At 42.1% G+C, this 57,671-nt stretch carries 46 protein-coding genes, 1 tRNA gene and 1 CRISPR repeat array (2 of these 48 only partly in view); of the genes, 26 read left to right on the top strand and 21 right to left on the bottom strand.

From position 1 onward, the window contains the following. Nucleotides 1-1,520 carry the 5' portion of an ATP-binding protein gene (locus ACR5KR_RS30820; protein WP_448269159.1) on the bottom strand. 391 nt of this gene lie to the left of the window's left edge, so the window shows 1,520 of its 1,911 coding nt (coding positions 1-1,520); its start codon is at nucleotides 1,518-1,520; its stop codon lies off the left edge, out of view. 328 nt (nucleotides 1,521-1,848) lie between these two features. Here ACR5KR_RS30820 and ACR5KR_RS30815 point away from each other — a divergent pair, with 328 nt between their 5' ends. Both ACR5KR_RS30815 and ACR5KR_RS30810 read left to right on the top strand, forming a co-directional pair. Then, entirely contained in the window at nucleotides 1,849-2,052 is a 204-nt protein-coding gene (locus tag ACR5KR_RS30815; RefSeq protein WP_445628975.1) for a hypothetical protein, read from the top strand. Between the two features lie 402 nt (nucleotides 2,053-2,454). Beyond that, nucleotides 2,455-3,309: a cyanophycinase gene (locus tag ACR5KR_RS30810; protein WP_445628974.1), complete on the top strand. Its 855-nt coding sequence runs from the start codon at nucleotides 2,455-2,457 to the stop codon at nucleotides 3,307-3,309. A gap of 511 nt (nucleotides 3,310-3,820) precedes the next feature. Here the strand turns inward: ACR5KR_RS30810 and ACR5KR_RS30805 are convergent. The 8 genes from ACR5KR_RS30805 to ACR5KR_RS30770 all read right to left on the bottom strand — a co-directional run bounded on the left by ACR5KR_RS30805 (nucleotide 3,821) and on the right by ACR5KR_RS30770 (nucleotide 11,603). Further along, on the bottom strand, nucleotides 3,821-4,738 hold the full coding sequence (locus ACR5KR_RS30805) for a M23 family metallopeptidase (RefSeq protein WP_445628973.1): 918 nt from the start codon (nucleotides 4,736-4,738) through the stop codon (nucleotides 3,821-3,823). A gap of 344 nt (nucleotides 4,739-5,082) precedes the next feature. Continuing rightward, nucleotides 5,083-6,090 carry a phycobilisome rod-core linker polypeptide gene (locus ACR5KR_RS30800; protein WP_448269158.1) on the bottom strand — a complete coding sequence of 336 codons (1,008 nt, stop codon included), beginning with the start codon at nucleotides 6,088-6,090 and terminating at the stop codon, nucleotides 5,083-5,085. Nucleotides 6,091-6,562: 472 nt separating this feature from the next. Beyond that, nucleotides 6,563-6,901 carry a CpeR family transcriptional regulator gene (locus ACR5KR_RS30795; RefSeq protein WP_445628971.1) on the bottom strand — a complete coding sequence of 113 codons (339 nt, stop codon included), beginning with the start codon at nucleotides 6,899-6,901 and terminating at the stop codon, nucleotides 6,563-6,565. A gap of 1 nt (nucleotide 6,902) precedes the next feature. Next, the gene (locus ACR5KR_RS30790; RefSeq protein WP_445628970.1) at nucleotides 6,903-7,526 is read right to left on the bottom strand and encodes a chromophore lyase CpcT/CpeT; all 624 of its coding nucleotides are present in this window, start codon (nucleotides 7,524-7,526) and stop codon (nucleotides 6,903-6,905) included. Nucleotides 7,527-7,670: 144 nt separating this feature from the next. Further along, nucleotides 7,671-8,204 (bottom strand): phycobiliprotein lyase, encoded by a 534-nt coding sequence (locus tag ACR5KR_RS30785; RefSeq protein WP_445628969.1) that lies wholly within the window; start codon nucleotides 8,202-8,204, stop codon nucleotides 7,671-7,673. A 267-nt stretch (nucleotides 8,205-8,471) separates the two neighbouring features. Beyond that, a complete protein-coding gene (locus tag ACR5KR_RS30780) occupies nucleotides 8,472-9,230 on the bottom strand; it encodes a phycobilisome rod-core linker polypeptide (RefSeq protein ID WP_448269157.1) in 759 nt (252 codons plus the stop codon). Between the two features lie 475 nt (nucleotides 9,231-9,705). Then, the gene (locus tag ACR5KR_RS30775; RefSeq protein WP_445628967.1) at nucleotides 9,706-10,569 is read right to left on the bottom strand and encodes a phycobilisome rod-core linker polypeptide; all 864 of its coding nucleotides are present in this window, start codon (nucleotides 10,567-10,569) and stop codon (nucleotides 9,706-9,708) included. A 452-nt stretch (nucleotides 10,570-11,021) separates the two neighbouring features. Beyond that, a complete protein-coding gene (locus tag ACR5KR_RS30770; protein WP_448269156.1) occupies nucleotides 11,022-11,603 on the bottom strand; it encodes a phycobilisome protein in 582 nt (193 codons plus the stop codon). Between the two features lie 265 nt (nucleotides 11,604-11,868). Here ACR5KR_RS30770 and ACR5KR_RS30765 point away from each other — a divergent pair, with 265 nt between their 5' ends. Both ACR5KR_RS30765 and ACR5KR_RS30760 read left to right on the top strand, forming a co-directional pair. Continuing rightward, on the top strand, nucleotides 11,869-12,531 hold the full coding sequence (locus ACR5KR_RS30765) for a HEAT repeat domain-containing protein (RefSeq protein ID WP_448269155.1): 663 nt from the start codon (nucleotides 11,869-11,871) through the stop codon (nucleotides 12,529-12,531). Between the two features lie 151 nt (nucleotides 12,532-12,682). After that, the gene (locus ACR5KR_RS30760; protein ID WP_445628964.1) at nucleotides 12,683-12,883 is read left to right on the top strand and encodes a hypothetical protein; all 201 of its coding nucleotides are present in this window, start codon (nucleotides 12,683-12,685) and stop codon (nucleotides 12,881-12,883) included. Nucleotides 12,884-13,167: 284 nt separating this feature from the next. Here the strand turns inward: ACR5KR_RS30760 and ACR5KR_RS30755 are convergent, their stop codons facing one another. Beyond that, entirely contained in the window at nucleotides 13,168-13,992 is an 825-nt protein-coding gene (locus ACR5KR_RS30755; RefSeq protein ID WP_445628963.1) for a pentapeptide repeat-containing protein, read from the bottom strand. 115 nt (nucleotides 13,993-14,107) lie between these two features. Between ACR5KR_RS30755 and ACR5KR_RS30750 the strand changes: the two genes are divergently transcribed. From ACR5KR_RS30750 to ACR5KR_RS30730, 5 genes are all read left to right on the top strand, one after another. Next, nucleotides 14,108-14,683 (top strand): phycobiliprotein lyase, encoded by a 576-nt coding sequence (locus tag ACR5KR_RS30750; protein WP_448269154.1) that lies wholly within the window; start codon nucleotides 14,108-14,110, stop codon nucleotides 14,681-14,683. A gap of 256 nt (nucleotides 14,684-14,939) precedes the next feature. Further along, entirely contained in the window at nucleotides 14,940-15,674 is a 735-nt protein-coding gene (locus tag ACR5KR_RS30745; RefSeq protein ID WP_445628961.1) for a 15,16-dihydrobiliverdin:ferredoxin oxidoreductase, read from the top strand. Between the two features lie 91 nt (nucleotides 15,675-15,765). Further along, on the top strand, nucleotides 15,766-16,512 hold the full coding sequence (locus tag ACR5KR_RS30740; protein WP_448269153.1) for a phycoerythrobilin:ferredoxin oxidoreductase: 747 nt from the start codon (nucleotides 15,766-15,768) through the stop codon (nucleotides 16,510-16,512). A 283-nt stretch (nucleotides 16,513-16,795) separates the two neighbouring features. Beyond that, complete coding sequence (locus ACR5KR_RS30735; RefSeq protein WP_448269152.1) at nucleotides 16,796-17,932, top strand: FHA domain-containing protein; 1,137 nt, start codon at nucleotides 16,796-16,798, stop codon at nucleotides 17,930-17,932. Nucleotides 17,933-18,355: 423 nt separating this feature from the next. Further along, on the top strand, nucleotides 18,356-19,621 hold the full coding sequence (locus ACR5KR_RS30730; protein ID WP_448269151.1) for a M20 family metallopeptidase: 1,266 nt from the start codon (nucleotides 18,356-18,358) through the stop codon (nucleotides 19,619-19,621). A 173-nt stretch (nucleotides 19,622-19,794) separates the two neighbouring features. On the opposite strand, the gene ACR5KR_RS30725 is transcribed toward ACR5KR_RS30730, so the two are convergent. Together ACR5KR_RS30725 and ACR5KR_RS30720 are read right to left on the bottom strand one after the other, a co-directional pair. After that, nucleotides 19,795-21,345, bottom strand: a complete 1,551-nt coding sequence (locus tag ACR5KR_RS30725; protein ID WP_448269150.1) for a sensor histidine kinase — start codon at nucleotides 21,343-21,345, stop codon at nucleotides 19,795-19,797. A 198-nt stretch (nucleotides 21,346-21,543) separates the two neighbouring features. Then, a complete protein-coding gene (locus tag ACR5KR_RS30720) occupies nucleotides 21,544-23,256 on the bottom strand; it encodes an ATP-binding protein (RefSeq protein WP_448269149.1) in 1,713 nt (570 codons plus the stop codon). 222 nt (nucleotides 23,257-23,478) lie between these two features. Between ACR5KR_RS30720 and ACR5KR_RS30715 the strand changes: the two genes are divergently transcribed. From ACR5KR_RS30715 to ACR5KR_RS30700, 4 genes are all read left to right on the top strand, one after another. After that, complete coding sequence (locus ACR5KR_RS30715) at nucleotides 23,479-24,297, top strand: SDR family oxidoreductase (RefSeq protein ID WP_445628955.1); 819 nt, start codon at nucleotides 23,479-23,481, stop codon at nucleotides 24,295-24,297. Between the two features lie 581 nt (nucleotides 24,298-24,878). Further along, the gene (gene dnaK / locus ACR5KR_RS30710) at nucleotides 24,879-26,807 is read left to right on the top strand and encodes a molecular chaperone DnaK (protein ID WP_445628954.1); all 1,929 of its coding nucleotides are present in this window, start codon (nucleotides 24,879-24,881) and stop codon (nucleotides 26,805-26,807) included. Between the two features lie 128 nt (nucleotides 26,808-26,935). After that, nucleotides 26,936-27,637 carry an acetoacetate decarboxylase family protein gene (locus ACR5KR_RS30705; RefSeq protein ID WP_448269148.1) on the top strand — a complete coding sequence of 234 codons (702 nt, stop codon included), beginning with the start codon at nucleotides 26,936-26,938 and terminating at the stop codon, nucleotides 27,635-27,637. A 190-nt stretch (nucleotides 27,638-27,827) separates the two neighbouring features. After that, nucleotides 27,828-27,986, top strand: coding sequence for a hypothetical protein (locus ACR5KR_RS30700; RefSeq protein ID WP_448269147.1), 159 nt, complete (start codon nucleotides 27,828-27,830; stop codon nucleotides 27,984-27,986). Here the strand turns inward: ACR5KR_RS30700 and ACR5KR_RS30695 are convergent. Further along, nucleotides 27,983-29,863, bottom strand: coding sequence for an ABC transporter ATP-binding protein (locus ACR5KR_RS30695; RefSeq protein ID WP_448269146.1), 1,881 nt, complete (start codon nucleotides 29,861-29,863; stop codon nucleotides 27,983-27,985). The genes ACR5KR_RS30700 and ACR5KR_RS30695 overlap by 4 nt on opposite strands. A 576-nt stretch (nucleotides 29,864-30,439) precedes the next feature. On the opposite strand from ACR5KR_RS30695, the gene ACR5KR_RS30690 reads away from it, so the two are divergent. Beyond that, on the top strand, nucleotides 30,440-31,462 hold the full coding sequence (locus ACR5KR_RS30690; RefSeq protein ID WP_448269145.1) for a tetratricopeptide repeat protein: 1,023 nt from the start codon (nucleotides 30,440-30,442) through the stop codon (nucleotides 31,460-31,462). Between the two features lie 128 nt (nucleotides 31,463-31,590). Further along, the gene (locus ACR5KR_RS30685) at nucleotides 31,591-32,604 is read left to right on the top strand and encodes a zinc-dependent alcohol dehydrogenase family protein (RefSeq protein WP_445628950.1); all 1,014 of its coding nucleotides are present in this window, start codon (nucleotides 31,591-31,593) and stop codon (nucleotides 32,602-32,604) included. Nucleotides 32,605-32,784: 180 nt separating this feature from the next. On the opposite strand, the gene ACR5KR_RS30680 is transcribed toward ACR5KR_RS30685, so the two are convergent. The 3 genes from ACR5KR_RS30680 to ACR5KR_RS30670 form a co-directional block, all read right to left on the bottom strand. Continuing rightward, on the bottom strand, nucleotides 32,785-33,456 hold the full coding sequence (locus ACR5KR_RS30680; RefSeq protein ID WP_448269144.1) for a glutathione S-transferase family protein: 672 nt from the start codon (nucleotides 33,454-33,456) through the stop codon (nucleotides 32,785-32,787). Nucleotides 33,457-33,762: 306 nt separating this feature from the next. After that, entirely contained in the window at nucleotides 33,763-34,890 is a 1,128-nt protein-coding gene (locus tag ACR5KR_RS30675; protein WP_448269143.1) for an aryl-sulfate sulfotransferase, read from the bottom strand. Nucleotides 34,891-35,096: 206 nt separating this feature from the next. Continuing rightward, the gene (locus ACR5KR_RS30670) at nucleotides 35,097-36,134 is read right to left on the bottom strand and encodes an NADP(H)-dependent aldo-keto reductase (RefSeq protein WP_448269142.1); all 1,038 of its coding nucleotides are present in this window, start codon (nucleotides 36,132-36,134) and stop codon (nucleotides 35,097-35,099) included. A gap of 929 nt (nucleotides 36,135-37,063) precedes the next feature. On the opposite strand from ACR5KR_RS30670, the gene ACR5KR_RS30665 reads away from it, so the two are divergent. From ACR5KR_RS30665 to ACR5KR_RS30645, 5 genes are all read left to right on the top strand, one after another. Beyond that, on the top strand, nucleotides 37,064-37,801 hold the full coding sequence (locus ACR5KR_RS30665) for a Crp/Fnr family transcriptional regulator (RefSeq protein WP_448269141.1): 738 nt from the start codon (nucleotides 37,064-37,066) through the stop codon (nucleotides 37,799-37,801). A gap of 314 nt (nucleotides 37,802-38,115) precedes the next feature. After that, the gene (locus ACR5KR_RS30660; protein WP_448269140.1) at nucleotides 38,116-38,862 is read left to right on the top strand and encodes a Crp/Fnr family transcriptional regulator; all 747 of its coding nucleotides are present in this window, start codon (nucleotides 38,116-38,118) and stop codon (nucleotides 38,860-38,862) included. Between the two features lie 80 nt (nucleotides 38,863-38,942). Further along, on the top strand, nucleotides 38,943-39,671 hold the full coding sequence (locus tag ACR5KR_RS30655) for a Crp/Fnr family transcriptional regulator (protein ID WP_448269139.1): 729 nt from the start codon (nucleotides 38,943-38,945) through the stop codon (nucleotides 39,669-39,671). Nucleotides 39,672-39,824: 153 nt separating this feature from the next. Beyond that, the gene (locus tag ACR5KR_RS30650) at nucleotides 39,825-40,244 is read left to right on the top strand and encodes a response regulator (RefSeq protein ID WP_445628943.1); all 420 of its coding nucleotides are present in this window, start codon (nucleotides 39,825-39,827) and stop codon (nucleotides 40,242-40,244) included. Nucleotides 40,245-40,504: 260 nt separating this feature from the next. Next, the gene (locus ACR5KR_RS30645; RefSeq protein ID WP_448269138.1) at nucleotides 40,505-41,095 is read left to right on the top strand and encodes a peptidoglycan-binding protein; all 591 of its coding nucleotides are present in this window, start codon (nucleotides 40,505-40,507) and stop codon (nucleotides 41,093-41,095) included. Nucleotides 41,096-41,217: 122 nt separating this feature from the next. Here ACR5KR_RS30645 and wecB read toward each other — a convergent pair whose 3' ends face one another. Beyond that, the gene (gene wecB, locus ACR5KR_RS30640; RefSeq protein ID WP_445628941.1) at nucleotides 41,218-42,330 is read right to left on the bottom strand and encodes a non-hydrolyzing UDP-N-acetylglucosamine 2-epimerase; all 1,113 of its coding nucleotides are present in this window, start codon (nucleotides 42,328-42,330) and stop codon (nucleotides 41,218-41,220) included. A gap of 260 nt (nucleotides 42,331-42,590) precedes the next feature. After that, nucleotides 42,591-42,962 (bottom strand): hypothetical protein, encoded by a 372-nt coding sequence (locus ACR5KR_RS30635; protein WP_094349008.1) that lies wholly within the window; start codon nucleotides 42,960-42,962, stop codon nucleotides 42,591-42,593. A gap of 729 nt (nucleotides 42,963-43,691) precedes the next feature. On the opposite strand from ACR5KR_RS30635, the gene ACR5KR_RS30630 reads away from it, so the two are divergent. Together ACR5KR_RS30630 and ACR5KR_RS30625 are read left to right on the top strand one after the other, a co-directional pair. Continuing rightward, a complete protein-coding gene (locus ACR5KR_RS30630) occupies nucleotides 43,692-44,978 on the top strand; it encodes a type IV pilus twitching motility protein PilT (RefSeq protein ID WP_448269137.1) in 1,287 nt (428 codons plus the stop codon). Between the two features lie 188 nt (nucleotides 44,979-45,166). Then, nucleotides 45,167-45,934 (top strand): circadian clock KaiB family protein, encoded by a 768-nt coding sequence (locus tag ACR5KR_RS30625; RefSeq protein WP_448269136.1) that lies wholly within the window; start codon nucleotides 45,167-45,169, stop codon nucleotides 45,932-45,934. A gap of 253 nt (nucleotides 45,935-46,187) precedes the next feature. Continuing rightward, nucleotides 46,188-47,960: direct repeats of the CRISPR family, unit length 37 nt; unit sequence ATCGCAATCAACTAAAATCCCTATTAGGGATTGAAAC. Nucleotides 47,961-48,067: 107 nt separating this feature from the next. Here ACR5KR_RS30625 and ACR5KR_RS30620 read toward each other — a convergent pair. Beyond that, nucleotides 48,068-48,141: transfer RNA gene (locus ACR5KR_RS30620), tRNA-Pro, on the bottom strand. 140 nt (nucleotides 48,142-48,281) lie between these two features. On the opposite strand from ACR5KR_RS30620, the gene lipA reads away from it, so the two are divergent. The 4 genes from lipA to ACR5KR_RS30600 all read left to right on the top strand — a co-directional run bounded on the left by lipA (nucleotide 48,282) and on the right by ACR5KR_RS30600 (nucleotide 53,026). Beyond that, entirely contained in the window at nucleotides 48,282-49,166 is an 885-nt protein-coding gene (gene lipA, locus ACR5KR_RS30615; RefSeq protein WP_448269135.1) for a lipoyl synthase, read from the top strand. 24 nt (nucleotides 49,167-49,190) lie between these two features. Beyond that, nucleotides 49,191-50,126, top strand: a complete 936-nt coding sequence (locus ACR5KR_RS30610; RefSeq protein ID WP_448269134.1) for an NAD(P)H-dependent glycerol-3-phosphate dehydrogenase — start codon at nucleotides 49,191-49,193, stop codon at nucleotides 50,124-50,126. A gap of 708 nt (nucleotides 50,127-50,834) precedes the next feature. Beyond that, nucleotides 50,835-52,085, top strand: a complete 1,251-nt coding sequence (gene sigC / locus ACR5KR_RS30605) for an RNA polymerase sigma factor SigC (protein WP_448269133.1) — start codon at nucleotides 50,835-50,837, stop codon at nucleotides 52,083-52,085. A 485-nt stretch (nucleotides 52,086-52,570) separates the two neighbouring features. Continuing rightward, on the top strand, nucleotides 52,571-53,026 hold the full coding sequence (locus ACR5KR_RS30600; protein WP_012407750.1) for a Fur family transcriptional regulator: 456 nt from the start codon (nucleotides 52,571-52,573) through the stop codon (nucleotides 53,024-53,026). A 131-nt stretch (nucleotides 53,027-53,157) separates the two neighbouring features. On the opposite strand, the gene ACR5KR_RS30595 is transcribed toward ACR5KR_RS30600, so the two are convergent. Together ACR5KR_RS30595 and cobN are read right to left on the bottom strand one after the other, a co-directional pair. Further along, entirely contained in the window at nucleotides 53,158-54,288 is a 1,131-nt protein-coding gene (locus tag ACR5KR_RS30595; protein ID WP_445628935.1) for a peptidoglycan-binding domain-containing protein, read from the bottom strand. A gap of 9 nt (nucleotides 54,289-54,297) precedes the next feature. Continuing rightward, nucleotides 54,298-57,671, bottom strand: partial view of a cobaltochelatase subunit CobN gene (gene cobN / locus ACR5KR_RS30590; protein WP_448269132.1) — the 3' portion only. Its footprint extends 853 nt past the window's final position; the window shows 3,374 of its 4,227 coding nt (coding positions 854-4,227); its start codon lies off the right edge, out of view; its stop codon occupies nucleotides 54,298-54,300.

Genomic DNA, 57,671 nt, shown 5'->3' with positions numbered 1-57,671 from the left:
ATATGGTCAATCGTTGCTTGCAGTTCTTCAACTGAGATTTTGTTAAAGGTCATAATTGGTATCCTGGCATCCGTACCCGACTCAAAAAAGGTTTCTAAAATATGAGAAGGTACATCAACACTTTCACCAACAGAAGGTTTAAGATGCATTAAAACGCCTGGTGCAGCATTGATTTCCAAGATAGCAAAGTTACTGGATTTCCAAGATTCTGCAAGACTTTTGGTAATCACATCAATTCCCAGACAAGTCAGTTGGAAATGTTGGGCAATATCTTGCGCCAAGATAATATTGTCAGCATGAACTGTTGAGGTTGCATCAATGCTCATACCTCCAGCTGAAAGATTGGCAACTTTACGCAGGTAAACAGTGCGTCCTTTCTCAATCACGCTGTCTAATGATAAACGCTGTTCCTCTAGGTAGAGTTCCATCGCTTCATCGATCTGAATTTTACTCATCGGCGAGGTTGGCGTGTCTAAACGTGCAGGTTTGCGGTTCTCTTCGCGAATTAACTCTGCAAGCGTTAAATACCCATCACCCACAACTGATGCGGGACGGCGTTCTGTGGCGGCGACGAATCGACCATTGACACACAACATCCGAAAATCCGATCCTGAGATGCTTTTCTCAACAATTATTCGGGTTTGCTGATTTTCGGGAATCGCTGCCAGTGACCGATTATAAGCAGATATCAGTTCTTTTGAGTCTTGCACATCAGCCGTAACGCCAATTCCTTTGTGACCTACCACTGGCTTAACTGCCACTGGGTAGCCAATTTCTCTTGCTGCTGCCAAGGCTTCTTTCTCGGTAAAGACAATGCTACCTTCAGGCACAGGGAAACCCAAGGTTTTCAAAAATGCCTTACAATCATCTTTGCGGGTAGTAAACTCGGAATCTAGATGGCTATCACAGTTAAATGTTGTTGCTACCCCCCGGACGTGTTTTTTTCCTAAACCGTATTGCATCAATCCTTCTTCCCACAAATAAAAGGCGGGAATACCTTTTTCATAAGCTGTTCGCAATAGGGCGTAAACCGTGGGGCCTCCGTAGACAGATGCGCGAAATCTATCTTGCAGTCTTACTAGCTGCTCATCAAAGGCAAAGTCTTCGTCTTGGGTAATGGCTTCAAACCAATCCCAAACAAAGTAAATTACCTCTCTAGTTGTGCGTTCATGTAGTGATTGGATGCTAATCCGCGTGAGATTTGGATATGGCTTCACACTCCAGCGGTCAAGGTGTAAATCCATGTCCAATTTTCCGGCTTCGGAGACAACTTGGGCAAAGAGATGGGCATAAGATTCGTAGGTCTGATCGCGAAGATTTGGATAGCGATCGCCAATGCTGGCAATATAATCTTCAATGGGTAAAGGCTCTCTAGAGTCAATTAGAGCAAAATCAAATGCTAGCGCCCCTACATTTAAATAAGGGTTGGGGCCAAGGTAATGCTTGAAGTTGAAAATATCGAATACATCCGTTCTTCTAGCATTAATGCGGACTAATTCACTGCTTTTTTGTAGAACCATTGATTACGAACCTTCGGCTAAACACCCTGAATTTTTAATGCTGAGTTGTAGTTACTCAGACTTATTGATTGTAAATTGACTCAGGTTAATTTTGGAGAGTAATGGCTTTGCCACTGAGCTAATCAGAACCCACGTTAACTTTATTACTAAGCATTTTTAACTATCTTAAGGCATAATTAAATCTTCAATCTTCTGTCAGGAACCAAGAACAGTCAATTCATCCTCATGAATAATTGAAGATATAACCTTTGAAAGGTACAACACTCATCTAAAAATTGTATAAATAGATGTAGGGCATTAAAAAGACAGTATAAAAAGACAGCAAAGTATGAATAGCACACAAGCTGCTCTAAGAGATGAAATTCGAGAACTGGCTGACGAAGCTTTTCACCAAAAGCTGATCTCTGGACATGGAGATGGCCCAGACATGAATGAATATCAAATTGTCTACCAAGGCAAACCCAGGCATCTCCCACTCGAACAAGCACGTTTTTTCTTAACTAACTTGCTTTACAAAAGTCAAGTTCATTAGGACTTGCCATCAGACATCTATTTGCATCCAGCTAGGGTCAATACCAATTACTTACATCGCCCGATAAATCTCCAATCGACCATTAGCAATATAGCCAAAAATGCCTCTAGAAAATACTTCTAGAGGCAGTTGATGTTGTAGATTTTATTTAGCAACTGGAAAATTAATAATTTTTCAGAAGAGTACTTTGGTCTAATTGCGATGTCTAACGACAAGCCGCTTCTGTACGAACGCGAACAGCGTGTCGCAGATAGACGCTTTGCATAGCAAGATCCCCGTATGGGTATGCGTCTACGCAAATGTTAACCCTACTTTTATCAAGTAATCTATCAAAGGGATGATTTGATACATTGAATTGTCATGTTTTAGTGAAATTTATTAACTCAAATCCCAGGGGGCATCATGGTTGAAAGTAATATCAAAAAGCAGTTAGTAATTATTGGGGGAGCCGAAGATAAAGAGGGTGATTCCGTAATTTTGCGGGACTTTGTAAGACGCGCTGGAGGCACAAAGGCATATATTGTAATTCTGACAGCAGCCACAGAACTACCAAGAGAAGTGGGAGAAAATTACATCAGAGTGTTTGAGCGCCTGGGAGCCGAAACTGTTCGCATTATTGATACAGAAACCCGTGAAGATGCAGCTTCATCTACCGCATTGGAAGCTATTAGTAAAGCAACTGGGGTGTTTTTTACAGGGGGAGACCAAGCTCGTATTACCAGCATTCTCAAAGATACCGAAATCGATACGGCTATTCACCAACGCTTTTCTGAAGGCGCAGTTATTGCAGGCACAAGCGCCGGAGCTGCTGTAATGCCAGACGTAATGATTGTGGAAGGCGACTCAGAAACACATCCTCGGATTGAAACTGTCGAAATGGGCCCAGGTATGGGATTTTTACCAGGGGTAGTAATTGACCAGCATTTTTCCCAACGAGGACGCTTGGGACGTTTAATATCAGCTTTGATACTACAGCCTGCTGTCTTGGGATTTGGGATTGATGAAAATACCGCTATGGTAGTGGTAGATAACCAAGTTGAAGTAATTGGTGAAGGTGCGGTTACGATTGTTGATGAATCAGAAGCTACATATAACAATATGGGCGAAATTTTGAAGGATGAGTCTTTGGCGATTTGTGGAGCAAAGCTTCATATTTTGCCACATGGCTTCAAATTTGATCTGAAAACTCGTCAGCCTATCCTAAATAATGGCTCTGTGCCAAATGGCTCTCAACCACTTGCTTCAATTAACACTTAACTTTTAGCAAGTGTATTTAAACTGAAAGTTTTATTGAACAGAATTCAAGAGTCAGAATTCTGAATTCTGCATTCTTCTTCAATTGATTGCTGTAATATCCCCTGTCTGAACCTGTGGTAGGCAGGGGATATCAAAGCGGTTCAAAACCTGAGTTTAAGCGAAATAAATAGGAGTTACGCACTCAGATCCCCCAACCCCCTTAAAAAGACGTGAGTTCGACGAGTGCTATTTTGACCTCTCCCCCAGCCCCTCTCCTACAAGGAGAGGGGAGCAAAAACCCTCCTTACTCGTTCTCCTCCTTCTCCTTTAAGGAGAGGAAGGCTGGGAGGGAGAGGTTTGTCGAACTTACGTTAAAAAGGGGGCTTTAGACTTCCCGCCCTTTTTAAGGGGGGTTAGGGGGGATCGGGGTTTCAGGCTTCAGTGCGTAAGTCCTAATAAAGTCTGCGTAGTAGTTAGGTTTTTAACAATCTGGTATAGCAAAGAGTGATATTTAACTAAGGTAGAAAGAATATCAAGGCGATTTCGTTAAATTATAAAAACTGTCAGAACGAATCTGACTACCATTTCGCCAAACTTCAACTCTTTGTGGAGTGACTAAATAATAAAAACTACCATTATCTGCTCGATATCTGTCTTTACCAATATTTAAAGCTAATATCTTTATAGGCTTGCTTGGGGATTGCTTCAATTGCCCAATATAAAATAATTGACCATTTTCTTTACAGACTTTTACACGATAGCTTGCAGTTTCACCTTCAATAAGACTAATTCCATTACATTTCGTATCAGTGCTTACAGGTGCAAAATCTATAGGAATTGGCTGCTGTAAGGGTGAAACTTGATTTGCTACTGGGGGTGGCGAAACTGGATGGTTCTGGTTATCCACTGGCTGAACTTTAGAACCAAAGCCAACACTTGCAGTTACGGATGTCAACAAACGAAGGGGGTCAACTGCTATTCGACCATTTGGATGAACTTCAAAGTGCAGATGAGGTGCTGTACTATTGCCTGTAGATCCCATCTCAGCAATCATTTGACCTTGAATAACCTGTTGACCCTTGCTCACCAACAAACGGCGATTGTGGCCGTAAACAGTAGTGCTGCCATCGAGATGTTTAATAGTTATGGCATTTCCTAATCCCCAATTATCCCAACCTGCTTTAACAACTGTACCGGATGCCGCAGCAACAACAGGAGTTCCAGATTCCCCTGCAATATCAATGCCTTCGTGTTGATATTTGCGGAAGCCTTGAGAAATAAACCCTTTAGTTGGCCAGATTAAGTTAGCAGTAGGGATAGGAGTTTGCCCAATTGGGGAATCGCCTGCCAATTGTGTTAAGGCAGATGTAGATGTAGTTAATACAGCGCTTAAGGATATTAACCCAACTAGTCCATAAGTACGATATCGATAAATTATAGCTTTTTTCATAAGTTGTAAGTCTATTAGAACAATAATTCAGACACTTTCTGATTATTTGTTGTTTCAAGCTTACTCGGAAAATATCAGGAAATCTTTAAGATTTTACGCAAAAAGAAAAGCACATCAACTGGTGAGGTTGTCCTTTGTCAATTGTCCTTTGTCCTTGGTAAACACAAATGACAAAGGACTAATGACTAATGACTAATGACTAATGACTAATGACTTTTAGCTTGTTTGATTTTGAATTCACCAACGAGGTCTGGATTTTATATTATGTCTACAGTAAAAAACGGGTGAGTTAAACTTGCCTAACCCACCCGATAAAACTAAACATTAGAGAAATATTAAAGAAATTAGCCATTAAAAACGCGACTGCGCCATTTATTCAACCGAGCTTCCCCAATTGTCGCAGATCGTCGAGCATCAGCAATTTGCTCTTGCAAAGCTGCAATCTGTTTTTCTTGGGCGTCAGCTTGCTGTTGCAAAGATGTATATTCTCCTGTGCTAGTGGGCAAACTAGAAGACTGCCAACTACTACTAAATTTTGTTGTGCCGATGCTGGCAAATGGTCTTAAGTCTGCTAATTGTTGTTGCAAAGTTGCAATCTGGCTTTCTTGCTCTTTAATCTTTTGCCGCAAGCTTTCCTCGGCTGCTGTGGAAGCTGTAATAAAGGTATTAACTGGAGCAGCAGTTTCTGGCTTGGGCTTGAATATTTCAGCCAGCAATGCACTAATATCCGTGAGTTTCTGTCTACCGTAAGGAGCGTTGGTAATTAGCGATCGCACCAGTTGAGGTTCATTATTCGATGCTAGATTCTTGTCACTGCTAGAATTGCTCCGAAGCAATTGTAACATATTGGTAAATTCCAATATCTTTTTGCCCGTTTGAGTTTTATAACCCCGGTAATATGGCACTATGTTCTCGCCAAAGGCCTCTAGATACTCGTCGCTATCAAGATAAGAATCAATGTCCGCTTCAAAACCTTTCTCATCTAAAATGTTGCTGTGATATTTAGTTTCAGAGTAGTCATCGGGAGCGCGGCCGAGTAGGTGTTTGAAGTTAAGTTCAATTGCTCGGTAGCGGTAAACGTTATCAAAAAATCTAGAGCGATATAATTCTGATTTGGCAACTTGACGCACAAACTCACGCACATCAATTATGCCTTGCTTGAGTTGGGATTCTGGAACTACGAGCCGCTCACTTTCCATGATGTAAGCATTACCCAACACTTGCCGATAAACTGCTCGAATTACAATTTCAATGTCATCAACTGAAGCAGTATTCCACAGTTCTATAGGTTCTGTTTGGGGAAATGCTTGATATTGGCGTCGTCTGGTTGCTTCGTCTAAGAAGGTCTGCATAGTTGGGTTATTGTGGGTAAAAGGAACTAATTTGTCAAGTAAAATAAAATTTCTGCAGCAGCGTGGGAATACTAAAATGCAAAGGCATAACAGTTCATAATTAAGATTTACTAATTACTAGACATCTTGCAAAAGTAACTTTTGCCTTGATGTTGGGGAAAAGTTAAAGGTTAAAGAGTAAGATAAAATTCCATACCTTTACCCTTTATCCCTTACCCTTTTCCCTACTTCTGCAATAAGTCTACTGGTTATTGATATTAACTTATCAACTTTTGGGGATTTTTTTAGTTACATTTTCTAACAAACTTGGACGGCTAACTATTAATAACTAACAGCTAATCACGATGAGAAATTAGCAATTAGACATTAATAATTAGCCGTCAACCCCCTTGGGGAGTATTTAAAATTCAAAACTTAATTTTGAATTAGAGTATAAACGCCTGTCAGAATAATTTCTACAGGATAGTAACTCTCAAGCACGCTCATCAAATCTAGTGTAGAAACCACCGTATTTGATCCAGTATTGTTTCAAATTATGATGAGGTGTATGTAAACTAGCTTTTGCCTGATATAAAATTACTTGGCGATGATCGCCCATCCAAATTTTGTTAACCGGGTCAACGCATATTACTGTTCCTCCTAAAGAAGCAACGCACTCAGAGAATCTCTCAATCGTTGTATATTCTAATGTCTCGAAGATAAAAAAATTACCCGAACAAATCAAATGGCGGCTGCGAATCCAGCAGCGCATTTTTTTTTCAGCCAGTGGAGGCAACATTTTGGTTTTAACAGATTCAAGCTGAATCAACATTTCAGGCGCTCACCGCACGTAATTCATCAGCAAAACTCTCCCGTTTTTCAAATTGTAATGGCCCAGCAGTAGATCCCCATATTTGCTTATGGGTTTCAATATCCATACCTTTATCTAGACTTATCCAAGTACGCTCGGTTATTTCTACTTCGCTGACAAGATATGTCTGACATCCATTGCGTTGAATCAGACATTGATTGCCTGGTTCCACACTACCTCGAAACATTTCACCTTCTCGTTGGAAAACCATTGAACAGTGATAACGCCGTTCGATACTTTCTGGGGTGATGGTTTTGAGGATATCTAATTCACGAGCTGCACCTGCATAAAGCATCTGGTCTTTCAAGCTGTAATTTTCGATATAAATGCGATCGCCCAAATCGACTAGTCGATGTACTCCTTGACGATAGGGTGTCCATAAATCGTGGTCATAAGCTTGTTCAGAATAGAAACCGATACCAGAAAAAAATTCAATCGGTAAAGGACGAAAATAAATGTGAATGTGGGCGTAAAGTTGCGGATTTGCAAAAGATTGCTTGTAGTTGCTAAAATCTCCTGCCATCCAACAGGCTAAGGTGAGCAAATCGCTAGCGTTAGTGCTAGATTCGCTGGGCGCTATCGTCACGTCGCTTCGCTCCAAATTCAAAACTTGTACTGAGTTTCGACTGCGCTCAACTACCGCGTAGCCGAAGTATTCAAAATTCACGGCATAAAATCCCCGTAAATAAATTAGGAGATTGTATCCTTTTATGTTTTAACCTGATATTTGCTATTTGGTTGAAGACAAAGAGCGAATCTCTGAAGAAAAGGAAGCTGTAGTCACGCCTTTACCATCACTGGTTTTAATCGTCGCTACCCGAAATCGGAGATTTGGGTTAGCAAACCAAATTCGCTCCTCAGCAGCAGCGAGTTCATACTCTGTGAGCAGAGTAAAAATACCATCGTCACTCAAATGATATTTAGCTACTGCTGGAATTGTTTCAGCGTAACCTTTGTCCCGCAGTAGTTTTCCTCTAGAAGAATTTTCGATATCGGGAATTGGTACTAGTACAGTACTGCCAGAGATTGGTTTATCGTCCCAGTCTGACTCACCTTCCCAAGTCATCCGAAAAGGGTGAGTGATATTGGCGGGTTCAGTGTCATACAATTGACAGATTGCTACCACTGCTGGGTCGTCGATGGATAGAGACTCAATTTCAATGTTGGACAATACTTCTTCAAAGTGGGCAAATGCTAAATGATGAGCGCTACGCTGCGATCGCCATCGTCCAATTGAAAGTTCAAAAAAGTCAGTAATTTCCATTAGAAAAGTGATTTTAAAAAGTAGCTTAAAATCCAAGAGATATCTTGGCAAAAAAGAAAGTTATTCTCTTAGTCTATAATGTTAACCTCCTTGACCACAACTGAATTTGGGAGTGCGGAGTGGGGAGAGACGCGATTAATCGCGTCTGTACAAGAGTTAGGAGTAGAGACGCGATTAACCCAAGTCTTTCCAAGAGTTAGGAGTTTTCTTTTGTCCCCTTGTCCCCCAGTCTCCTTGTCCCCTTGTCCCCAGTCTACTTAGACAAATCTAAGCAACTTCAGTGATACTGATAATTTTGCCGCCTGTGCGATGAATGTTTTGCACTTGTCCAGACAGTTGGTTGTAGTTAACTACGTATTCCAGGTTGCCCAGACGAGTACGGAGATTACCTGCACCTTTAACAGCTTTAATCAAGAAGCGTTTGTCGGTGCTGCTGACACTAAAACCAGCTATGGGAGCCTTGATAGCTGTGGGTAAATTAGAACCGATATCGCCGATTAGTTTGGCTTTGCGATCGCTATCACTGCTAGCGAATCCTCTGACTAAGCTAAAGGTGCGGTTAAAGGTAACATTTTTAATTCCGATTTGGGAGCTTGTGCTGCGAACATAAGGAACAATATTGTCGCCAAAATTCTGCTGATATTCGTTGCTATCGATATAGGAGTCGATCTCAGCATCATAGCCCTGTTCGTTGTAGATACGGACGTGTTCGGAAATTTCTGCTCGATCGGCAGGAGGGCGTCCTAGTAAATGTTTGAAGTTCAGTTCAATGAACCGGTACTGAGAAGAAGAGTTGAAAAACAGGGATTGATAAAGTTCTGATTTTGCAACTATGTTGACGAATTCGCGAACGCTGATTTTGCGATCGCGCAATTGCGATTCAGCAGTGGCTAGTCGCTCACTTTCTAACAAGTGAGCATTACCCAAAACCTGTTTGTAAACTGCCCGAATCAGTGTTTGTAATTCACTTTCGCTGGTGTTCGGACGCAACTCAACAGTAGGTGAATCAATTGCCCAAAGTGACATTGAAGTATCTCCTGAAAAACGCTAATTAAATTAAATTTCCGAGCATTCTACCCCTTGTAGAGATAGAATTTCTCATCAGTTGTCAGTTATTTTTGCTACTGACTAGCTTTTGTAAAACTTTAGTTTGTGAAAGTGTGTTAAATGTCTTCGTATATCACAACCGACGGCGGAATTGGTCAAACTCCAGATTAGCGATCGCTTTGGCTAACTTTTGAGCGATCGGGATTTACGCAAAAAATAGCCGAAAATCATTCTTTTCAGGTAAGGGCAATTTTATGTAGACGCATACTTCTAGGTGGAAGGTAGCTTTGCGGAGTGTCTCGCTCAGAAGCGGCTTTCCGCAGGTATTGCCCTTGAACGCGTTTAGTTTTGCGTAAATCCTAGAACGAGGGGCACTGGGGATTGAAAGATTAGAGACTGAATACAGCAAAATTATTTCCCAATCCCTAATCTTTAAATCCCCAATTTCTATTCTTTAGTTGACAGGGGTAATACTGGCGATCGTGCCACCCTGCTGGTGAATCCGCTGATACTCTTGTGAAAGCTTATTGTATGGTACGAAAAAGACTTGGTTACTGCGGCGAAATTTGGAAATATTATTTACCACATTTGCTTTGTAGCCAGTAACTTCAATCCGGTATACCTTACCATCATCACCAGATCCCACACCCTGACGAGTGCGAGGAGTAGATGTTGGGTTGCGGAATGTAGCGCCCTTGCTGGCTGGTGAAACCACAGGAGTAGGTGTGCTTTGAATTAGCAAACTGTTTAATTTTGGTTGTTTGCCAGCTAAGTCACCTTTCAGGCTACTGCTAGAGGAACCACGTACCAGTTGAAATAAGTGGGTAAACTGAACCAAACCTTGAATAGCTTCGGTTTTGTAGCCCCGAATATAAGGCACAATGTTTTCCCCAAAAATTGCTTGGTATTCGTCGCTGTCTAGATAAGAATCAATCTCACCCTCAAAACCCTTTGTATCTAGAATAGTGCTGTGTGTACGCGTTTCTTCTAGATTCAATGGCGCACGACCAAGGAAATGTCTGAAATTTAATTCAATCGCCCGATAACGAGGGGTGTTATCAAAAAACCGCGAACGGTAAAGTTCCGACTTTCCGACTTGACGCACAAACCCGCGAACGCTAATTTCACCCCGTTTGAGTTGGGATTCAGCAACAGAAAGCCGCTCACTCTCCATTACATAAGCGTTGCCTAGAACTTGTTTATAGACAGTTCTAATTACGGTTTCAACATCCTCATTAGAGCGATTTGGCCACAGATCAATGGGATCGGTGTCTTCAAATAGAGCGACCCCTAATCGTGATGCTGGTCCAAAAGCCATTCAAACTATCTCCCAGTTAACAACTAAATTTTATGAGAAGGATATTCAGCAGATGTTAAAAAACTTTACATCATAGTGACAAAGTAGGGGACATAGAGACTTTAAATCCTTATTAGTCGTGATGATTTTAAGTTTTTGCATCGTTTGCCTTTACACATTGTGATACGATGCTGAAACCATATTTATTAAAATTTGTTAAGTTAAATTATACTTTAGAGAAAATTCAGCTTTTTTTTAGTATTGGATTCGCAATTGGGATGCAAGTGATGGTATGGCGCTATTCCCTTGAGCCAAAGTATTAATTGTGCTGATTCACTTAAGTTTATCTCAATCAGTGGGCATGAATAAATTCAACTATCTTACGCAAGATAAAATTAAGTAACATTGTCTGTTAGTCAGAGCTTTAGCCCTGACTACAAACCTTTGATTATTCATGCCTACTTACACTTAACTTATCGAATTTGGAAAGTAGCCAATTGGCTGATTAAATGGTCAAAATAGGGAGCAAGAATTTGCTGCCGATCGCCTTGGCAGCGTTTCAAACTAGCAGCTTTGATGCTTTTTAAGCCTAAAATCATTGCATCCAATGGAACTTGTAATTCCTGATAGAGCAAATTCATATAATGCAGTCCTGTGGGACTTGTATATTCAGTGTGGCCACCTACTATGCCATAAGTAATGCAACGAAGAAAATGCCAAAAATCTCGCCAGCAAGCTTGGGCGCGTTCAGGTGGATAAAGACCGCCTCCAGGCTGGATAATTTCGGGATAAGTTGCCAACACTTGTTCTCTAGATTCATCAACGATTTCGGCGGCGCGATCGCGTAATAATTGAGCAACAGGAATCAACTCAGAATTATCGGGTGACAAGGTTTGAATCTGCAATAAATCTTCATCGTTCAGGTAGCGAAAAGCATCATTCGCAGCTTGAAATATAGCGATCGCTGCTTGTGGATGGGACTGTTCCCACTCAGCAAAGCTGACAATTCTAGCTTTAGCGATTAATTCTTTAACGGTTTCGCTTAATTGAGTCATTGATTTAGGGGAATTGGGTGGGGGAGCGGGGGAGCAGGGGAGCAGGGGAGCAGGGGAGCAGGGGAAGCAGGAGGAGAGGGAGGTGTGGGAAGAGAAGAAGATGGGGAAGCATAAATTCTCTTTCCCCCCACACTCCCCATCCCCTCTGCCCCTCTGCCCCTCTGCCTCTTGTGCCCTATGCCCTTAATTCAATCTTCTTAGAATGCGATCGCCATTTGGTGACATCTGTAAAATAAAGTAAAGAATAGCTGTACCAAATGCACTTATGGAAATCCATAAAATCCAAGCAGAACTAAAGAACCCAGATTTTCACTATCGTTTGAAGGCGATCGCTGCCCTCAATGATTATGAATCAGAAGTTGCAGTTCCTCTGCTCACCAGTAAACTTCATGACTCAGAATTTTTAGTGCGTTCTTTTGTGGCTAGGGGTTTGGGTAATCAACAATCAGCGGAATCTTTTGCAGCTTTGATGCAAATTATGAAATTTGATGATACTCCCAACGTGCGGGCTGAGGCGGCAAATTCGTTGTCGCTATTTGGCAGAGTCGCAGTTTCTCATCTAGTTTTGGCATATTATCAGGATGACCACTGGCTAGTTAGACGGAGCATTTTGGCTGCGATCGCGGAAATGGATTGCCCAGAAGAACTATTTGATATATGCGTTCAGGGTTTAAAAGATGAAGATTTCACTGTTCGGGAATCTTCTGTTGATGGACTTGGCTTACTAGCTAATTCTAGTCAACATGCTGCGGCATTATCCCAAATACTAGCGTTGGTGAATGATGAATCTTGGCGGATGCGCGTGCGAGTTAGCTATGCTCTCAAGCGATTTGATCGACCGGAAGCCAAAGCAGCCTTGAACCAACTCAGACAGGATGAGGATCACCGAGTTGTCGGCGCTGCTTTAGAAGACCTGTTGCCACAATAGCGGTGTGGGTTTGTCTGCAATGCAATATTGTGAGAAAACTTGTTAGATAAATAGTAAATATTTTATTTTACCTTAAATTTGACCAAAATATCCGGTGAATCTGCCAAACTCTGGAAGAAAAGATCAACTTTTTCTAGAAGAGGAGGCATTTGTGACTGATACACAAGCTGGTCAAATGATTTGGCGATTACCAGGTTCCTCAGAATGTGCCTTACATTTGCGGCATAATGCTTCGGAACCTTGGCGATCGTATAAAGAATTTCCCCAATATGTTCTACCCGATCCGCCTGGTTTTTCCGAAGGATACGCGACATTTTTAGCACTCCTGAAAAAGAACTGGCAATTATTATGAAAAGTGCTGAGTTAAAAGTGATGAGTTCTGAGTGCTGAGTTAGGAGTTATTATTTCTCCTCTGCTCCTCTGCTCCTCGGTCACTGAGCGTTGGTCATTGAGCGTAGCCGAAATGAGTCGAAGTGCTGCTCCCCCGGTTACTGAGCACAGTCGAAGTATGCTCCCCTGTCTCCCCTGCCCTCAAAACGATGGAATATTTCTTAATTGGAAGTCCCTAATTCCTACTCACAACTCAGCACGGGCTAAACGCCCCGCTACCGCTAACGTTACTCAGCACTGTATTGGTCAAGCACTCAAACTTTCACGAGTTGTTTTGCGGGTATAGGCATTCCAAACATCGAGTTCTGAATGTGGACGACTGGAAAGCATGGCTTTAGTTGCTTGTGTGAGTCCTTGAGCAAGAGTAAAATCTGCCCCAGCAATACTTTGAAGATGCTCCATCTCTGCATCACTGAGATCGGTTGCTCGCAGGTCTGTATCCCGCAAATCGGCTCCTATCAATCGAGCATTTCGTAAGCAAGCCCCTGTCAAATAAGCTTTTGTCAGATCGGCACCACTCAAAGAAGCACCTTGCAAATTGGCTCCTGTCAAGTCAGCGCCACTCAGATAGGCTCCACGCAGATTAGCACCTTGTAAATCTGCATTTCGTAAAGAAGCTGTATTCAGAAAAGCACCATTGAGATTAGCACCCGGCCCTACCGCTCCCGAAGCTTTGTAGTTGTATTCTTCGGGCCATTTCGTTTGGGAATCATAACGCGCTACTTGGAGTTTGGCTCCCTCCAAATTTGCACCACTGAGATTTGCTTGTTGGAGGTCAGCACGGTTTAAATAGGCTCCCTGCAAATTAGCCCCACTCAAATCGGCTCCTTGCAGATTAGCGCCTCGCAAATCTGCCCCACTCAAATCGAGATTACTTAATACCACCTCACTGAGGTCGGCTCCTAATAGCTTGGCTTTACTCAAGTTAGCTTGTCGGAAATCGACTTCCTTTAGATTAAATTGATACAAATCTATCGAATCCACAGGGGTTCCGGCTTTCAGGGCTGTTAAGATTTCTGGAGTTGGACTGGGGCGAACGCTTGTAATAAGTTGAATTTCACTATTTGTCATCAGCTGATTAAAATATCACTTTTGGAGTTATTCTACACTTTAGCTAAACCGAGACTTCATCTCATCACTTAGTATTAATAACGCCAAAATTTGATCGAACGAGGTTTCAAAACAGATGCATATAATACCGCCTTTGACAATGATCGACTTCTTCCGTAAAAGTGAGGGTACGTGGTTCACGGAACGCGCTGTTCATCATTTTGACTCGGCGGCCGATGAGTCGGGGGAGTCGAATTTGATTATAAAAGTCATGGAAAAGGACGATCCAAAAGTCCAAGAAGTTTGTAAAGCCCAAGGGATAGATCCTAGTAAAGCAACAAGCGGTGCTAGCTTTGCATGGCAGGCTAACTTAGATACCAGACTACTGAATACTGATAATGCTGCGATTTTGGTTGATGTTCCCGACGAAACGAAGCGTTCTGGAAAACTGATTCGCAACCAAGGCTATGTTGAGAGTATTCCAGTTGTGAGCCGATATCGGTTTGCTGATGATGGAGTGCTGACGATTGATACTGACTATGACAACAATCAAGGTCAGGAACGTTGTTGGTTTGTTACGGATGATTTTCGTGTCAGAGTCAGTACAGTACGAATGATGAACGGAATCAACTTAATGACTTATTGTTCCGAGCGTCGCTGTGTTTCCCAAGAAGTCTTGGAGCAAATGATCGGTCGCAATCATGCTAGGTAGAAAGCAGGGGAGCAGGGGAGCAGGGGAGTAGGGGAGTAGGGGAGCAGGGAGCAGGGAGCAGGGAGCAGGGGAGCAGGGAGCAGGAGGAGATGAGGGAGATGAGAGAGAAGAATTGATTAATAACTAATGACCAATGACAAATGACAAATGACCAATGACAAATGTCCCATTAAGGAATGTTGCTTTGTTTCTCATAAATGAGACGTGCACGATCGCCATAACTTATTTTCATGCAAGGGTTAACAAATCATGCTCCATGTATAAGCCTTTCCTGGAATTTTTAGAAAAAGAGCTATTTCAGCGGTTTGATTTACAAAGTAGGGTCATTCCCCCTGGTTTGGAATTCAAAGTTAGCGATCGCGGCAGAAACCCAGCAACTATTCGCAGTTGGTGTTACCAATCTCAAGAGTTGCGGAAAATTCGCTATACCTACATTGATGCTGGAGAAAGCGCTCAAATTTTTAACAGCGTAATTTATCCCAGTCACCATTACGATTTACCTCTGTTAGGGATTGATTTTTTATCTTTTGGAAAAGTCAAAAATCTGATTGTGCTTGATTTCCAGCCTTTATTTCAGGATGAAGATTATCAAAAAAAATATATATTTCCGCTAAAATCTCTCCACGATCGATACCCGGATTTGGCACAAAACTTAGAAATGAAGTTTTACGATGCCAACCAGTATTTTTCTAAATATCTATTGTTTGCCAAAACCGACCCGGAAACAGTGGCAACACGAGTCTTTGAAGCTTTTCAGGATTATTTAAACTTGTATTGGCAAATGTTAGCAGATGCCAAACCGCTCCAAGAAAGAGAAGATATCCAACGGATTGTCAAAGCCCAAAAAGACTATGACCAATATAGTGCAGACCGCGATCCAGCATCTGGTTTGTTTAGCAGTTACTTTGGTCATGAATGGGCAGAACGCTTTCTCCATGAATTCTTATTTGAAGATGCTGTTCCCTTAGCAGTCGGTGTCGGCAAAAGATGAGGGCAGGAGGCAGGAGGCAGAAGTTATTTAATTATTAATTTTGAATACTTCGACAAGCTCAGTACAAGTTTTGAATTCGGAGCGAAGCAACGTGACACTCTATCAGCCATTTCTTGATTATGCGATCGCTTATATGCGATCGCGTTTGGATTTACAGCCCTATCCTATCCCCACTGGATTTGAGTCCAAGAGTGCTGTTGTGGGCAAGGGAAAGAATCAAGAAGAGGTTGTCACCACTAGTTATGCCTTTCAAACTTCAAAATTGCGGCAAATTCGGGCAGCTCACGTGCAGGGTGGCAATTCGCTGCAAGTGCTGAATTTTGTGATTTTTCCCCGCCTCAACTACGATTTGCCCTTTTTTGGGGCAGATTTGGTGACATTGCCAGGAGGACATCTAATTGCTTTGGATATGCAGCCGCTATTTCGGGACGATCGAGCATATCAAGCGAAGTATACTGAACCAATTCTGCCGATTTTCCACACCCACCAGCAACATTTGTCTTGGGGAGGAGATTTTCCCGAAGAAGCACAGCCTTTTTTCTCTCCCGCTTTTCTGTGGACTCGTCCTCAAGAAACGGGTGTAGTAGAAACTCAGGTGTTTGCTGCTTTCAAAGACTATTTGAAAGCTTATCTCGATTTTGTAGAGCAGGCAGAACCCATAACAGATTCCCAAAGTTTAGTAGCCATTGAGCAAGCTCAACTGCGATACCTCCGATATCGAGCTGAAAAAGACCCAGCGCGAGGAATGTTTAAACGCTTCTATGGTGCCGAATGGACTGAGGAGTATATTCACGGATTTTTATTTGACCTAGAGAGAAAATTAACAGCCATCAATTAGATACTCTTTGACCTTTGACTTCCGCCTTTAAATATTAGTAAACCTTAACCTAAGCCTATTGATTAGACATCTGGTGAAATTAAATATGCGTTACCTGAAATCCTTGTAGAGACTTAGCAGTGCTATGTCTCTATATTCTTTTTCGGAGATATATTCTATTGATATGGTTAAAAAAATTGATATAAATATGGATTAAAAAAAATTGCTGATTTTTACGCAGCTACATCCGAAATCAGAAAGTTGAGAGTTGTAGTTAGCTGTGAAGATTTACAGGGTTAAAGCAATGACAACACTCATGCCACAATGGAAATTTACTCTTCAACATGACGATGCAGGCAAACAACAAACTTGGCAATTTTCTGAACAACAGCCAACCAAAAATCCTGACACTATCCGCATCGGTCGCGATCCTCTGAAATGCGATGTAGTTCTTCAAGATAATACTGTATCATCTCTCCACGTCGAAATTTTTTTTAATCAACAGGAAAATCGCATTTTTATTAGGAATTTGCGAGGACTGCAAAATCTTCCCCTTGTAGACGGAGTACTATTGTATCCCGACAAAGAATTTTCTTTATACAATAACAGCATTATTTGTTTAGGAAAACAAAAACTCAAAGTTACTGATATTTCCATATTTGGAGTTAGCAACCTTGACGCAACTAATTTAAATTTTTCACCTAAGCCAGATAGTAAAGAAAATTCTAGTAAAAATACAAGTAATAACAAAAATTTTTGGAAAGAACCAACAGGAATAGCAACAATGATAACTTCAGTATTTACTCTTGGGGGAGTTATTATAACTTCAGTATTTACTCTGAGTGGAGTTCATCTTACTCAATATACAGAAAGAGAAAAGATAAAATTTGAACAGCAAAAAACACAGTATCAGGTAAAAGCCGACCAAGATAAATTGATGCAGGAGCTACTATCCAAAAAACAAGAAAAGGCTGAAGAAAGATTTTATCAACATAAGGCTGAAGTTTTAAATATGGAAAAAAATGAAACCAAAAGTAAGCAAATTCGATTGAAAAATAATTGTGATAAATTTATTAATATAGCCGTTAATTTCACCGCTTTAAATGATATAGAGGAAACTAGGGGTTGGAATGTAATTTCTCCAGGAGGAACTATAAGCCCTAGTTATTTTGCCCGGAGTGGAACTATATTTATACATGCTGAGGCTATAGACAGCAACAATAAAAAGTATGAATGGGAAGGAGAAAGTTACCGCGAAAAGAACACCATAGAGGCTCATTTTGATTATATTGCTGACGATCTTTCTATTTTGATCTCAGGAGATAAGGAACGGAAATTAAAGAAATTTGAAGCGAAGAAATTTTATGAAGTAAACTTTGAGCAAAATGGGATTACAACTAAAACATTTACTTGTAATGGAGATAGTTTACAGTTAAACTAATGAAATTTGATTTTTTTGAAGTAGCCCTATATAAGAATCAGATTTGATTTTTGAAAAAGCGACCTCCTTGGGAAGGAAAGAGGTAATTAATATTTGCCGATGTCTACCTTAAGAAGTCAATTCATCAATCAAATAAGAGTCCTATATCCTGTTTATAAGTTCGAGCTACTGGCTAGCTAATCTTATATTTATCTTGAAAATAGGGAATTGTGGCTAGTAGTTACTTTATATTCATCCAACTCCTAAAAAATAAGGCAGGAGGCAAAAGGCAGGTGGTCACTGAGCGTAGCCGAAGTGAGGCAGAAGGGAAGAGGATTTAACTTGTTTATTTCGCCCTTCCCGCAACTTCGCCTTTGTTAGAGACTCACGTTAAACTGAGAAAATAATCTAAGTTAGCTGTACTTAAACTAGTTTGTCTTCATAATGGTTTCCACTTTTCCCAATCCTTCTTCTGTCGATCTATCTCGCATCCGACTTTCTATCCGCTCATTGCAACCGCAATTAGTAGAGTGGCGGCGGCGATTACATCAACAACCAGAGTTGGGTTTTCAAGAAAAACTGACTGCTGAGTTTGTATCACAAAAGCTGCAAGAATGGGGAATTGAGCATCAAACTGGCATTGCCCACACTGGCATTGTTGCTACCATCAAAGGCAACAAACTTTCTGACTCCCATTCGGCTACGCTCACGGCAAGCCGACTTCCGACTCCCCAAGTTTTAGCGATTCGCGCGGATATGGATGCTTTGCCAATCCAAGAACTCAACGAAGTGCCGTACAAATCGCAGCATGATGGAGTGATGCACGCTTGTGGACATGATGGACATACAGCGATCGCTTTAGGTACAGCTTATTATCTCCAACAGCATCGCCAAGATTTCTCTGGCGTTGTGAAAATTATCTTTCAGCCAGCGGAAGAATCACCAGGAGGCGCAAAGCCAATGATTGAAGCTGGAGTTTTGAAAAACCCTGATGTTGAAGCAATTATTGGTTTGCACTTGTGGAATAATTTGCCTTTAGGAACAGTGGGTGTGCGCGCTGGCGCATTGATGGCAGCTGTAGAGTGCTTTAACTGCACAATTTTGGGTAAAGGTGGACACGGCGCACTACCCCATCAAACTGTTGACTCCGTTGTTGTTGCTGCCCAAATTGTCAATGCTTTACAAACCATTGTCGCTCGGAATGTTAATCCCATTGATTCAGCAGTAGTGACAGTGGGAGAACTTCACGCTGGAACCAAACGTAATGTAATTGCTGATACAGCAAGAATGAGTGCTACTGTCAGGTATTTTAATCCTAGTTTGAAAGGCTTTTTTAACCAGCGTGTCGAGCAGATTATTGCTGGAATTTGTCAAAGTCATGGTGCAAATTATGATTTAGAATATTGGTCACTTTATCCACCAGTAATTAATGATATTAAAGTAGCAGAACTAGTCCGCTCTGTAGCAGAAGAAGTGGTAGAAACTCCTGTGGGTATTGTGCCAGAATGTCAAACTATGGCTGCTGAAGATATGTCATTTTTCTTAGAAGAGGTTCCTGGTTGTTATTTCTTTCTGGGTTCTGCTAATCCTACGAAAGACTTAGCATATCCCCATCATCATCCCCGGTTTGATTTTGACGAAACCGCCTTGGCAATGGGTGTGGAAATATTTGTTAGATGTGTGGAAAAGTACTTTGTTTCATGTCATTAGTCATTAGTCATTTGTCACTTGTACTGAGTTTCGACTGCGCTCAACTACCGCGAAGCCGTTGGCGCAGCCTCTCCAAGAGTTGTATTAGTCATTTATCCGTTATAGTCACAAATGACAAATGACCAAGGACAAATGACAAAATTTTCACAATCTCATTTAGGATGGCTATATCTCTAATTCGTGACTATCGATTTCTGTTTATTGTTAACTTCTAAAGGCAAGAAAATCGTCATCACTTCCCCATAATGTGGACGCTGGCGCACAATTAGTTTGCCACCGATCGCCTGAAACAAATGCTTGGTTGCAGCGATATTCAAACTAATCGTACCTGTTTCTGGTTGAAACATCAGCAGTTGACCTAAAGCTTTGCGAATTGGTGGCGTTGCAGGTATGGTGGCTTTATTTGAATCTTTGCACCTCAATTGTGGCGATAACTGTAACTTCAGTTGATCTCCTGCGGGGATAACTTGTACTTGAATATGGCTGCCAGCAGGTAAGTTGCGAGTAAAATTTTCCATCAAACCAGTGAGAACCCGATCCAGCATGGTGGGATTGCTCACTACTGTTGGTAGTTGTTGGGGTAAAACAACATTCAAAGTTAAATTCCGCCGATGTGCTGCTTGTTCCCAACGGGGAATGCTCTGCTGCAACACTTGATCTAAAGACATCGGTGTGAGTTGAGTTTTTGACGATTTTGCTGAGGCAGTAGTTTCTAGTTCTGCGGCCTTAAACAGCAATTCCATACGGTCAATTTGCTCGGTACACTCGTGATCGATAATTTTTAAGCGATTGATCGCGCTAGCATCTAAATCTCGCCGCTTCAACAGCAGACGAGTCATGGTGCGAATAGTTGTTAAAGGTGTGCGGACTTCGTGAGCAAAAGCTTGGAGCAATTCTACATCAGGATTTGAGGATTGGACATTCGGCATCGCTTCGGCTTTGCTCAGAGTAAGTGAACATTGAGGATTGGAGAAAACTCTTCTCCCCTGCTCCTCTGCTCCTCTGCTCCCACTTCGGCTACGCTCAGTGACCACCTGCTCCCCTGCTTCTTCCCCAGTCCCTAGTAAACAGTCTTTAGTCTCTTCTGGTTCTGTTAATTCCTGAAGCAATAACTGACTAAAGTGAATCATCATGCGGTAGTCTGGTGCTACCGGAGAATACTGTTCTACTAATGCGTCCAAGCGCCCGAAAAATTCTGGATTAGCCAGCATTACCCGTGCCCCTAGCGATCGCCAAGCCTGCTGCACTATCTCTGGCTCAAAAGAAAATGAAAAGGTTTTTTTACCGTTTTTGTGGGTTGTTAAAACTAGTACTAATCTAAATTTATCTGTAAAAACCAAGCAAAACTGTTCTGCTGCGAGCGGATCGGCAGGTAGTAAAGGAAGTACCGATTCATTGAGAGCAATTTCTTCATTGACAGACGCAATTGCACCTGGCATCTGAAATGGCATCAGCGCCAAAGGGTTAAATGGTTTTGCTGTAAAAGTTACTGTTTGTAAACTTTGAGTTAATTTTGGTTGACTAAACAAGGGTGCTGGTGCAGCTAAAACTAATCCTTGGGTTGTGTCAACTGAAGGGTCTGCTAAAGTATTTAATAGCAAATGTTCTGTCGCTGCGAGGCTGATACGCCACTGCTGCTCTGCTTTAGCAGGTGAACATTCTGCCACACTTGATTGATTTTGGGCCAAGATTTCGCTCAGGCTTGGCAATATCCATTGGTACACAGGCTTTCACCCCTTAATTCAAGAGCGACTAACAGCGTCTAGGTTAGACATTTCACTACTATCTAAGAGGTTATAGCTATTTGTATACTGATGGCAGTGGTAGAACCGAACAATTCAGGGGCAATTACCCTCTAACTGCGATGTCTATGACGGGCTATGCTTACGCACTTAGAGGCTGAAAAACATTGGCACTGACTTTTACCGATAGGTGTGGCGATCGCAAATTGATGATTGTGCTGGTTTCCCTACTCGAATTGGGATTGTAATTACAAACTCTGCACCTTGTCCCGGTGATGAAATACATTGCAAAGATCCACCATGCTTGTCAGTAATTATCTGGTAACTTATTGATAAACCCATACCAGTCCCCCTCCCAACTGGTTTCGTTGTAAAAAAAGGATCAAATAAACGCGACTGGATTTCTTCTGGAATTCCTACTCCATTATCAGCAATCCGAATAATTACATTTTCATTTACCTGTTCAGACGAAATGCAAATCAAGGGATTTGGACAAAGTTCTTTTGGGAAACAATCTTCTAAGGCATCAATTGCATTTGTTAAGATGTTCATAAATACCTGATTCATTTGCCCTGCAAAACACTGGATTTGAGGTATTTCACCATATTCTTTAACCACTTGAATTTCAGGGCGATTATTTTGTGCCTTGAGTCGGTGTTGTAAAATTAACAGAGTACTGTCGATTCCTTCATGCAGATCGGCCGTTTTGAACTCAGCTTCATCCAAACGAGAGAAAATTCGGAGACTGAGAACAATTTCCCGAATGCGTTTAGCCCCCATCTTCATTGAGGTTAACATTTTAGGCAAATCTTCTGTTAGGTACTCAATATCTGCTTCTTCGTTAGCATTTTTGATTTCTGGCTCTGGGTTAGGATAGTGATTTTGATAAAGCTTAATTAACAGCAGCAACTGTTGAGTGTAATCATCAGTGTGTTGCAAGTTGCCGTAGATAAAATTAACTGGATTGTTGATTTCATGGGCAACTCCCGCCACTAGTTGACCCAGACTCGACATTTTTTCCGATTGAATTAATTGAATTTGGGTTTTTTTCAGGTCTTTGAGAACTTGCTGAAGTTCTGCTTCTGTCTGTAAGCGCTCCCTAATTTCGTCTCGTAATTGTTCGTTAGCATTGACCAACTCATCTCTAGAATATTGGAGATCGTCTGCCATTTTGTTGAACGAGGTAGCTAACTCGCCAATCTCATCCTGGGAGCGAATATTAACTCTGGTATCCAGCTTACCTTTAGCCAGATTCATCACAGCTTCCTGAAGTTGCTTAATCGGTTTTGAGATGCTTCTGGAGAGCAGATAACCTACTACTAGTGCAGAGATGCCACATCCCAAACTAATAAACGACGTGACAACAATATTTTTATAGGCTGTTACTAGTGCTGCTTTATAAAGTGGTGTATATTCCAAAATTACTGCACCCATTGTTTCACCATTGCTAGTTTTAAAAGGAACGGCAATCAATTGAATTCCATTTGGGTATTCAGGACTGGACTCAATATAAGTTCTGGGTACACCATCATGAATAGTTTTACCAACTTCATTATTGCGATCGTGGTCTAATCGCGTACCGATATCTTCCGTAACTACATCTGCCAGAATGATTTTATTGCGGTCTACAATCTCCAAATCGCGCTGACGTTGCTTGTGTAGCGATTGAACATGCTCTTGCAGTTGGGCTAGCATCCGATCTTGCGATCGCATTTTGTGGTTTTCAAGCTCATGGCTGACGAAATATCCCAGTAGTCCAGCAACTTCTTCGGCCTCTTGTTGAGCAAGATATTTAGCTATATTCAATTGTTGATTAGCACTAATCGCACCAATTATTCCTGAGAGAATAGCCATTCCTAGAATACCTAAAATTAATTTTTGACTAATTTTCATTGCTTGCTCAAAACCTCAAGTGCTGACTACTGTGCTAATTCAGTTCTAGGGAATTTGCCCTTTTCCTAAAATTCCCACTTATCAACCTGAAAGCGACAGAGTCAATAACCATTAGCAAAATCTTCAATCTCGTTCTATTTTGGCGATGTGGTTAGGCGTAGCTCATCGTAGACATCGCATTTTTTTTAGTAGATTAACAATAGACTATCTCAAGGGCACTTTATGACTTCTTTTGATTCAGCTAAAGATTTGGTACTAGTTGCTGGTGCTACAGGTGGAGTCGGGCAATTAGTAGTAGGCAAGTTACTCGAAAAGGGTTTAAAAGTTCGCGTTCTGACACGCAATGCTGCAAAAGCTGAAGAGATGTTTAACCAAAAAGTGGAAATTGCCGTTGGTGACATCCGTCAGCCAGCTACACTGCCAGCAGCAATGCCAGGTGTTACCCACATCATAAATTGTACCGGAACCACTGCCTTTCCCTCTGCGCGATGGGAGTTTGACGAAACCCCGAACTTGATTGAATGGGGAATTATTTTCTTTAATCCCAAATCTAGTGAAGCAAAAGCAAAGAATAGTCCGACAAAGATTGATGCTCAAGGTGTCAGCAATCTAGTAACAGCAGCACCCCAGAATTTGAAGCGATTCGTTTTCATCTCTTCTTGTGGAATTCTCCGTAAAAATCAGTTTCCTTTTAGTATTCTTAATAGTTTTGGCGTGTTGGATGCCAAACAAAAAGGCGAAGAGTCCATTATTAATTCAGGATTACCCTACACCATTATCCGCCCAGGACGCCTTATTGACGGCCCCTATACCTCATACGACCTCAACACCCTCCTGAAGGCAAAAACTGGGGGTAAATACGGTGTGGTCATAGGCACTGGTGATACGCTTTCGGGTGATGCCAGCCGGATTGACGTTGCAAACGCTTGTGTAGAATGCCTTTTTCAGCCAAATAGCTCTAGGAAAATTTTTGAAATAGTCAACCAAGGACAAAGACCACCTGTGATTGACTGGGAAACTCTTTTTTCTGAGATTGAGTAACTACTGAGTGATTAGTGCTGAGTGCTGAGTGATGAGTGATGAGTGATGAGTGCTGAGTGCTGAGTTAGGAGTTATTATTTCTCCCCTGCTCCCACTTCGGCTACGCTCAGCGATCACCTGCTCCCCCGGTTACTGAGCGCAGTCGAAGTATGCTCCCCTGCTCCCCTGCCCCTCTGCCTCTTTTCAATGCCCCATACCCAATCCCCAACCCTTACTGCTTCTATAGTTTATTGCCTCAAAAGACGGCAAACACCACTCGGACGTTACGGTTCACCCTAATTACTGAAAGTATTAATTCTTCTACATTAGACAGAGTGAAGACAAATTAATCCATGAACCAACTAAAAACAAAATTTAGTTAGTTTAACCGTCCCAAGCAAGGTTCGGGAAACCACCCTTCATGGACTGGCTACCACTAAGCTTCAGTATATATATCAGCATAGTCTGGAGTTTTAACCCCAGGAAAGCCAAATTAAAGGTATTCATGCTGAACTGGCTGATTTCTTGACCCTGTTGGTTCAAAATTTAGTGCTTTATATTCTCATTCATTCATTTGTAGTTATACGGAGCCAGCACCTAAAATGGCAAAAGTAGTTGGAATTGACTTAGGAACAACGAACTCCTGCGTAGCAGTGATGGAAGGTGGTAAACCCACAGTAATTGCTAATGCTGAAGGTTTTCGGACAACGCCATCAGTAGTTGCGTTTGCGAAAAATGGCGATCGCTTGGTTGGTCAAATCGCCAAACGTCAAGCGGTAATGAACCCCGAAAACACGTTTTACTCTGTCAAGCGCTTTATTGGACGCCGCTTTGACGAAGTTACAAAGGAGACTACTGAAGTTTCTTATAAAGTCCTGAGTAGCGGCGGCAATGTCAAGCTAGACTCTCCAGGCGCTGGTAAGCAATTTGCTCCAGAAGAAATTTCTGCACAAGTTCTCCGCAAACTGGTTGAAGATGCCAGCAAATACCTGGGTGAAACTGTAACCCAAGCTGTCATCACTGTTCCTGCATACTTCAATGACTCGCAACGGCAAGCAACAAAAGACGCAGGGAAAATTGCCGGGATTGAAGTTCTGCGGATTATCAACGAGCCTACCGCTGCTTCTCTGGCTTATGGATTTGACAAGAAGAGTAACGAAACCATCCTAGTATTTGACCTTGGTGGTGGTACTTTCGACGTATCCGTGCTGGAAGTAGGAGACGGAGTTTTTGAAGTACTAGCTACATCTGGTGATACCCACCTTGGTGGTGACGACTTTGACAAAAAAATAGTTGATTTCTTAGCTGAGAAGTTCAAGAAAGCCGAAGGTATTGACCTGCGGAAAGACAAGCAAGCTTTACAACGTCTAACGGAAGCCGCAGAAAAAGCGAAAATTGAGCTTTCTAGTGTCAGCCAAGCAGAAATTAACCTACCATTTATCACCGCTACCCAGGATGGGCCCAAGCATCTGGATACAACCCTGACTCGCGCTCAGTTTGAAGAACTTTGTTCTGACTTAATCGACCGTTGCCGTATTCCTGTGGAAAACGCCCTTCGGGATGCCAAGTTAAACAAAGGCGATATTGATGAAGTGGTGTTAGTTGGTGGTTCTACGCGGATTCCCGCAGTCCAACAGATTGTGAAGCAGGTATTGGGTAAAGACCCCAATCAAAGCGTGAACCCTGATGAAGTTGTAGCAGTTGGTGCAGCCATTCAAGCCGGAGTACTGGCTGGTGATGTAACTGGCATCTTGTTGTTAGACGTGACACCCCTATCTTTGGGTGTGGAAACATTGGGTGGCGTGATGACCAAAATTATCCCCCGCAACACCACAATTCCCACCAAGAAATCGGAAGTCTTCTCCACTGCTGTGGATGGACAAACCAACGTAGAAATTCACGTCCTCCAAGGTGAACGCGAATTCTCTAACGATAACAAGAGTTTGGGAACCTTCCGCCTTGATGGTATTCCTCCTGCACCACGTGGCGTTCCTCAAATTGAAGTGGTGTTCGATATTGACGCTAACGGTATCCTTAACGTCACCGCTAAGGACAAAGGTACTGGTAAAGAACAGTCCATCAGCATAACTGGCGCTTCCACCCTGGATAAAAATGACGTTGACCGCATGGTAAGAGAAGCTGAACAAAATGCTTCATCTGACAAAGAACGGCGTGAGAAGATTGAACGCAAGAACCAAGCCGACTCCTTAGCATACCAAGCTGAAAAGCAGTTACAAGAATTGGGCGATAAAGTTCCCGATGCTGACAAGACTAAAGTCGAAGGTTTGGTGAAAGAATTGCGCGAAGCAGTTGCTAAAGAAGACGATGAGCAAATCAAAAAGCTCACCCCAGAATTGCAACAAGCGTTATTCGCTGTTGGTAGCAACATCTATCAACAAGCTGGTGCTAGTGCCAGTGCTGGCGCTGGTGCCGGTGCTACATCTGGTGGCGAACCTCAAGATAGTAGCAGTTCCTCTAGTTCTAGTAACGGCGACGATGTGATTGACGCTGATTTTACAGAGAGCAAATAATTCCTCTACTTTCTTTTGAGAAGATTGTTTTGTTCGACCTCATATTACCCATTCAGGCAAATGCCTGGGTGGGGATTTTTTTTAAGGAGTTAGAGGTTAGGAATTATATAAAGTTGGGTTAATCTCTTATGCCATATCCACAAGCACCTTGGATACTCCAAGGTTATGCCATCCAAACTCTGCATTTGGTAAATATTGACCAAGTGCGCCCTTTAATTCCCTTAGAGTTAGAAATTATTTCTGTATGGCCTGGTAAAACCCTTGGTAGCGTGTATTTATCTAATTACGGGTCAGGCTCAGTACTGGAGTATAGTGAGTTAATTGTTGTCCCAGCTTTGATTAATTACCAAAAGAAAATCGGCGCTTGGGTTTCCCACATTTATGTAGATAATGCTGATTCGGTGGCTGGCGGTCGAGAAATTTGGGGGCTACCAAAGGAATTAGCTAAGTTTACCTGGGAACAAGGAAAGTATGTTACTGTACATCAGGAAAATCGGAAGCTGTGTAGTCTTAACTATAATCAACAAAGCTTGGTATGGAGACAGTGGTTAAGTGCCTCTGCTTTCAGCACCAAGGATAGTGATTTACTGATATTCCCTGCTGAAGTTGAGTCTGTGTTGGGTTTGATTGGTTCTAAGTTAGAAATCCCCGCCGAAAGTCCTTTTTTTGGAATAGGTTTAGGTCAACCTTGTTTAACTGTGCGTTGTGAACAGATGAGTTTGCGGGTCGATGCGCCAAGAGTGGTAGGTCAGATGGGTATGAATACTTCTCGGTTAGGCATTTTTAATTCGGAATCGGGTTTTGGGAAAAGGGAAAAGGGTAAGGGTTAAAGGTTTTTTCTTTCCTTTTTCTCTGAGCTTTTTACACTTAACCGAAATGGATTCTTAATAAAATTTAGTAATAGCAACGACCTATTTATACCAATTCAATTAATGATTGCAACATATCCTTGGTTGAAGACGCGATGAATCAGACGCGATGAATCAGACGCGATGAATCAGACGCGATGAATCAGACGCGATGAATCGCGTCTCTACAAATGATCTATTTGTCGCATTCTTTTTTCAAATTGGTATTGTTTTGTGCGATCGCACTTTCAATAACAGTATCATTTTAGGCAATGCCTGCGGCGAACGTAGCGATCGCTCTTTTCCACTTTGGGATTATAAAATATCCTAACTTCCCAACATTTGTAAGTTATGTAAAGTGGCATAAAGCCCTCCTTGTTGCAGTAGTTGCTCGTGACTTCCCTGTTCGATTAATTCGCCACGCTTGAGAACAAAAATCCGGTCTACGTTGCGAATCGTAGACAAGCGGTGAGCGATAATAATGGCAGTACGTCTATGCAAAAGCTGGTTTAATGCCTCTTGAACTGAAGCTTCTGTACCAACATCCAAACTAGCGGTAGCCTCATCTAGTACCAAAATTTGGGGATTGCGAATGGCAGCCCGCGCAAAGGCTAAAAGTTGCTTTTGACCACTAGAAATATTTGTGCCCCGTTCTCGAAGTTGAGTATCATAACCTTGGGGTAATTCTTCTATAAACTGGGCAATGTTGGTTTCTTCGGCTGCTTGTTGAATCTGCTCAATGGTGTAGCCATCTCCTAAAGAGATGTTGCTTTTAACATCGCCAGCAAACAAAAAGCCTTCTTGTAAAATTACTGCCATGTAACGCCGCAGTTCTGCTTGGGGTACTTCCCGAATATCTACCCCATCTATGAGAATGCGTCCTTGGGTGGGTTCGTAAAGGCGGCACAAAAGACGGATAATCGAAGTTTTACCCGCACCTGTAGGGCCGACTAATGCCACTTTTTCACCAGGATGAATGGTAAAATCTAAGTCTTTAATTACGTAATCATCATTTTTATAAGCAAACCAGACACGATCGAAGCGAATCTCTCCCAGTTCTGGGGGGGAAGTGAGGTCTGGGGATTCTAGATTAGCTACGATCTCATCTATGTAGCCAAATTTCGCATCAAATATTGAGAAGCGGACATTGGCGCGATCGCGAATTTCTATCGGTTCATCTAATATATCGCCTACGCGTTCAATGGCAGTGAAACCAGCTTGAATTACTGTAAATTTTTCCGCAAAAGCCCTTAAAGGGTCAAATAATCGCTGGGCATACAATACAAATGTCGATAAAGTCCCAAAAGTCAAGTTTTTTCCCAACAGCAACCACCCACCCACGCACAAAACACTTGCGATCGCAATCAGTCCAATCCATTCTAAGGTTGCTGAAACAAATGAATCATAAAAGATGGTTTTATCCATTTGCTGAATGTAGTTGCTGTTTGTCGCACGAAACAATTCGGCATTAAATTTTTCTCTACGGAACAACTGCACGACGTTAATCCCAAGCACATTTTCTTGTAGCTGTGAATTCATGATCGAAAGTTCTTCTCGCCCTTTGTAATTGGCTTTGCGGTACTGTTTTTGAATGTAAACAATTACCCAGCTAGTTGGTAACAGCATCAATATTAGCAAGCAAGAAAGTTGCCACTGGATGGAAAACATTAAACCCAAAGTCACCAGCATTAAAAACAAATCGCATATGATGCCAACTGCTCCAGTCGAAAAGACATCGCCTAACACTTCCACATCGCTGGTGATTCTGGTAATTAATTTACCTACGGGTGTGCGGTCAAAAAAGCGCACTGCTAGAGATGTTACATGCTGAAATAAGTCTTGGCGAATTGCGGCGGTGATTTGTTGCCCTAGCTTTTGGACTATATAACCTTGAAAACCTGTCAACAGCAATTGGATGCCGATCGCAATTACCAATAATCCCTCTAGGATATTCAGCCCTTGCGAGAAGGGACGATTCCGAAAAAATTCGTAAGTGCTGGGTTCATGACGAATCAGGGAGATTACTTGCCCAATCAAGAAAGGTTGTAAGGCATTAGCTAGTGCGAGCGGTACGAGTAGGCACATCGACAGCGCTAATAGCCGTCCGTTACGACGGGCATAAGGCACCAAACGCAAAAATAACCGCCAGTCATTTTCACGCCGACGATCTGGTGTATAAGATTTTTTCAGAGATTGGTAGATGCTCATAGTAAGAGCATTATATTAATGTTTGGAAAAAAACACGCTTGTTTAAAGTAGCGTTTATCTTCCTACTCTGATACCATGCCTGAGATAGAAACCGCAAGACTACTACTAAGACTCGATATTCCTCAAGATTTGGACGATCCCCTTTACATTTTGCAATCTTAAAAATATCAGTCTTCTACCCAGAAATGTTGCCACTGTTTAATTTAATTTGGCAAGAGTCTAAAAAAGCTTTTAGCTGATTATCTCCTTCCCAGTCTCAGACTGGGAATAATCTTCATTGAGGCTTTGCCTCCCAACTCGCGGCACCGCTAGGAGTAGCATTTCCAGCCAAAGGCTGAAAACGAGATTTTAAAAGGGTTTTGGCTTAAGTTTACACCAATGCACTTCTATGCGCCCCGACAGCATTTGTATTAATTGCTTCATAAATATTCCTGTAAGTATGAAAAAATAGCATACTTATCTATTTAAGTCTTATATCTAAAGATAGAAGATTGAGGTTAAAATTTGGGAAACCTAAGAGGGGTTCATTCCCAAGAGATGTTCTACCTACTTATCGCAGAATGCAACTGAGGTCAGATGACGCAACCTTTAAATCAAGTCAAAGAATGGGAACAACGTCGTGATGAAGCAAACCGCTACTACCAACGGGGGAAATTTCAAGAGTCTCTCGATCTTGCAACCAAAAATTTACACTTGGCTAGAGCAATTCCAGACCGAGCCAGAGAAGGTTATACATTAAACGATCTCGGTTTAGCTCACCTCAGTTGCTGGCAACCTCAAAGAGCATTAGAGCGTTTTCATCAGGCGCTTTCGGTTGCTATTGAAATTGGCAACACACCAGCAGAAGCAACTGCACTTAGCAATCTGGGTTCTACCTACAGCCGTCTTGGACGCTTTTCGCAAGCATTGGAATATTTTGACAAAGCACTGCCAATCTTTAGGCGATCGCAAGATACTCAAAGTGAAGTTTCTACTCTTAATGATGTCGCACTAATTTATACCCGCTTAGGAGAACCGAAACGCGCACTATTGCTACAACACCAAATTTTGAGGATGCGGCGATTGTTAGGTGACTTTTCTGGTGAAGCAACAACGCTCAATGGTATTGGATTTGCCTACAATGTCTTAGGCAAGTTTGAGCAAGCACTAGAATTTTTTCAAGCAGCACTGCCAATTCAACGAGCCGTAAAAAATCTGCTTCAAGAAGCAACCACCTTGAACAATATTGCTTCTGTCTATCATGATTTAGGAAAACCGAAACAAGCGCTATTACTCTACTATCAAGTTCTTTTGACACGTCGAGCAATTAGCGATCGCGCAGGTGAAGCAACAACCCTTCATAACATTGGTTTTACCTACAGCACCCTGGCAGAGCATCGCCAAGCAATGAAGTTCTACAAACAAGCTATTGGGATTTATCAAGAACTGGGCGATAATCTTGGAGAAATTTCAACTTTGCTGAATATGGGAAGTGTTTACGCCACCACAAAACGCAAAAAAATGGCGCGATCGTGCTATCAAAATGCCCAAGAGTTAGCAGAGCAAATTGAATATCAGCCACTTTTAGAAAAAGTACAGCAGTTCATAGATTCTCTGTAGCCTCCAGTTCCCTTTCTCCCAATATGGGAGAAGGGGTTAAGCGAGCAGTATTGCGTAGCACTTGCTACGTCTCTAGATTCTTTTTTACTCTAGCTACAATACCAAAGTTGTAGCTAGGGTAAGGACATATGAAAGCTTACGAAATTCAAAGCAACGCCGGGATTGATGTTTTGGCATTAGTCGATCGCCCCCAAGCAAAACCCGCAGCTGGACAAGTTCTGATTCAAGTCAAAGCAACATCCTTAAATTACCGCGATCTGCTGGTGATTGAAGGAGCTTACGGTTCTGGACAGAAATATCCGTTAATTCCCATGTCTGACGGTGCGGGAGAAGTAGTGGCGGTGGGAGAAGGTGTGACACGGGTGAAAATAGGCGATCGCGTCGCTGGTATTTTCTTTCAAGACTGGATTTATGGCTCTTTAACCAAAGAGAAAATGAAATCCGATTTGGGAGGTGGTATTGATGGAATGCTGGCTGAATATGTCTTATTACACCAAGATGGTTTAGTAATATTACCTGACCACTTATCCTATATTGAAGGCGCAACTTTACCCTGTGCAGCAGTCACAGCTTGGCACGGCCTAGTGACAAAAGGTAATATTGGTGCAGGTGATAGTGTTTTATTACTCGGTACTGGAGGAGTTTCAATTTTTGCTCTCCAGTTTGCCAAGATACATGGCGCTAGAGTGATTATTACTTCTAGCAGTGATGAGAAGTTGGCACGAGCGAAACAGCTTGGTGCTGACGAGACAATCAACTACAAAACAACACCAGATTGGGAAAAGCAAGTTTATCAATTAACCAATCGCACAGGTGTAGACCATGTAGTTGAGGTAGGCGGTGCAGGTACTCTACCAAAATCCTTACAAGCAGTCCGCATTGGAGGACGTATTAGTTTGATTGGCGTATTGTCAGGAAGAGGAAGTGAAATTGACCCCATGCCAATACTTTTTAAGAGTTTAACAGTTCAGGGAATTTATGTCGGCAGTCGGGAAATGTTTGAGGCGATGAATCAGGCGATGCAACAGCATCAAATTAAACCAGTTATCGATCGAGTTTTCCCCTTCAATGAAGCACGAGAGGCTTATCATTACCTCAAAAGTGCGGCTCACTTCGGTAAAGTCGTAATTTGTAATTCGTAATTTTCAAGAGTTTAATTCTATGTTTCAAGTGGGGTTTGAATTCCCAGTTGAAACATAGTTATACCAATTAGAAAAAAGAATGCGACAAATAGACCACTTGTAGAGACGCGATTCATCGCGTCTTTACTTTACCCAAGGATGTGTTGCAATCATTAATCCAATTGGTATTATAAATTACCTTTAAACAGCAGCGAGAGTAGGTGCAGCGAATTTAGCATATCGCTCGATGTAGAATTCTTTAGAGTGAGCGATCGCTTTCACAGATTCACGCTCTTTTAAAGCACGTTTCCATTGGCGTAGACGGGTAAATTGCTCTGGCACTCCAAAGCCGCGATACTGCTTCAGTGCAGCCCAACGCTCAAACCAAGGGAAGTAAGTGAAATCGACCAAACTAATAGATTCACCAAACCAGTAAGGGCCTTCTTTAGAAAGCTTTGCTAAACCTTCGTTTTCAATGAATTCTAGATGTTTAGATAGTTCCTGTTTCGCTTCTTCTTGTTTTTCGGGATCTGAACTCCGCAGCAGGGTAGAAAAAGCGGGAACGAATCTGGTATTAGCAAAATCGATCCAGATGCGAGCTTGTGCCCTATCAATGGGGTTGCTGGGTAACAATGGCGGATTGGGAAATACCTCATCAAGATATTCGTTAATTACCGCTGACTCCCAAACTCGGTTATCGCCGTGAGTTAGTGCAGGCACTTTTCCATAAGGGGAAACTTGGGTAAACCCTTCCGGTTTATTCTGCAAATCAATCTCAATCAAATCGAAGTCAATGCCCTTCTCTTGGAGTACCAAGCGGGTACGGTGAGCATAAGGACAAACAACTGCACTGTATACTTTGATTTGGGCCATGTTTAAGTACCTTGGTAAATTAGAACTTGTTAATCGCCATTGAGAATTGAATTTTCATCCAAAATCTCAAATTTTAAATGGGCATTGGGCGTTAGGAGTGCTGAGTGCTGTTAGCCATAGCGGGGCGTTTAGCCCGTGCTGAGTTAAGAGTAGAGACGCGATTAATCGCGTCTGTACAAGAGTTAGGAGTTAGGAGTTAGGAGTTTTGTTTATCTCCTTGTCCCCTTGTCCCCTCACTCCTTCACTCCCTCATCTCCCTGCCCCCCTGCTCCCCTGCCCCCCTGCCCCCTGCCCCCCTGCCTCCCCCTACAGCCAGGGCACTTCTTCAGGTGCATAACGGAAGGCGCGGAAGACTGTATTTTGCTCTCCACGAGTTACCGGCGACTTCTCACCTGGAATATTCCGAGATGCAAAGTAGGGATTGATGTATTCCCAAACAATTTCTCCTGCAACTGTCACCTCGAATATTCGACCATAAGCACCTTCTGTAATTAAGGTATTGCCATTGGCTAAACGTTGCGCTCCTGATATGTATGCACTAAAGAAATTTTGGGGCGGGTTGTCGGTATACTCCCAAACTATTTCTTTGGTTTGACGGTTCACCTCAATCACACGGGAAAAATTGAGAGCGATGTTACGGCGATGTGCGCCATTGTCGAAAATCAAGATATTACCGTTAGCTAATTCGTTCGGGAAGTGCTGCTGTGCTAGCACGTCATCGCCTAGCGTCCAGATGATTTCTCCGGTTTTGCGATCGATAATCACAACTGTGGAGATATTACGAAAGCTCACTATAATGCTGCCATCGGCGAGTTCACCTACAGTATTCCCATGAGTCCATTCATGTCGATGATCTTGGGGTGTAATCGTAAATATATCTGGATCGAGGTGTTCGTGGGCGTGCCAAGTCCAAACGATTTCACCTGCTGGAGTCACCTCATAAAGTACATCTGCATAAATATCACCATCTGGTTCTGTACCTGGTACGCCACCTTTGATCCGAGGAACCAAAGACTCAGGTATCTTTTCAATGGCGAGTAGAATTGTGTTGCCATTAGCTAGTCTGCGTCCATCATGATGATGATCTGGATGCTTATATTCCCAGATAATATTTCCCTTGGGATCTGCTTCTAAAACAACGCCACTTTTGAATGCAGCCCATAAAGCAAAACGTAGGGGTTCTTCTGGTGGAGTTTTACCATTATAAAAAAGGTTGCCATTGGGCAAAAGATAACCGTATAACCCTGGTGGATAAGGCAGATTCCACTGGTGTACTACTTCTCCTTCCAAGTTGAGAAGGTAGACTTCACCTTGACCTGTCAAAGGTGTGAAAAGTGTGTATCCTTTAAATACTTTTTCGGGATTGTAAGCTCTTAAACCAGTACCCCGACGACGAATAGTATTTTGGTCAACTAATGTTGCTGTAAAAGTCATATTTTACCGACTAAATATCTAGTTTTGAATCTAAGAATTGAGAGAGAGTACATGGCGCATCTTTACTTCTACTCTGTGAGAGCCAGAGGCTCTAGGAAGGCTTTACCAGGCTGGAGCCTGGTAACGAGGCGAACTATCTAAAATGTTTGAATTTTGAATTTTGAATACTTCGACAAGCTCAGTACAAGTTTTGAATTTTGAATTGTTTATGGTGCTGGGTTTGGCGACTGAGCATGAACTATATCCAACTCTTCCAAAATATCTTTGTTGAGAACTACATTCACACTTTCTAAATTCTCTTTAAGTTGTTCCAGTGTCGTAGCACCAATAATTGTGCTAGGCACAAACCAACGACTCCGCACAAATGCTAAGGCCAGATGCGCTGGACTTAATTGATGGCGCTTGGCAATTTCTACATAAGCTGATACGGCTTGACTGACTTTCGGTTTCAGATAGCGCTGACCGAAATTTTCAAACAAAGTGATTCTTGTTTTCTCTGGTTTGCCGTTTAGATATTTGCCAGTTAAGAAACCAAATGCTAAAGGACTATAAGCTAGTAACCCAATTTCTTCGTAATAAACTGCTTCTGCTAAGGCTCCATCAAATACTCGATTTAGCAAGTTGTAAGCATTTTGAATCGAAACAACTTTGGGCAATCCTAATTGTTTAGCAGCATTACTAAATTGGGCAACTCCCCAAGGGGTTTCGTTACTCAAACCGATATAGCGAATTTTACCAGCCTTAATTACATCGTCAAAAACTGCTAGCTGTTCAGCAATGGGAACCGTTTCTCCCACCTGAGTCGGATCGAAGACTGTTTGTCCAAATCGTGGCACGTAGCGATCTGGCCAGTGGATCTGATACAAATCGATATAGTCTGTCTGTAATCTTTTTAGACTATCATCTACAGCTTGTTTGATATTATCACGATCGATTGCTTTGGCTCCTCCACGTACCCATTTAAAACCTCGACCAGGACCAGCAATTTTAGTAGCTATAATAACTCGATCTCTTTGTTGACGCTTTAACCATTCCCCAATGTAAATTTCAGTTAATCCATAAGTTTCGCCACTTGGTGGGACAGGGTACATCTCAGCCGCATCAATAAAGTTGACTCCTTGGGCAATAGCATAATCTAGCTGCTCGTGGGCTTCTTCAATGGTGTTTTGCTTTCCATAAGTCATAGTGCCCAGACAAATTTCGGAAACTTTTAAGTCACTTTTACCAAGTTGGTTATACTTCATATTTCGCGTTGTTATTCACTCGATTGAACAGTGATATTTTTGTTAGAGATTTTACATTTTGTCAAGGGCATTATTATTTTTTAAGTAAATTAGCTTCAAACAATACTGGATTTGGCACTAAGCCAATATAAGTTTTTCAGAGAATATAGAGTCTATACTACTATAAATCGATAGATAAACTGTATTTAAGGCATATAGCTGTTTATTATTGCATAGATTAACCAGATAAGTAAGTTAGTTTTGGGTAATCAAAATTTTAAATATGTAGTAGAAAATACTTGCTTTTATTGAGTATTTATGAAATAGACTGTTTTAGGCTGAGTATATAGTACAATAAATCGGTAGACTTGCAGTAGTATGTCAAAAATCTTAAGATTCTTCTAGGATGAAGTCTTAATAAATATTCATATTAATCTGCTTATTTCTAAGTATCTTCTTTTTAAGATAATAAAAATATACCAAGGCTAGTTGGGACTAAAAACATTTGTAGCAATGAAAAAGATTTAGGTTTTAATGACTTGTATAATCAGGAATTTTTTACTGCGATCGCTTCCAATCATGTTCATATCTATAGCAATATGATTAGCGAACATAATTTCGTTTAATTATGCGATCGCAAATGCAATCAAGTTAATGTATTCGGATTTGTTGTTATTATAAACAACTCATTTTGTTATATTATAGATACAAGTATAAAAACCTTAGTTCCTTACTAGAACTTTTTTAGGGAATACACCTTTTGACATTAAGGCTAGACTTTTAATTTTCTCCTTATGCCGTGAGTTGTCTTTTCTAAGGACGGCTACATTCACAATACGGTTCGGTTAAAGGTGAAAGGGGAAAGGTTTTTAATACATCCTTTCCCCAAACCACAAGGAAAGTAAAAAATGCTTATCCGAACCGTATTGGCTACATTCTGGAGAATCACAATGTCATTAGACACAAATATTCTTGAGCAACCAGCAAATAAGCTGCTGGCAGCTTTGCCAGCCAGTGATTACGAACGTCTTGCTTCTCATCTAAAACTTGTTCCGCTCTCAAATCGGCAAATACTTTACGAACCAGGCGAACCGATCGCACAGGTATATTTTCCTAATAAAGCAGTGATTTCTATAATCACCACTATGGAAGATGGCTCAACTGTAGAAGCTGGTTTAGTGAGTAATGAAGGCATGGTGGGTATCCCGGTAATTTTAGGAGACAACATCCCAACCACAACAGCATTAGTGCAGATTCCAGACAGTGCGATGAAGATGGATGCGGATATACTCACAAGTGAGTTTAATCGGGGTACAGCCCTTCAAAGCCTGTTACTGCGCTACGTACAAGGTGTATACACTCAAATAGCACAAGGATCTGCCTGCAACCGTCTTCATAAACTAGAGAGGCGGCTGGCTCGCTGGCTGCTAACAGTTTCTGATCGTCTGGAATCAGAAGAATTTCCGCTCACCCAGGAATTTATCGCACAGATGCTAGGTGTACGTCGCGTTGGTGTCACTGAAGCAGCTAATATCCTCAGCAATGCCGGAATCATCACCTACTACCGTGGTCATATTAACATCTTGAATCGAGAGGCTTTACAAAAAACCTCCTGCGAATGTTATCAGATTATAGAAGATGAATATGTCCGTTTATTGGGCTTATTGCCCAATAAACGGAAAAAATAATTTTTTTGAGCTTCTATGTACGAAACCGCACAGACTCCAAGAACTGTGTTATTTTAAGATTTTCCAGATTGTTCACCGTGTTCCTTTAGAGAATACACCTTTTAACATTAGGATCAGAACCTTAATCCTTTAGACATCTTGCAAAAGTTCCTTTTCCAAGATTTCGGGGAAAGGTTAAAGGGTAAAGGGAAGGGTAAAATTCCATCCATTTCCCCCTTCCCCCTTCTCCTTTCCCCCACTTCTGCAAGAAGTCCTTTCCTTATGCTCTGAGTTGGTTTTTCTAAAGTCACCTACCTTAAGGAGAGTGACTTCTAATGCCATTAAAACAAAATCTCTTTCAGCAACGACCAAATAAGCTGCTGGCAGCTTTGTCAGACAGTGATTATCAGCGTCTTTTCCCCTATCTAAAGCTAGTTCCGCTCCAAGTTCAGCAGATCCTTTACGAAGCAGCCGAACCAATCACACAGGTCTATTTTCCTGATAAGGCAGTAGTTTCTATAGTCACCACTATGAAAGATGGCTCAACGGCGGAAGTTGGGATAGTAAGTAATGAAGGCATGGTGGGTATCCCGGTAATTTTAGGAGACAACACCACAACCACAACAGCCTTTGTGCAAATTTCGGGCGCTGCTATGCAAATCAATGCAGATGTATTGAAAGCTGAGTTCAATCGGGGCAGAGCTATTCAAAACGTGCTGCTGCGCTATGTACAAGCTGTATACTCTGAACTGGCGCAAGGTGCTGCCTGCAACCGTCTCCATACACTGGAAGAACGGCTGGCTCGCTGGCTGCTTACAGTCTCTGACCGTCTCGAATCAGAAGATTTTCCCCTCACGCAAGAATTTATCTCCCAGATGTTAGGTGTACGTCGTTCTGGCGTGACAGTAGCAGCTAGCACTCTCAGCCGAGCCGGAATGATTGCCTACCAACGCGGTCAAATTAGCATCCTGAACCGAGAGGATTTAGAAGCAACTTCCTGCGAGTGTTATCGAGTCATCCAAAATGAATTGGCTCGGTTACTGGGCTTCATGCCCAGTAACCGAGCCAAAAAATTTTTTTGAGTTATGTGTGCGAAACCGAACAGACTGGCAAAAGCAACTTGATTTAAAGTATTTTGAGCAAATTTCTCTTTTAATGTTCAGTGAGCGACAACATAATTAAGCCGCAAGTAAATAGGTTACTTGCGGCTTTGCCAACCAGTGATTATGAGCGTCTTATTTCGCACCTAAAGTTAGTTCCGCTTCCCACTCGGCAAGTTCTTTACGAACCAGGAGAACCCGTCACACAGGTCTATTTTCCCCAACAGGCAGTGGTTTCTATCGTCACTATTATGGAAGATGGTTCGACGGTGGAAATTGGGATAGTGAGCAATGAAGGCATGGTAGGTATCCCAGTAATTTTAGGAGGCAAGACAACAACCACAAAAGCGTTTGTCCAAGTTGCCGGCGCTGCAATGCAGATGGATGCAGATGTACTTAGAACCGAGTTCAATCGGGGCGGAGCTATTCAAAAGTTGCTGCTGCGCTATGTACGAGCTATATATACCGAACTTACACAATCATGTGCCTGCAACCGTCTTCATACCCTAGAAGAACGGCTGGCTCGTTGGCTGCTCACAGTATCTGACCGTTTGGAATCAGAAGAATTTCCGTTGACGCAAGAATTTATCGCCCAGATGCTGGGTGTAAGGCGCTCTGGTGTGACAGTAGCGGCTAGCACCCTGAGCCGAGCCGGAATGATTCGCTATCAACGCGGTCAAATTAGCATTATAAACCGAGAGGATTTGGAAGCAACTTGCTGCGAGTGTTATCGAGTTATCCAAAAAGAATTTGCTCGGTTGCTAGGGAATCAGCTAAGACGCGATCGCTAATGAATTATTTTAAGTTACTATGTCCGACACCGGACAGACGTTTGCTAATTGCTTCCTTTAAGATTTAGTAAAGTATGCATCAAATAGCGTCAAATAAGTAGTACTTGATGCAATCGCTACTTCAAGTCTTTGAGCTATGGGGCGGTAAGAAGAATGTCTAATCAATCGATATCTTTTCAAGGTCTGCGATTGCTCGTTGTTGATGATGATGCTGATACAAGAATATTACTTACCTTCCTTTTTGAATTAGAAGGAGCAGAGGTGATTGCAGCTGCTTCAGCAGACGAGGCTCTCAAAAGAATGTCATCTTTTAAACCAGACATCCTAATTAGTGACATTTGCTTACCCGATGAAGATGGCTACTCGCTACTCTTGAAGGTCAGAAATTTGGAAGCAAAGCGAGGTAGAAAGATTCCAGCGATCGCTCTGACAGCATCTACTTTCGAGGATGACCATAAACGTGCATTATTAGCAGGTTATGATATATACCAATGCAAGCCAATAGACTTAGATGAGTTAACTTTTATGGTTGCTAGTTTAGTTGGAATCGAACAATACGTTTGTCATATTTAGATATAACCAGGGATAAGTCATTAAGTAAAAAAGCTTTAACTAAATTTTATTTATTTTCAAAATGCGATGTCTACGACGAGCTAAACCGTTGTAGACATCGCATTTTTGCAGCAATCTTTTGACTAATTTTATTTTTTATTAATTTCGCTATCAGTAAAAAACTTTTAAAATACAGTGATATAAAATATACTAAGGATAAATACAGAGAACGACTAAGTAATTCTCTGCGAGTACTCATTTTTCATATTAAGGAGTGCATTATGGAATATCTTGCTTATTCCCAGATGTTTATAGCTCAAGAAGAGGCATCTGGAAACACTAAGTATCATCTTCCTCAACCTCAATTCAATTGGAAAAAACTGCTTAAATCTTCGGCTTGGTTAACTTTTGCTGGTGTCGGTGTATTATTCGCTGTTGTAACCCAAATTCAAATAAGTTCGGCTGCCTATGTAAAGACTAACGGCAGTTGTTTGCGTGTCCGTACCGGCCCAAGCAGCAACTACTCGTATGTGGACTGTGTACCAAATGGCGCAACACTTCCAGCAATTGAACGATATGAAAATGGTTTTGCCAGACTTTCTACAGGTAGATACGTTTTTGCCCGATGGATTGGTGATAGACCGAACAATCTTCCTGTGACTAGACCCGGTGGTGTTGGCGGTTCGGTGATTCTTACTCCTGGTTCAAAAGGTCAGCTCGTCAGAGACGTGCAAACAGCTTTAGGTAATCTTAGAATTGATGGAATTTACGGTCAAGAAACTGTTAGCCGAGTCCGAAGCTTTCAGCAAAGCAAAGGTCTACTTATAGATGGTGTTGTAGGTCCCGAAACTCGATCGGCTCTGGGTGTTTAACCAGAAGCCACCCTTGGAAAATCTCGTGGTTTGGTTAAATATTGTCAAACTAGTTTTGAGGGTTTGTAGTAAGCACTTTAGTGCTTAGGAAATAAGGACTAAAGTCCTTACTACGAACTTGCTTACCCATGAATGTAATTTTGGACAATCTGCAAAATGCGCTCTGCTGCATGACCATCCCCAAAGGGATTGATTGCGTTTGCCATCGCTTCATAAGCATCTGAGTCACTGAGTAACTCAGCAGCAGCTGCAACAATGTTCTCAGTCGTAGTGCCAACAAGTTTAGCTGTACCAGCTACCACAGCCTCTGGTCTTTCGGTAGTGTCTCTCAAAACTAGTACTGGTTTTCCCAAGCTGGGAGCTTCTTCTTGCAAGCCACCAGAGTCAGTAAGCAAAAGATGCGATCGCCCAATTGCTCCCACCAAATCTCCATAATCTAGAGGATCTGTCAAGAAAATTCGGGGATGATTCCCTAAAAGTTCCTGCAACGGGACTCGCACTGTCGGATTGCGGTGCAATGGTAGCAGTAAAGCTGTATCAGGAAACTTGTCTAAAATTTGTAAAAAGCCCTGAGCGATCGCTAACAGAGGTTCTCCCCAATTCTCCCGACGATGAACTGTTGCTAACAAAACCCGATATGATTCCCAGTTTAAGCCTGGAACATCGCAAACTACTTGGGTTGCAGCGACATTTAACAATGCATCAATTACAGTGTTACCTGTCATGTGGATTTCACCCAAAACACCAGAACGATGCAAATTTTCCACAGCCCAAGGAGTCGGCGCAAAGTGCAACTGAGTAATTTGAGAAATCAACCGCCGATTAGCTTCTTCTGGGTAAGGATTGAAGATATCATCAGTTCTTAACCCTGCTTCTACATGACCAATAGGAATTTTTTGATAAAAAGCTGCCAAAGCTGCGGCAAAAGCAGTGGTGGTGTCTCCCTGCACAATTACTAAATCTGGCTTTTTTGCTTTAAATAATGCTTCTAATCCTTGTAAACTACGACAGGTAATATCATTTAGAGATTGCTGAACCTGCATAATTTCCAAGTTATAATCCGACTTGATATTAAACAGTTGCATAACCTGCTCAACCATCTCCCGATGTTGTCCAGTTAGAATTACTTGCAACTGAAATTCTGAAGACTTTTGGAAAACCTGAATCACTGGAGCAAGTTTAATTGCTTCCGGGCGAGTACCTAAGATAATGCAAACGCGTTTTTGATTAGTCATTAGTTATCTGTAATTTACCATCTATAGTCAATGGTCTATAGTCAATGGTCTATGGTCAATAGTCGGCGGTCAATCCTCACATAAACCATAAATATTAATGGATAAATCACACAAGATATAAAAAAACCAGCTTAACTGGGCAAATGCATTGTTTGTTTAATTAAGCTGTAATGACTATTTAAAATTTCAAGTTATAAAAACCATGAAAAAACCCGGCTTAACCGGGCAGACGCACTGTTTGTCTAATTAACCTGTAATAACTATTTAATTTCACAAGTTAGAGGGCAAGCAGCGTAAACAGTAGCCTGCATTTGGTCTGCCTCTCCATGCAGCCAGCTTAACCATTTAACTTCACTAGGATGAACTCCCTTAACAGTTAGCACACCCGCAGCCAATACAACTGCCATGACATTAAACATTATTAGAGCACCTGCTACAAGCAAAACCGCACTAACAGGCATCACAGATTGCAAGATAATCGACAACAGACATCCGACCGTAGCCATTAAGACAACTAGTGGAAAACCCACAACCAACAAACATACTGCTAATGTAAAAGTCCATATTAAAAAGCTTTTAATCATCAACAAGGAGTAGGTCTTTCCTTGATTAGAGCTTTGAGCAGAAACCATGACTTTTCCTCCCAAAATACACAACAGATTTTAATTTCAGTAATATCTCACTTTTTTGCGAGTAAACTGAATTGTCTCAGTGAAATTCAGTATATAAAAACTAATTGGGAAAATGAGCATTTAGTTACTAAAGTTTACAGTTAATTTTTTGCAATTATGGATATAAAGTCAATTTTCTATCTATGAGAAAAACTTGTTGACTGCATCTACCTTCAGGTATAGAACCTAAAAGGTATGAGCTTTAAACTTCGATCCCCAAGAGATCGCTCCTATTCAACTTAACATTTCTTATAAAAACTAGTAGTCTTTCTCATAATTCCTAGACGGGCTGAATAAATGAACTGCTAGTATTTGTACTGTTAATTGCTAGCAATTTGTGCCTATGCCTGGGATAAATTTCTCATCTAAGTCATGAGAATATTTATTTTAAAACAAAAGCATTAAAAATTACATTATGACCTCTGTGTTTTTACTGAGGTCTTTTAAGTACTTGCGTGTGTTAAACCAGTTTAGATAGGTTAAATAATCTATCTAAATATTCTGAGTATTGAAATATTAGGAAATAAAAGATACCAATTGGGTGGATGAAATAGACTGACCGTGGTTTTAGAGTTTCAATCGCCTTCTATCACCGCTAAGGCTTGCAGACAAGCATTCTCCAAAAGTCATCAAAGCAAGTGACTTTACTTCTCGTTAATTCAACTTTTTAACTACCAAATGTGAAGATATATGACAGAAGCACAGTCTCCATTAAATTCTAACTCTGCTGCCGGACGTAATTTGCCACCAATGCCGCCGCCTCCACCGCCAACCCCAACCTTTAGTACGCAGCGACAGATGACACAAACACTCGATATGTCAATGGATAGGGGCACTACTAATCCGCCTGTTGCAGGTCATCGTCCGGGTAGTCCACCGCCAATACCTAGTTCAGTTCGCCCTCAAAACAGCAGTCCAGAACTAACTTTAGAAAAGTTAATCAGAGAAGCTTACGATCAGGGATATTCTGACTTGCACTTGGGTGTGGGTGAACCACCCCGCTTCCGCAGCCGAGGAGAAATTCAATCAGGAGATCATCCAGAAACAGATAAAGAAACTTTTATGAGTTGGTTGCGGGAGGTGATGACTGAGGGAGAAATTCAGCGCTTTGAAGAATCCTTAGAATTTGACGGAGCAACTCAATACGAATTTGCTCGCGTGCGGATTAATGTTTTTGGCTCTCTCAAAGGGCCTGCAATGGTGTTGCGGTTGATTCCGCTAAAAATCTTAACTATGGAACAGTTGAGATTACCTCCAGTTTTTCGAGATATTTGTCATCACCATAAAGGTTTGATTTTGGTAACAGGGCCCACTGGTTCTGGTAAGTCCACCACAATGGCAGCGATGATTGACTACATCAATAAGGAGATGGCCAAGCATATCATCACCATTGAAGACCCGATAGAATTTGTCCATCAAAGCCGCAAGTCCTTAGTCAAACAGCGGGAAGTGGGAATGCATACCCGGAAATTTGATAACGCATTGAAAGCAGCTTTGCGGGAAGACCCAGATTTGATTCTGGTAGGGGAAATGCGGGACAAGGAAACAGTTAACACCGCCCTAAAAGCCGCTCAGACTGGTCACTTAGTCATGGGAACCTTGCATACCAATAGTGCGGTCAAAACCATTGAGCGGATTCTCAACCTCTATTCTGGTGATGAACAGGATGCAATGCGGGTGGCGATTTCTGAGTCTTTAGTGGCAGTAATTGCTCAAGGTTTGTGTCGCACTACTGACGGTAAGCGAGCTGCTTTCCATGATGTGCTGATCAATACTGAGGCAATTAAAGAATGGATCAAAGACGGTAAGTATGATGAAATTGGCGAGCTGATGAAACAAGCTGGCTTTGACGGCATGATTACGATGAATCAGTCATTGCTGAATCTCTATCAAGACGGACGCATCACTGAAGAAACTGCTTTGGAAATGTCACCAACTCCTAACGAAATGGCGCAGTTTCTCCGAGGTCGAGTTTAATAATTGGGGCATTGGAATTAGGGTAGAGGTGACAGGTGACAGGTTATAGGGAATAATCTGTGCCCTGTAACCTTTACCCTATTCCCTTCTTTACTCCTCAATCTCAAATATCTTTGCGATCCTGGTTGAGGTTATAGCTAAGGTAAAAGGTAAAAGAGAGAATTTTTACTTTTAGTTGCCTAACCTCTGTGAATAATTTGACGACAAATAAACTATCTACACCCCAGCTGTTTAAAGGCATTGCGCTATTTACACCTGGAGGAGATTTAATTTACTGCATCGACCCTAGCAAGCAAGGTCGATGGCATTTGCATTTGTGCTCGGCTTTGCAAGAAATTCTAGATTTACCAGAGCCACCACACTTTTTAGTGCCTTGTTATACTGCAACTATTGACAATTGGTTAGATCCGCGTACTCAACAAGTACGAACTTTTGCTGAAGCTTATCCGGCTGTAATTAGACATCAAGCTTTGCTGAATGCTGTTTTTGGCACGGGAGAATTAGTATGGCAAGCAGCTCCTTGGCAAGAGGGATTGTGCGATCGCATGGTGTTAACAACCTATCGTTCGTCATTTGGACAGCTTTGGGAGGATCACGATTTAATTGTCCGTCTAGACCTTTCTGAACCTGTGCCAAAATATAACCAACCAGTAATAGTACAAAAAAAAGAAGCTATTACCCAAGGCTATGTTCTCCGCTTATTTGTTGCCGGACATAGCAATTCTACTGAACGCATTCTGCAAAATTTACACGAATTGTTAGAGCGATCGCTTGGACACCCTTATACCCTGAAGGTGATTGATGTTTTAAGTCATCCAGAACAAGCAGAACTAAATCAGGTTTCTGCAACTCCTACCCTTGTCAAGGTTTGGCCTCATCCAATTCGGCGAATCGTTGGAGAGTTGGATCGTGTAGAAAAGATTTTACAGATGTTAGCTGTTAAGGAAAACTTTTAAGTAATTAGACTAGTTTTTTTGCTAAGTGCGCGAATGAGTAGGTGTTGGTAAAGGGGGTTAGTACAAAAATGCCTAGATTGCCGTATCTGCAAGAATTTGAGAGCTTTAGCATCTTGAAACCATCCGCGCACTTCGTATAAACTGACTTTTAGCTATTTACAGTTAGGACAATTCCCAGTCCTTATGTTATGATTTTCGCATTCGCGCTGTTGAACCTTGAAAACCAAATAACACAGGGCTTTCAGACGCCTGCATCGCAATCAACTAAAATCCCTATTAGGGATTGAAACAAGAACATGATAAGTTTGAAAATGTAAAAACGATAATCGCAATCAACTAAAATCCCTATTAGGGATTGAAACACGAACAAATGCAACTTCAAGTAGAGCAACTTAAATCGCAATCAACTAAAATCCCTATTAGGGATTGAAACTGCAAAGCTAAAAATTATACAATTCTTTATAAAATCGCAATCAACTAAAATCCCTATTAGGGATTGAAACTCTTCAGTCCCGGATCAACAATTACTGGGGGAATGCTCATCGCAATCAACTAAAATCCCTATTAGGGATTGAAACAATAAAAACAAGCTCTGGCTGAAACTCCTTTAAATATCGCAATCAACTAAAATCCCTATTAGGGATTGAAACTTGCAGCCAATTCTCTATCAGTGCATACAATCACATCGCAATCAACTAAAATCCCTATTAGGGATTGAAACAGAGAGCGATCGCTCTTGAACAAAAAAGGGGATATCGCAATCAACTAAAATCCCTATTAGGGATTGAAACCTTTCCAAGCTTGAGGAATAACTATTGAGCAATCTATCGCAATCAACTAAAATCCCTATTAGGGATTGAAACTGAAACTTTCGATTATGACAACTCCAATCTTTATGACTCAAATTGCATCGCAATCAACTAAAATCCCTATTAGGGATTGAAACTGAAACTTTCATAATCGAAAAAATCTTAAGGCTTGGATCGCAATCAACTAAAATCCCTATTAGGGATTGAAACAAAGTTGGAGAAATCAAGATTGAAGGCACCTGTATCGCAATCAACTAAAATCCCTATTAGGGATTGAAACAATTCTTAGAGGATGGAGGAGAGGGGCGATCGCAGATCGCAATCAACTAAAATCCCTATTAGGGATTGAAACACTCTGCTCAGGCTTTGGATTCAAGGAATGAGAGCATCGCAATCAACTAAAATCCCTATTAGGGATTGAAACTTGTAAATAATGCGTGGACACCACGGACAATTAAATCGCAATCAACTAAAATCCCTATTAGGGATTGAAACAACCCGTGCCAAGAAGCTGGCGATTATTATTGGCATCGCAATCAACTAAAATCCCTATTAGGGATTGAAACAGTAATTTCTAACCCAAGTACAACTACTCAAATAAATCGCAATCAACTAAAATCCCTATTAGGGATTGAAACAAAACTGACAGGAGTTCATAAGTATTGGTGGTTTATCGCAATCAACTAAAATCCCTATTAGGGATTGAAACTATTAAGCTGAGTTAAAGCATTAGCAGCGACCAGTATCGCAATCAACTAAAATCCCTATTAGGGATTGAAACAACAATATTTAGTTGTCCTGCCTCTGCCTCAATTAAAATCGCAATCAACTAAAATCCCTATTAGGGATTGAAACGCTCGAATGCCCGACTGATTGTAAAATTACCCTTCAAATCGCAATCAACTAAAATCCCTATTAGGGATTGAAACAGTACTGGAATCGCTTTTGAGAATTCTCAAGATGCATCGCAATCAACTAAAATCCCTATTAGGGATTGAAACTGGGCATAAGAAAAAAACGCTGTAACAAGCGTGGATCGCAATCAACTAAAATCCCTATTAGGGATTGAAACCATAAACTACTAGCTCCAGGAAAATAGCTCCAGGAAAATCGCAATCAACTAAAATCCCTATTAGGGATTGAAACGTAATGAACCTGAAGCAGTGATAGAATGTATAGAATCGCAATCAACTAAAATCCCTATTAGGGATTGAAACCTTTTAGTACACGACTTCAGGCGATACTGTTTAAACTCAAAGAAAGTCAGCTATATTTAAGTTAATAGAGGAGCATTCGACAAATAATTTGTCGCTCTATAAATAAATCGGGATGACTGGATTCGAACCAGCGGCCCCTTCGTCCCGAACGAAGTGCGCTACCAAGCTGCGCCACATCCCGCCATAAAAATGGCATTATAAATTAAGAATATCACAACCTGCACTAAATAGCAGAATTACATCTATATACATCCGATCGCTTCATCAAAGACTTTGCTTGCTAGGATTAAATTTGTATAACTCTAGTGGTAAAAACGGATTGTGACTGTAAAACCAGACTGGTTGCGGGTGAAAGCACCTGGACGTGAGCGCATCGGTAACGTTAAAGAAATTTTGCGGGATTTAGCCCTCAATACAGTTTGTGAGGAAGCGTCCTGTCCGAATATTGGTGAATGCTTCAACGCTGGGACTGCCACGTTTTTGATTATGGGGCCCGCTTGTACACGCGCTTGTCCCTACTGCGATATTGATTTTGAGAAAAAACCCAAACCACTAGACCCCACAGAACCTACACGACTGGCCCAAGCTGTTCGCCGCCTGAACCTTAATCATGTAGTCATCACTTCTGTAAACCGAGATGACTTGCTTGATGGTGGTGCATCTCAGTTTATAGCGTGTATTGATGCAGTTAACTCTGTTTCACCCAACACCACAATTGAGGTGCTAATTCCTGACTTATGCGGTAATTGGAATGCTCTGGAGTTAATTCTACAAGCTGCGCCAGAGGTATTAAACCACAATACTGAAACTGTTCCACGCCTATATCGCCGGGTGCGTCCCCAAGGAAACTACGATCGCACATTAGAATTATTGCAGCGCACTCGCCAACTTTCTCCTAGCACATACACTAAATCTGGCATCATGGTTGGACTTGGTGAAACTGATGCCGAAATTCGCCAAGTTATGCAAGACTTGCGAACTGTCGATTGCGATATTTTGACCATTGGGCAATATCTTCAACCCAGCCAAAAACACTTGCAGGTAAACGAATTTGTCAATCCAGAACAATTTGCTGATTGGAAAGCATTCGGCGAAGAAATCGGATTTTTACAAGTCGTTTCTTCGCCATTGACAAGAAGCTCCTATCATGCTGAACAAGTTAGGGAATTAATGGAACGCTACCCACGCTCAAAAGTTAGGAGTTAGGAATTAGGAGTTATGAGTGAGCAGATGTACTCCAACACAAAACTTTCCGTTGCAATTCTGGGTGCGGGTGCTTGGGGTGCATCTCTGGCAAATCTCGCCACAGCGAATGGTCATCAGGTGCGCGTGTGGTCGCGTCAAGGTTCCCAAACTCTTCAAGCAGTTTTAAAAGATGCTCAAATAATCCTGTCCGCTATCTCAATGATTGGTGTGAGAGATGTTGCTTCCCAAGTTGAGTCTTTCCCCCTTTCTCCAGAGACAATTTTTGTGACGGCGACGAAAGGCTTAGATCCCCAAACTACCTGCACGCCTTCACAAATTTGGCAAACAATATTCCCTAACCATGCAGTGGTTGTTTTGTCTGGGCCTAATTTATCAAAAGAAATTCAAATGGAATTACCAGCAGCCACGGTGGTAGCCAGTAACATCCCCACGGCTGCGGAAGTAGTGCAGTTAGTATTTTCTTCTCATCGTTTTCGGGTATATACCAATCCCGATCCCTTGGGGGTAGAACTGGGGGGAACACTGAAAAATGTGATTGCGATCGCCGCTGGTGTATGCGATGGTTTACAACTGGGAACTAATGCCAAAGCTGCTTTAGTTACCCGTGGACTGACAGAAATGGTTCGTATCGGCAACAACTGGGGCGCTAAGACGGAAACATTTTATGGTTTATCGGGTCTAGGAGATTTGTTAGCAACGTGCAATAGTCCCTTGAGTCGCAATTACCAAGTCGGCTATCAGTTAGCTGGTGGTAAGTCACTTACAGAAACTCTCGCAAATTTACAAGGAACTGCTGAAGGAGTAAACACTTGCCGAGTTTTGATGCAACGAGCCAACCAACAAAACATCGCAGTCCCAATTACCGAGCAAGTTTATCGGTTACTTCAAGGCGAAATCACACCCAGACAAGCACTTGATGAACTGATGTTGCGAGATATCAAACCAGAGTACAACTACTAGTAGTCTGCCAACCTAAAAATGTTAGGTGGAGGTTGGGTAAAGGTTAAAGGGAATTCATGGTAAGGGATAAAAAACCTTTCCCCTTTCCCCCTTTCCCTTTCCCCGCCGGCGTTGCCAAGGCGTACTAGTAGTCTGTCAACTTGAAATTGGCACTTTAAGACTCACATACAAGACGACGCAGGAACACGGAGAGGGTGTTTGATAACTTATCCGCATCTTCTATCTCCGTGTCGAGAGAATTTTCGCCGTTAATGCTAATCACTTCCCCGACATCTATTAGTTCTACTTATACCTGAATAATCCTGAGAAAAAATTGCTAAATCGTCAGGATATTACTTTTGCACCCATGTAAATGTGACTATGCCAATTATAAAGATGACATTCACTGAAGGATGTTTATACTGTGTTACAAAAGTTACTATTAAAAAACCATCAAGGTTGAAATATTAACTAAGTAGTTCAAATATTGCAAACCTAGCTGTGGATTTAAATAGCTATTGGTTTAATCAAAAGTTTAGCAGTCGATTAAGTTCAGTAATTCTGTATCCAATAAAACCCTTACAGTTAATTTCTAAAAAAAATTGTCAGGGAACGTTCAACCATGTTAGTTCATCGTTAATCGCGGGAACAATAGCAACAGTTGAATAGCTGACCGTAATCTAAGCTGACCGAAATCTATTGTTACCTGGAGCCATTGAGACGATCTTTATGCCAGCAACATCTTTTTATGCAGACGCCCCCTACAACACCAAAAAGTCTAGCCAGGCTTTGGACTCGGATCTCACGGTTGATGACAGTGAGTTATCGGTAGATGACCTACAGGAGCTAGAACTGGCTTCTGTTGACAATGCTAACCTTGCTGCTAACACCAACCGTCGGAGTACAGACCTAGTACGTCTATATCTTCAAGAAATTGGTCGGGTTCGTTTGTTGGGGCGCGATGAAGAGGTTTCAGAAGCTCAAAAAGTCCAACGCTACTTGCGGATGCGGATAGTACTTGCTAACGCCGCAAAGCAAGGGGATGAAGTGATTACACCCTATCTAAGGTTAGTTGAAGTTCAAGAACGTCTAACTTCGGAACTAGGACATCGCCCGTCTTTGGAAAGATGGGCTGCCACTGCTGACATAATTTTATCCGATCTCAGACCGATTTTGGCAAATGGGAAACGTCGCTGGGCTGAAATCGCTAAGTTGACTGTAGAAGAGTTGGAGCAAGTCCAGTCCCAAGGACTGCAAGCAAAAGAACACATGATTAAGGCGAATCTTCGCTTAGTTGTGTCTGTTGCTAAGAAGTATCAAAATCGTGGTTTGGAATTGTTAGATTTAGTCCAAGAAGGTACATTAGGTTTGGAGCGGGCTGTAGAAAAATTTGACCCAACTAAGGGTTATCGCTTCAGTACCTATGCTTACTGGTGGATTCGTCAGGGTATTACACGGGCGATCGCTACTTCTAGTCGCACGATTCGCCTACCGGTTCACATCACCGAAAAGTTAAACAAAATTAAAAAAGCTCAACGCAAAATTGCTCAAGAAAAAGGTCGCACCCCGACTCTAGAGGATTTAGCAACTGAGTTAGAGATGACACCAACCCAAGTCCGAGAAGTTTTATTGCGGGTTCCTCGCTCCGTTTCTTTGGAAACCAAGGTAGGAAAAGATAAAGACACTGAATTAGGCGAATTACTCGAAACTGACAGTGTAACTCCAGAAGAGATGTTAATGCGAGAATCTTTACAAAGAGATTTGCATCATCTGCTGTCAGATTTGACTAGTCGGGAGCGCGATGTAATTCTGATGCGGTTTGGTTTGGCGGATGGTCATCCTTATTCTTTAGCAGAAATTGGCCGCGCTCTTGACTTATCGCGCGAACGAGTCCGCCAAATTGAATCTAAGGCTTTGCAAAAGCTACGTCAACCCAAGCGCCGCAACCTCATCCGCGACTATTTGGAATCTCTGAGTTAGTCATTTGTCACTTGTACTGAGTTTCGACTGCGCTCAACTACCGCGAAGCCGTTGGCGCAGCCTCTCGTAGAGAAGTATTAGTCATTTGTCATTAGAAAATTACACTTGACAAATGACTAGGAACAAAAGTGTGATTTTATTCCCAGGTTAAAAGCCTTTTATCGGCTTACAGCAAATAATTAGCATTAAACTGTATAAAAGTTGTCCCCAATCTTTGCTCAAATATCTTGAAGGTGGGGAGCAACTAAGAATTCAAATTTAACTTATGCGAAATTCAAAGTCAAGGGATGCAATCGTTACAAGTATCCTCAATATTAGCTGTATGCAAATTAAATGCACTACAGCTGATTACTTGAATTTTGCTCAAGATTTGATGAATTGTTCTTAAATATTTAGTAAGAATTCTCAATAGGCAATGATTGTTGCAAATTGCTCCCAAGATTTGTTATATTCTCAACTAACAAGCTTTGTTGAGAACTATTAGTATGACTGTCTACACAACTACTTCACTCAAGGCAGAACTGAACGAACGAGGCTGGCGTTTAACTCCCCAGCGCGAAACAATTTTACACATTTTTCAAGAACTTCCGCAAGGCGAACATCTGAGTGCGGAGGATCTTTATCATCGGCTCGAAACTGATGGTGAAGGGATCAGTCTGTCAACTATTTATCGGACTTTGAAGTTGATGGCAAGGATGGGAATTTTAAGGGAATTAGAATTGGGCGAGGGACATAAGCATTATGAGATCAACCAGCCCTATCCCCACCATCACCATCACTTAATTTGTGTTCGGTGCAACTCAACTATTGAGTTTAAAAATGATTCAATTTTAAAAATTGGGTCAAAAACCGCTCAAAAAGAAGGTTTTCACCTCTTAGATTGTCAAATGACCATCCATGCAGTGTGTCCCAAGTGCCAACGGGCGCTGATGCCGCTTTAGCACTTGGGTGAATAAATAAGACGAAACTACTCAAATTAACCAAATAAATGGAATCTGAGCAGTTCGTAATTTGCTGTTACTGGAGGCAAGCAACCAGTTGGGAACTGATACTAACGACACCAAAGCGGATGTTAAAAGCGTCCGCTCTTAAGATCCTTAAGACTAATCCCGTAGAATTCTTGGGCTTGTTTAATCGCTTTTTTGGTGTCATCTGCCATCACACCATTGAGCTTGCCTTTATAAAAACCTCGCTCCCGTAGTCGGGTTTGAATTTCTAAGGTATTAAATTCGCTTTTGCTAGTAGTATTAACTGAGCTATATAACTTAGCTCGCGTAGTTGGGCCAGCAACACCACTTGCTGCTAAGAAATTAGCCGCCTGAAATCTCTTTACAGCATCAGCAGTGTAAGGGCCATAGTAGCCATTTGGCTCTCCCTCTAAATATCCTGCCTGGATCAATTGTTCTTGAAGAATTCTAACTGGCTCACCGCGATCGCCTACACGAAGTTTGTCTCGATTGACTACCTTTGAGGGAGCCTCTTCTCCATCACCGATGCCAACTCCCGGCAATTTACTTAATGTTGCTGGACCAACAACCCCATCAACGCTTAATTTGTAAGAATCTTGGAACCGCTTGACAGCTTCTTCGGTAATTGGGCCAAATATGCCTGTGGCGTTTCCGTAATAAAAGCCTGCGATTCTTAACTTTTCTTGCAAAGCTTTGACATCTTCACCTTCATCCCCCTTAGTCAGGTAGTTGGGATTTCGGCGTTTACTGGTGGCTGAATTAGTAGTACTGGGCTTTTTGGCTTGTGCGCTTACAGCAGTGGTTCTTTGAGCTTGTGTAGCCCTATTTGTAGGCTTTTTCGCTTGCCAATTTTCTAATTTTTGCAGGGTGCTTGCTCCAACAATGCCGTCCACTGGTAAACCAGCGGCCTTTTGGAAGCGCCGCACAGCTTCTTGTGTGGATGCGTCATATACTTGGGTAACAGAAGATTGGTAAAAACCTGCTGTTCTCAATTTTTGTTGTAAATTTCTCACAGAAGGGCCTCGATCGCCTTTTTCTAGTGCCATGACGCTGCTAACAGCGCCAAGAATAGATAAAGACAGAGCAAGGGGCAACATATACTTCCAAGCCCTACCTGAAAGCCTTTTCCAGTCTGGTGCAGCTGCGTCCTTAAACAAAGAACTGAGCCAGACCAATTCACTGGGTGTGCTGTCTTCGTAGGCGAAAGCTAGGTGCAAATACGCAAGATTCTCCATATTTGTTTCCTACACCATTGATTTTTCTTCGATAACTGCTTCAGCTTGATGTACTAGGTTTCTCAAAGCTTCTAATGTTCCTATATTTACATCCTCCCATAAATTGCGCTTGTGTGCTTCTAATAATTTTTCAGCAATATCACGCAGTGCGTAAGGGTTCTTTTGCTGAATAAATTCTACAACAACTGGATCGAGTAAATAAGCTTCCACTATGCCTTGATACATGTAATCTTCGACACATTTAGCGGTTGCATCGTAGGCAAATAGATAATCTACCGTCGCCGCCATTTCAAAGGCTCCCTTGTATCCGTGGCGCATGACTCCTGCAATCCACTTGGGATTAACTACGCGAGAACGATACACTCGTGCAATTTCTGCTTTCAGTTGGCGAACGCGTGGTTGGGTGGGTATAGAATTATCTCCAAAATAAGTTTGAGGATTTTTTCCCTGTAGAGAACGCACCGCCGCCGTTAAGCCACCCTGAAATTGGTAATAATCATCAGAATCGAGTAAATCGTGTTCGCGGTTGTCTTGATTGTGCAGGACAATTTGCATTTGAGACAAGCGTTGCTCGAAGGCTTCGGGAGAAGGGAGTGGGGAGTTAGGAGTTAGGAGTGAGGAGTTAGGTGTGGAAATTGGGGACTGGGAGTTAGGAGTGGAAATTGGGGACTGGGAGTTAGGAGTGGAAATTGAAGACTGGGAGTTAGGAGTTAGGAGTGAGGAGTTAGGAAGAATTTCTCCTCCTCTGCTCCCCTGCTCCTCAGTCACTGAGCGTAGCCGAAGTGCTGCTCCCCTGCTCCCCTGCTCCCCTGCCAAGTTTTCTGAAGAATAGGCGTAAGAACTCCAGGTAATGTAGGCGCGGGCTAAATCTTCGTCATCTGTCCAGTTTTGCGATTCGATTAAACCTTGGAGTCCAGCGCCGTAAGCACCTGGGCGAGAACCAAAGATGCGATAGCGCGATCGCACCACGGCTGCTTCTAAAGTTAATCCTTGGCTTGTCCACAATTGAGTCTCTTGGCGAACTGCATCTGCTAGAGGATTTTGTTCTGGCGGTTCATCTAAATCTGCTACTGCTGATACTGCTTGAGCGAATAAGTCAATTAAGTTGGGAAACGCATCGCGGAAGAATCCCGAAATTCGCAAGGTGACATCTACACGGGGACGCCCCAAAATCGTTAAGGGTAAAATTTCAAAATCTACTACTCGCCGTGCTGCACCATCCCATACTGGTTGGACTCCAAGTAAAGCTAAGGCTTCGGCTATATCATCACCGCCTGTTCTCATAGTGGCTGTGCCCCACAATGATAAGCCTAGTGTTTTGGGATACTCGCCATGTTCTTGAGTGTAATATTCTACGAGAGTTTCAGCAGCTTTTCTGCCGATATCCCAAGCTGTCTCTGTGGGAATGGCGCGAATATCGACAGAATAAAAGTTTCTTCCTGTTGGGAGAACTTCCGGGCGGCCGCGTGTGGGTGCGCCAGATGCAGCGCTGGGGACATATCCGCCATCGAGTCCGTGTAATAAATGGGTAATTTCTTCGTGGGTTTGTTGTAAAGCTGGGAGGAGGCGATCGCGTATCCAGGTAGAGACACCATTCATCGCGTCTCCCCCGCCAGCACAGACGCGATGAATCGCGTCTCTACAAGATTCCTGAATTCTCAATTCTGAATCCTGATTTATTAGTTGTTCTACTAGAAGGGCGGCGTGTTCTTCTAGGACTTCGACAATATCACCGAGGGTGCGGCATTTTGTGCTATTGACTATTGAGTATTCACCACTAGGCATTGACAAATCTGCTGTGAGGGGATCGAAGTCTAGATCCCAATCTTGAGCGATCGCACGGGTAATACCTGAAGAATGGCGATTGGGGATGCGAGCGATCGCTACTATTAAATCCCTCAATTGTCGTCCTTGGGGACATTGCCCAAAAATGTGCAAGCCATCGCGGATTTGGGCTTCTTTCAATTCACAAAGATAACCACCTATGGAATTCAAAATTAAAAATTCAAAATTCAAAATTTCTTCGTTTTGAATCCCCAAATCCTGGTGTAAATTTTCTTTGATTACCAGTTCGTGGATGCGATCGCGAATCACTGGCAAACGCGAAGGATCTAAACTATCGGCTTCATAATACTCATCAATTAAATTTTCTAACTGTTGCAAAGAACCGTAGAGTTCTGCGCGAGTCATTGGCGGCGTGAGGTGATCTATAATCACTGCTTGGGCGCGACGTTTGGCTTGGGAACCTTCACCAGGATCGTTGACAATAAACGGGTACAGGTGGGGAAGTGCGCCGAAGGCTACTTCTGGATAACAATTACTCGATAAAGCCACACTTTTACCCGGTAGCCATTCTAGATTTCCGTGTTTTCCCACATGAACTACAGCATCAGCACCAAAAGTTTCTCTAACCCAATAGTAGAAAGCTAAATAAGCATGGGTTGGTTCTAAATCCGGTGCATGATAATTCAAGCTGGGGTCATTATCATAACCTCTTGCTGGCTGAATTCCTACGAAGATGTTGCCGAGTTGAATTCCGGGAACGGGGAAAGAGGCAGGGGGGCGGAGTGCAGGGGGCGGAGGTGAAAAATTTTCTCCTCTGCTCCCTGCTCCCTGCTCCCTTGCTTCTTCCCCCACTCCCCACCGTTCACTAATACCTTGCTGAACTACTGGCGGTAATGAAGCGAAATATTCTTGGTATTCTTCCCAAGAAACACTTTGGTGTACCGGAAGCGATTCTCTACCTTCTGGATCGTTGGTTACACCATCTGTCAGCCGTTGAATCAACTCGTCTCCTTGAGCAGGTGGATTTTCTACTTCATACCCAGCTTGACGTAAAGCTTGCAGGATTTCTACACAACTTGCTGGGGTGTCGAGTCCCACACCATTGGCGAGGCGGCCATTGCGGTTGGGGTAGTTTGCCAGAATTAAGGCAATTCGCCGTTCTTGGGGTGGTTTGGAACGTAGACGCGCCCAATTTGCTGCTAGTTTAGCAACGAACTCGATGCGATCGCTCACTGGTTCATAAATTACCACATCTGTTTCTAAATGGGGATTACGAGTTTGCAATGCTTTAAAAGACACAGCACGAGTAATAATCCGTCCATCTACTTCTGGTAGCGCCACATTCATCCCAATATCGCGGGGAGAAAGCCCTTGAAATTGTGACTCCCACTGCTCAATCGATCCGCCACTGAGGATTACCTGCAACACAGGCACATCTAATTTTTGCCAAAGTTCAGTTTGGGGTGTTTCACTTTCCAAGCGTGCTAGAGAAAAACTGGTGGTATTTAGCAGCACAGCGATTGATTCGGCTTCTTTGGGTTGGAAAAATTCACTCAACTCAACTTGCACATCTGGTTCGCGCAATGAGGAAACAAATA

The organism is Nostoc sp. DSM 114159 (assembly GCF_053470285.1).
This window is presented reverse-complemented; position numbering and strand designations above follow the sequence as displayed.

What these genes read in the sequence shown, in the direction of transcription:
- ACR5KR_RS30630 (WP_448269137.1), top strand. Translation starts at nt 43,692, where the DNA reads ATGACAGAAGCACAGTCTCCATTAAATTCTAACTCTGCTGCCGGACGT.
- ACR5KR_RS30810 (WP_445628974.1), top strand. Translation starts at nt 2,455, where the DNA reads ATGGTTGAAAGTAATATCAAAAAGCAGTTAGTAATTATTGGGGGAGCC.
- ACR5KR_RS30675 (WP_448269143.1), bottom strand. Translation starts at nt 34,890, where the DNA reads ATGACTTTTACAGCAACATTAGTTGACCAAAATACTATTCGTCGTCGG.
- ACR5KR_RS30815 (WP_445628975.1), top strand. Translation starts at nt 1,849, where the DNA reads ATGAATAGCACACAAGCTGCTCTAAGAGATGAAATTCGAGAACTGGCT.
- ACR5KR_RS30770 (WP_448269156.1), bottom strand. Translation starts at nt 11,603, where the DNA reads ATGACTCAATTAAGCGAAACCGTTAAAGAATTAATCGCTAAAGCTAGA.
- ACR5KR_RS30635 (WP_094349008.1), bottom strand. Translation starts at nt 42,962, where the DNA reads ATGGTTTCTGCTCAAAGCTCTAATCAAGGAAAGACCTACTCCTTGTTG.
- ACR5KR_RS30645 (WP_448269138.1), top strand. Translation starts at nt 40,505, where the DNA reads ATGGAATATCTTGCTTATTCCCAGATGTTTATAGCTCAAGAAGAGGCA.
- ACR5KR_RS30775 (WP_445628967.1), bottom strand. Translation starts at nt 10,569, where the DNA reads ATGGCTTTTGGACCAGCATCACGATTAGGGGTCGCTCTATTTGAAGAC.
- ACR5KR_RS30700 (WP_448269147.1), top strand. Translation starts at nt 27,828, where the DNA reads ATGAATCGCGTCTCTACAAATGATCTATTTGTCGCATTCTTTTTTCAA.
- ACR5KR_RS30795 (WP_445628971.1), bottom strand. Translation starts at nt 6,901, where the DNA reads ATGTTGATTCAGCTTGAATCTGTTAAAACCAAAATGTTGCCTCCACTG.
- ACR5KR_RS30765 (WP_448269155.1), top strand. Translation starts at nt 11,869, where the DNA reads ATGGAAATCCATAAAATCCAAGCAGAACTAAAGAACCCAGATTTTCAC.
- ACR5KR_RS30690 (WP_448269145.1), top strand. Translation starts at nt 30,440, where the DNA reads ATGACGCAACCTTTAAATCAAGTCAAAGAATGGGAACAACGTCGTGAT.
- ACR5KR_RS30730 (WP_448269151.1), top strand. Translation starts at nt 18,356, where the DNA reads ATGGTTTCCACTTTTCCCAATCCTTCTTCTGTCGATCTATCTCGCATC.
- ACR5KR_RS30660 (WP_448269140.1), top strand. Translation starts at nt 38,116, where the DNA reads ATGCCATTAAAACAAAATCTCTTTCAGCAACGACCAAATAAGCTGCTG.
- ACR5KR_RS30745 (WP_445628961.1), top strand. Translation starts at nt 14,940, where the DNA reads ATGTATAAGCCTTTCCTGGAATTTTTAGAAAAAGAGCTATTTCAGCGG.
- ACR5KR_RS30705 (WP_448269148.1), top strand. Translation starts at nt 26,936, where the DNA reads ATGCCATATCCACAAGCACCTTGGATACTCCAAGGTTATGCCATCCAA.
- ACR5KR_RS30785 (WP_445628969.1), bottom strand. Translation starts at nt 8,204, where the DNA reads ATGGAAATTACTGACTTTTTTGAACTTTCAATTGGACGATGGCGATCG.
- ACR5KR_RS30610 (WP_448269134.1), top strand. Translation starts at nt 49,191, where the DNA reads ATGTACTCCAACACAAAACTTTCCGTTGCAATTCTGGGTGCGGGTGCT.
- wecB (WP_445628941.1), bottom strand. Translation starts at nt 42,330, where the DNA reads ATGACTAATCAAAAACGCGTTTGCATTATCTTAGGTACTCGCCCGGAA.
- ACR5KR_RS30800 (WP_448269158.1), bottom strand. Translation starts at nt 6,090, where the DNA reads ATGCAGACCTTCTTAGACGAAGCAACCAGACGACGCCAATATCAAGCA.
- sigC (WP_448269133.1), top strand. Translation starts at nt 50,835, where the DNA reads ATGCCAGCAACATCTTTTTATGCAGACGCCCCCTACAACACCAAAAAG.
- ACR5KR_RS30685 (WP_445628950.1), top strand. Translation starts at nt 31,591, where the DNA reads ATGAAAGCTTACGAAATTCAAAGCAACGCCGGGATTGATGTTTTGGCA.
- ACR5KR_RS30595 (WP_445628935.1), bottom strand. Translation starts at nt 54,288, where the DNA reads ATGGAGAATCTTGCGTATTTGCACCTAGCTTTCGCCTACGAAGACAGC.
- ACR5KR_RS30750 (WP_448269154.1), top strand. Translation starts at nt 14,108, where the DNA reads ATGCATATAATACCGCCTTTGACAATGATCGACTTCTTCCGTAAAAGT.
- ACR5KR_RS30735 (WP_448269152.1), top strand. Translation starts at nt 16,796, where the DNA reads ATGACAACACTCATGCCACAATGGAAATTTACTCTTCAACATGACGAT.
- ACR5KR_RS30715 (WP_445628955.1), top strand. Translation starts at nt 23,479, where the DNA reads ATGACTTCTTTTGATTCAGCTAAAGATTTGGTACTAGTTGCTGGTGCT.
- ACR5KR_RS30695 (WP_448269146.1), bottom strand. Translation starts at nt 29,863, where the DNA reads ATGAGCATCTACCAATCTCTGAAAAAATCTTATACACCAGATCGTCGG.
- ACR5KR_RS30670 (WP_448269142.1), bottom strand. Translation starts at nt 36,134, where the DNA reads ATGAAGTATAACCAACTTGGTAAAAGTGACTTAAAAGTTTCCGAAATT.
- ACR5KR_RS30755 (WP_445628963.1), bottom strand. Translation starts at nt 13,992, where the DNA reads ATGACAAATAGTGAAATTCAACTTATTACAAGCGTTCGCCCCAGTCCA.
- ACR5KR_RS30780 (WP_448269157.1), bottom strand. Translation starts at nt 9,230, where the DNA reads ATGTCACTTTGGGCAATTGATTCACCTACTGTTGAGTTGCGTCCGAAC.
- ACR5KR_RS30680 (WP_448269144.1), bottom strand. Translation starts at nt 33,456, where the DNA reads ATGGCCCAAATCAAAGTATACAGTGCAGTTGTTTGTCCTTATGCTCAC.
- ACR5KR_RS30650 (WP_445628943.1), top strand. Translation starts at nt 39,825, where the DNA reads ATGTCTAATCAATCGATATCTTTTCAAGGTCTGCGATTGCTCGTTGTT.
- dnaK (WP_445628954.1), top strand. Translation starts at nt 24,879, where the DNA reads ATGGCAAAAGTAGTTGGAATTGACTTAGGAACAACGAACTCCTGCGTA.
- ACR5KR_RS30720 (WP_448269149.1), bottom strand. Translation starts at nt 23,256, where the DNA reads ATGAAAATTAGTCAAAAATTAATTTTAGGTATTCTAGGAATGGCTATT.
- ACR5KR_RS30600 (WP_012407750.1), top strand. Translation starts at nt 52,571, where the DNA reads ATGACTGTCTACACAACTACTTCACTCAAGGCAGAACTGAACGAACGA.
- ACR5KR_RS30805 (WP_445628973.1), bottom strand. Translation starts at nt 4,738, where the DNA reads ATGAAAAAAGCTATAATTTATCGATATCGTACTTATGGACTAGTTGGG.
- ACR5KR_RS30665 (WP_448269141.1), top strand. Translation starts at nt 37,064, where the DNA reads ATGTCATTAGACACAAATATTCTTGAGCAACCAGCAAATAAGCTGCTG.